Annotated in this window: 50 protein-coding genes; 27 read left to right on the plus strand and 23 right to left on the minus strand. The window is 72.5% G+C overall.

Going from position 1 to position 55558, the window contains the following annotated elements:
* The first annotated feature begins 152 nt into the window (after window positions 1-152).
* Window positions 153-716, plus strand: coding sequence for a DUF4291 domain-containing protein (locus ACFV7Q_RS00270; RefSeq protein ID WP_385421833.1), 564 nt, complete (start codon window positions 153-155; stop codon window positions 714-716).
* Window positions 717-747: 31 nt separating this feature from the next.
* Here the strand turns inward: ACFV7Q_RS00270 and ACFV7Q_RS00275 are convergent, their stop codons facing one another.
* On the minus strand, window positions 748-1689 hold the full coding sequence (locus ACFV7Q_RS00275; RefSeq protein WP_385421836.1) for an NADP-dependent oxidoreductase: 942 nt from the start codon (window positions 1687-1689) through the stop codon (window positions 748-750).
* 139 nt (window positions 1690-1828) lie between these two features.
* Here ACFV7Q_RS00275 and ACFV7Q_RS00280 point away from each other — a divergent pair, with 139 nt between their 5' ends.
* Window positions 1829-2854: an aldo/keto reductase gene (locus ACFV7Q_RS00280; protein ID WP_385421839.1), complete on the plus strand. Its 1026-nt coding sequence runs from the start codon at window positions 1829-1831 to the stop codon at window positions 2852-2854.
* A 2-nt stretch (window positions 2855-2856) separates the two neighbouring features.
* A complete protein-coding gene (locus tag ACFV7Q_RS00285; RefSeq protein ID WP_385421842.1) occupies window positions 2857-3711 on the plus strand; it encodes an arylamine N-acetyltransferase in 855 nt (284 codons plus the stop codon).
* A 253-nt stretch (window positions 3712-3964) separates the two neighbouring features.
* Here ACFV7Q_RS00285 and ACFV7Q_RS00290 read toward each other — a convergent pair whose 3' ends face one another.
* The 5 genes from ACFV7Q_RS00290 to ACFV7Q_RS00310 form a co-directional block, all read right to left on the minus strand.
* Complete coding sequence (locus ACFV7Q_RS00290) at window positions 3965-4450, minus strand: hypothetical protein (protein ID WP_385421844.1); 486 nt, start codon at window positions 4448-4450, stop codon at window positions 3965-3967.
* Window positions 4451-4692: 242 nt separating this feature from the next.
* Entirely contained in the window at window positions 4693-5505 is an 813-nt protein-coding gene (locus tag ACFV7Q_RS00295) for an arylamine N-acetyltransferase (RefSeq protein WP_385421847.1), read from the minus strand.
* Between the two features lie 35 nt (window positions 5506-5540).
* A complete protein-coding gene (locus ACFV7Q_RS00300; RefSeq protein WP_385421850.1) occupies window positions 5541-6932 on the minus strand; it encodes an FAD-binding oxidoreductase in 1392 nt (463 codons plus the stop codon).
* 26 nt (window positions 6933-6958) lie between these two features.
* A complete protein-coding gene (locus tag ACFV7Q_RS00305; RefSeq protein ID WP_385421853.1) occupies window positions 6959-8209 on the minus strand; it encodes an MFS transporter in 1251 nt (416 codons plus the stop codon).
* 72 nt (window positions 8210-8281) lie between these two features.
* A complete protein-coding gene (locus ACFV7Q_RS00310; RefSeq protein ID WP_385421856.1) occupies window positions 8282-9901 on the minus strand; it encodes a carboxylesterase/lipase family protein in 1620 nt (539 codons plus the stop codon).
* A gap of 233 nt (window positions 9902-10134) precedes the next feature.
* On the opposite strand from ACFV7Q_RS00310, the gene ACFV7Q_RS00315 reads away from it, so the two are divergent.
* The 4 genes from ACFV7Q_RS00315 (at window position 10135) to ACFV7Q_RS00330 (ending at window position 14852) form a co-directional block, all read left to right on the plus strand.
* Entirely contained in the window at window positions 10135-10938 is an 804-nt protein-coding gene (locus ACFV7Q_RS00315; protein WP_385421858.1) for an arylamine N-acetyltransferase, read from the plus strand.
* Between the two features lie 102 nt (window positions 10939-11040).
* Window positions 11041-12144: a phenazine antibiotic biosynthesis protein gene (locus tag ACFV7Q_RS00320; RefSeq protein WP_385421861.1), complete on the plus strand. Its 1104-nt coding sequence runs from the start codon at window positions 11041-11043 to the stop codon at window positions 12142-12144.
* Entirely contained in the window at window positions 12144-13517 is a 1374-nt protein-coding gene (locus ACFV7Q_RS00325) for an aldehyde dehydrogenase family protein (RefSeq protein ID WP_385421863.1), read from the plus strand. Before ACFV7Q_RS00320 ends, ACFV7Q_RS00325 begins: the two co-directional genes overlap by 1 nt.
* A gap of 153 nt (window positions 13518-13670) precedes the next feature.
* A complete protein-coding gene (locus ACFV7Q_RS00330) occupies window positions 13671-14852 on the plus strand; it encodes an acyltransferase family protein (protein ID WP_385421866.1) in 1182 nt (393 codons plus the stop codon).
* A gap of 158 nt (window positions 14853-15010) precedes the next feature.
* On the opposite strand, the gene ACFV7Q_RS00335 is transcribed toward ACFV7Q_RS00330, so the two are convergent.
* Window positions 15011-15325 carry a 4a-hydroxytetrahydrobiopterin dehydratase gene (locus ACFV7Q_RS00335; RefSeq protein ID WP_385421868.1) on the minus strand — a complete coding sequence of 105 codons (315 nt, stop codon included), beginning with the start codon at window positions 15323-15325 and terminating at the stop codon, window positions 15011-15013.
* A 1-nt stretch (window position 15326) separates the two neighbouring features.
* Complete coding sequence (locus ACFV7Q_RS00340; RefSeq protein ID WP_385421871.1) at window positions 15327-16574, minus strand: Twin-arginine translocation pathway signal; 1248 nt, start codon at window positions 16572-16574, stop codon at window positions 15327-15329.
* Between the two features lie 147 nt (window positions 16575-16721).
* Here ACFV7Q_RS00340 and ACFV7Q_RS00345 point away from each other — a divergent pair, with 147 nt between their 5' ends.
* The gene (locus tag ACFV7Q_RS00345) at window positions 16722-17033 is read left to right on the plus strand and encodes a DUF6415 family natural product biosynthesis protein (RefSeq protein WP_385421873.1); all 312 of its coding nucleotides are present in this window, start codon (window positions 16722-16724) and stop codon (window positions 17031-17033) included.
* Window positions 17034-17181: 148 nt separating this feature from the next.
* Here the strand turns inward: ACFV7Q_RS00345 and ACFV7Q_RS00350 are convergent, their stop codons facing one another.
* The 9 genes from ACFV7Q_RS00350 to ACFV7Q_RS00390 form a co-directional block, all read right to left on the minus strand.
* On the minus strand, window positions 17182-18417 hold the full coding sequence (locus ACFV7Q_RS00350; protein ID WP_385421876.1) for an FAD-dependent oxidoreductase: 1236 nt from the start codon (window positions 18415-18417) through the stop codon (window positions 17182-17184).
* Window positions 18414-19865 carry an FAD-dependent oxidoreductase gene (locus ACFV7Q_RS00355; protein WP_385421879.1) on the minus strand — a complete coding sequence of 484 codons (1452 nt, stop codon included), beginning with the start codon at window positions 19863-19865 and terminating at the stop codon, window positions 18414-18416. The genes ACFV7Q_RS00350 and ACFV7Q_RS00355 overlap by 4 nt, the downstream gene beginning before the upstream one ends.
* Window positions 19862-21967 carry a molybdopterin oxidoreductase family protein gene (locus ACFV7Q_RS00360; protein WP_385421882.1) on the minus strand — a complete coding sequence of 702 codons (2106 nt, stop codon included), beginning with the start codon at window positions 21965-21967 and terminating at the stop codon, window positions 19862-19864. Before ACFV7Q_RS00360 ends, ACFV7Q_RS00355 begins: the two co-directional genes overlap by 4 nt.
* Window positions 21960-23402, minus strand: coding sequence for an MFS transporter (locus tag ACFV7Q_RS00365; protein WP_385421885.1), 1443 nt, complete (start codon window positions 23400-23402; stop codon window positions 21960-21962). Before ACFV7Q_RS00365 ends, ACFV7Q_RS00360 begins: the two co-directional genes overlap by 8 nt.
* Before the next feature lie 98 nt (window positions 23403-23500).
* The gene (gene pcaB, locus ACFV7Q_RS00370; protein ID WP_385421888.1) at window positions 23501-24958 is read right to left on the minus strand and encodes a 3-carboxy-cis,cis-muconate cycloisomerase; all 1458 of its coding nucleotides are present in this window, start codon (window positions 24956-24958) and stop codon (window positions 23501-23503) included.
* Window positions 24955-26940 carry an FAD/NAD(P)-binding protein gene (locus tag ACFV7Q_RS00375; RefSeq protein WP_385421891.1) on the minus strand — a complete coding sequence of 662 codons (1986 nt, stop codon included), beginning with the start codon at window positions 26938-26940 and terminating at the stop codon, window positions 24955-24957. Before ACFV7Q_RS00375 ends, pcaB begins: the two co-directional genes overlap by 4 nt.
* The gene (locus tag ACFV7Q_RS00380; RefSeq protein WP_385421894.1) at window positions 26940-28181 is read right to left on the minus strand and encodes an FAD-dependent oxidoreductase; all 1242 of its coding nucleotides are present in this window, start codon (window positions 28179-28181) and stop codon (window positions 26940-26942) included. Before ACFV7Q_RS00380 ends, ACFV7Q_RS00375 begins: the two co-directional genes overlap by 1 nt.
* Window positions 28181-29770: a class I adenylate-forming enzyme family protein gene (locus tag ACFV7Q_RS00385; protein ID WP_385421897.1), complete on the minus strand. Its 1590-nt coding sequence runs from the start codon at window positions 29768-29770 to the stop codon at window positions 28181-28183. Before ACFV7Q_RS00385 ends, ACFV7Q_RS00380 begins: the two co-directional genes overlap by 1 nt.
* A 112-nt stretch (window positions 29771-29882) precedes the next feature.
* Window positions 29883-30434: an SRPBCC family protein gene (locus ACFV7Q_RS00390; RefSeq protein WP_385421900.1), complete on the minus strand. Its 552-nt coding sequence runs from the start codon at window positions 30432-30434 to the stop codon at window positions 29883-29885.
* 174 nt (window positions 30435-30608) lie between these two features.
* Here ACFV7Q_RS00390 and ACFV7Q_RS00395 point away from each other — a divergent pair, with 174 nt between their 5' ends.
* Window positions 30609-31283 carry a TetR/AcrR family transcriptional regulator gene (locus ACFV7Q_RS00395; RefSeq protein WP_385421903.1) on the plus strand — a complete coding sequence of 225 codons (675 nt, stop codon included), beginning with the start codon at window positions 30609-30611 and terminating at the stop codon, window positions 31281-31283.
* Window positions 31284-31340: 57 nt separating this feature from the next.
* Here the strand turns inward: ACFV7Q_RS00395 and ACFV7Q_RS00400 are convergent, their stop codons facing one another.
* Window positions 31341-32297: a GlxA family transcriptional regulator gene (locus ACFV7Q_RS00400; RefSeq protein WP_385421906.1), complete on the minus strand. Its 957-nt coding sequence runs from the start codon at window positions 32295-32297 to the stop codon at window positions 31341-31343.
* A gap of 137 nt (window positions 32298-32434) precedes the next feature.
* Here ACFV7Q_RS00400 and ACFV7Q_RS00405 point away from each other — a divergent pair, with 137 nt between their 5' ends.
* The 5 genes from ACFV7Q_RS00405 (at window position 32435) to ACFV7Q_RS00425 (ending at window position 34950) form a co-directional block, all read left to right on the plus strand.
* Window positions 32435-32758 carry a putative quinol monooxygenase gene (locus ACFV7Q_RS00405; RefSeq protein WP_385421909.1) on the plus strand — a complete coding sequence of 108 codons (324 nt, stop codon included), beginning with the start codon at window positions 32435-32437 and terminating at the stop codon, window positions 32756-32758.
* A 221-nt stretch (window positions 32759-32979) separates the two neighbouring features.
* Window positions 32980-33702: a DUF6232 family protein gene (locus ACFV7Q_RS00410; protein ID WP_385421912.1), complete on the plus strand. Its 723-nt coding sequence runs from the start codon at window positions 32980-32982 to the stop codon at window positions 33700-33702.
* Window positions 33699-34058 (plus strand): hypothetical protein, encoded by a 360-nt coding sequence (locus ACFV7Q_RS00415; RefSeq protein WP_385421915.1) that lies wholly within the window; start codon window positions 33699-33701, stop codon window positions 34056-34058. The genes ACFV7Q_RS00410 and ACFV7Q_RS00415 overlap by 4 nt, the downstream gene beginning before the upstream one ends.
* Before the next feature lie 58 nt (window positions 34059-34116).
* Entirely contained in the window at window positions 34117-34350 is a 234-nt protein-coding gene (locus ACFV7Q_RS00420) for a hypothetical protein (protein WP_385421918.1), read from the plus strand.
* 48 nt (window positions 34351-34398) lie between these two features.
* The gene (locus tag ACFV7Q_RS00425) at window positions 34399-34950 is read left to right on the plus strand and encodes a Uma2 family endonuclease (RefSeq protein ID WP_385422018.1); all 552 of its coding nucleotides are present in this window, start codon (window positions 34399-34401) and stop codon (window positions 34948-34950) included.
* Between the two features lie 118 nt (window positions 34951-35068).
* Here ACFV7Q_RS00425 and ACFV7Q_RS00430 read toward each other — a convergent pair whose 3' ends face one another.
* Window positions 35069-37333 (minus strand): Dyp-type peroxidase, encoded by a 2265-nt coding sequence (locus ACFV7Q_RS00430; protein WP_385421921.1) that lies wholly within the window; start codon window positions 37331-37333, stop codon window positions 35069-35071.
* A 336-nt stretch (window positions 37334-37669) separates the two neighbouring features.
* On the opposite strand from ACFV7Q_RS00430, the gene ACFV7Q_RS00435 reads away from it, so the two are divergent.
* Window positions 37670-39661 (plus strand): galactose oxidase-like domain-containing protein, encoded by a 1992-nt coding sequence (locus ACFV7Q_RS00435; RefSeq protein WP_385421924.1) that lies wholly within the window; start codon window positions 37670-37672, stop codon window positions 39659-39661.
* A 203-nt stretch (window positions 39662-39864) separates the two neighbouring features.
* On the opposite strand, the gene ACFV7Q_RS00440 is transcribed toward ACFV7Q_RS00435, so the two are convergent.
* Window positions 39865-40770: a pirin family protein gene (locus tag ACFV7Q_RS00440; protein WP_385421927.1), complete on the minus strand. Its 906-nt coding sequence runs from the start codon at window positions 40768-40770 to the stop codon at window positions 39865-39867.
* A 244-nt stretch (window positions 40771-41014) separates the two neighbouring features.
* Here ACFV7Q_RS00440 and ACFV7Q_RS00445 point away from each other — a divergent pair, with 244 nt between their 5' ends.
* The 5 genes from ACFV7Q_RS00445 to ACFV7Q_RS00465 all read left to right on the plus strand — a co-directional run bounded on the left by ACFV7Q_RS00445 (window position 41015) and on the right by ACFV7Q_RS00465 (window position 46872).
* Window positions 41015-41593 (plus strand): NADPH-dependent FMN reductase, encoded by a 579-nt coding sequence (locus tag ACFV7Q_RS00445; protein WP_385421929.1) that lies wholly within the window; start codon window positions 41015-41017, stop codon window positions 41591-41593.
* A 302-nt stretch (window positions 41594-41895) separates the two neighbouring features.
* On the plus strand, window positions 41896-42879 hold the full coding sequence (locus ACFV7Q_RS00450) for an NADPH:quinone reductase (protein ID WP_385421932.1): 984 nt from the start codon (window positions 41896-41898) through the stop codon (window positions 42877-42879).
* 110 nt (window positions 42880-42989) lie between these two features.
* Window positions 42990-44462 (plus strand): MFS transporter, encoded by a 1473-nt coding sequence (locus tag ACFV7Q_RS00455; RefSeq protein ID WP_385421934.1) that lies wholly within the window; start codon window positions 42990-42992, stop codon window positions 44460-44462.
* 156 nt (window positions 44463-44618) lie between these two features.
* The gene (locus tag ACFV7Q_RS00460; RefSeq protein ID WP_385421937.1) at window positions 44619-46529 is read left to right on the plus strand and encodes a C1 family peptidase; all 1911 of its coding nucleotides are present in this window, start codon (window positions 44619-44621) and stop codon (window positions 46527-46529) included.
* Window positions 46530-46551: 22 nt separating this feature from the next.
* Window positions 46552-46872, plus strand: a complete 321-nt coding sequence (locus ACFV7Q_RS00465) for a hypothetical protein (protein WP_385421939.1) — start codon at window positions 46552-46554, stop codon at window positions 46870-46872.
* Here the strand turns inward: ACFV7Q_RS00465 and ACFV7Q_RS00470 are convergent.
* Window positions 46844-48154, minus strand: a complete 1311-nt coding sequence (locus ACFV7Q_RS00470; RefSeq protein ID WP_385421942.1) for a DUF418 domain-containing protein — start codon at window positions 48152-48154, stop codon at window positions 46844-46846. The two genes, ACFV7Q_RS00465 and ACFV7Q_RS00470, sit on opposite strands and share 29 nt — an antisense overlap.
* A 147-nt stretch (window positions 48155-48301) precedes the next feature.
* Between ACFV7Q_RS00470 and ACFV7Q_RS00475 the strand changes: the two genes are divergently transcribed.
* Together ACFV7Q_RS00475 and ACFV7Q_RS00480 are read left to right on the plus strand one after the other, a co-directional pair.
* Window positions 48302-48433 carry a hypothetical protein gene (locus tag ACFV7Q_RS00475; protein WP_385421946.1) on the plus strand — a complete coding sequence of 44 codons (132 nt, stop codon included), beginning with the start codon at window positions 48302-48304 and terminating at the stop codon, window positions 48431-48433.
* Between the two features lie 122 nt (window positions 48434-48555).
* Window positions 48556-49857: a nitrate/nitrite transporter gene (locus ACFV7Q_RS00480; protein WP_385422021.1), complete on the plus strand. Its 1302-nt coding sequence runs from the start codon at window positions 48556-48558 to the stop codon at window positions 49855-49857.
* Between the two features lie 275 nt (window positions 49858-50132).
* Here the strand turns inward: ACFV7Q_RS00480 and ACFV7Q_RS00485 are convergent, their stop codons facing one another.
* Window positions 50133-50963, minus strand: coding sequence for a maleylpyruvate isomerase family mycothiol-dependent enzyme (locus tag ACFV7Q_RS00485; protein WP_385421949.1), 831 nt, complete (start codon window positions 50961-50963; stop codon window positions 50133-50135).
* A gap of 148 nt (window positions 50964-51111) precedes the next feature.
* On the opposite strand from ACFV7Q_RS00485, the gene ACFV7Q_RS00490 reads away from it, so the two are divergent.
* The 3 genes from ACFV7Q_RS00490 (at window position 51112) to ACFV7Q_RS00500 (ending at window position 53366) form a co-directional block, all read left to right on the plus strand.
* Complete coding sequence (locus ACFV7Q_RS00490; RefSeq protein WP_385421951.1) at window positions 51112-51906, plus strand: carbon-nitrogen family hydrolase; 795 nt, start codon at window positions 51112-51114, stop codon at window positions 51904-51906.
* 85 nt (window positions 51907-51991) lie between these two features.
* A complete protein-coding gene (locus tag ACFV7Q_RS00495; RefSeq protein WP_385421954.1) occupies window positions 51992-52801 on the plus strand; it encodes a hypothetical protein in 810 nt (269 codons plus the stop codon).
* A gap of 40 nt (window positions 52802-52841) precedes the next feature.
* Window positions 52842-53366 (plus strand): DUF4240 domain-containing protein, encoded by a 525-nt coding sequence (locus ACFV7Q_RS00500; protein WP_385422024.1) that lies wholly within the window; start codon window positions 52842-52844, stop codon window positions 53364-53366.
* Here the strand turns inward: ACFV7Q_RS00500 and ACFV7Q_RS00505 are convergent.
* Window positions 53363-53506, minus strand: coding sequence for a hypothetical protein (locus tag ACFV7Q_RS00505; RefSeq protein ID WP_385421956.1), 144 nt, complete (start codon window positions 53504-53506; stop codon window positions 53363-53365). The two genes, ACFV7Q_RS00500 and ACFV7Q_RS00505, sit on opposite strands and share 4 nt — an antisense overlap.
* 134 nt (window positions 53507-53640) lie before the next feature.
* On the opposite strand from ACFV7Q_RS00505, the gene ACFV7Q_RS00510 reads away from it, so the two are divergent.
* Together ACFV7Q_RS00510 and ACFV7Q_RS00515 are read left to right on the plus strand one after the other, a co-directional pair.
* Window positions 53641-53799, plus strand: coding sequence for a hypothetical protein (locus ACFV7Q_RS00510; RefSeq protein ID WP_385422030.1), 159 nt, complete (start codon window positions 53641-53643; stop codon window positions 53797-53799).
* A 42-nt stretch (window positions 53800-53841) separates the two neighbouring features.
* The gene (locus ACFV7Q_RS00515; protein WP_385421959.1) at window positions 53842-55392 is read left to right on the plus strand and encodes a recombinase family protein; all 1551 of its coding nucleotides are present in this window, start codon (window positions 53842-53844) and stop codon (window positions 55390-55392) included.
* The last annotated feature ends 166 nt before the right edge of the window (window positions 55393-55558 follow it).

A 55558-nucleotide genomic window follows, 5' to 3' on the forward strand; every position in this document is an offset into this window, starting at 1 on the left:
GCGGCTTCTGCCCTCGGTGGGGGGGGGGGGGGGGGGGGGGGGGCGGGGGGGCGGGGGGGGGGGGGGGCGCGCGCCCCCCCCGCCCCCCCACCGCCCCGTTGCGGCGGAAAACGGCTCGCGTCCGCCTCCGGCCGGCTGGCAGTGTGCGGCAGATGCCGCCGCTCCACGAGATCCGCGCCCGCTACGACGACCGGACCGTCACCGTCTACCAGGCGTACGGGCCCGCCATCGCCGAACCGGCCCTACGCGCCGGCCGGTTCGTGGCGCCGTTCTCCTTCGGGCGCATGACCTGGATCAAGCCCTCGTTCCTGTGGCTCATGCACCGCAGCAACTGGGCGGCGAAGCCCGGACAGGAGCGGGTGCTCGCGGTGCGGATCACCCGCGAGGGGTGGGAGGAGGCCCTGTCCCTGGCGGTGCCCACGACCTCCGACCCGGCGGACGTCGACCGTGCCGCGGTGCACGTGCAGTGGGATCCGGAGCGCTCCTTGCGGGGTGCGGCCCTGAACCACTACAGCATCCAGGTCGGGATCGGCCGCGGGCTGATCCGGACCTTCGCGCAGGAGTGGGTGGTCGACCTCGCGGACCTCACGGCGCAGGCCCGCAAGGCCGCCGCGCTGGTCCGGGCGGGCCGCGGCGACCGGGCGCAGCAGCTGCTGCCGCCCGAGCGCCCGTACCCGCTTCCCGCGGACCTCGCCCGGCGGATCGGCCCGCGCTGACCGCACCGCCCGCGCCGGCCCCTCAGCCGGCTCAGACCGTGAGGACGATCTTTCCGGTGGCGTGCTTCGACTCGCTCAGCTCGTGGGCCTTGCGGACGTCCTGCAGCGGGAAGGTCCCGGCGATCAGCGGGCGGATCTTCCCGGCCTCGGCGAGACCGGCCAGCTCCTCCAGAACGGCGTGGTCGGGCGCCACGTTGACCGTGATGCCGCGCAGGCCGAGGGCCTCCGCCTTCGCCTTGATCTCCTCCAGGGCGAGCGGGTTGATGACGCCGATGTAGGTGCCGCCGGGGCGCAGGGTGCGCAGGGAGCGGTCCTCGTAGTCGCCGCCGATCAGGTCGAGGACGACGTCCACGTCCTTGACGGCCTCGGTGAAGTCCTCGGCGGTGTAGTCGACGAGCTCGTCGGCGCCGAGGTCGCGCAGCACCTCGTGCTTGGCCGCGCTGGCGGTGCCGATGACGTACGCCCCGCGCGCCTTGGCGATCTGCACGGCCAGGTGGCCGACACCGCCGGCCGCCGCGTGGATCAGCACGCGCTGGCCCGGCTGGATGTCCGCGCCGTCCACGAGGGCCTGCCAGGCCGTCAGGCCGGCCATCGGAAGGGCGGCCGCCTTGACGTGGTCCAGGGACTGCGGCTTGCGCGCGAAGTGGCGGGCGGGGGCGGCGACGTACTCGGAGTAGCCGGCGGCCTCGTTCGGGAACGACGGGAGGCCGAACACCTCGTCGCCGACCTTGAAGCGGTTCTCGCCCGGTGAGACGGCGACGACGGTGCCGGACACGTCCCAGCCGACACCGAACGGCGGGGTCAGCCACAGGCCGAATTCGCGGATCTTCCAGTCGATCGGATTCACGCCGGCGGCGTGCGTCTTTACCAGAATTTCCGTGGCATCGGGAGTCGGGATCGGGGAATCCGTCAGGTTGAGGACCTCATTGCCGCCGAGGGCTTCCTGACGGACCGTACGCATGGTTTCTGTCATGCATTCCATGATCTGTGCGCGCGGATCCGAATGTAAAGCCAGGTCCCCGTCGATATCCGGCCATTTGTGGGGCGCGGAACCTGACAGAGCGGCCGGGAATTTTTTCTGCTTCGCAGAACGTTCCCCAATGCTGGGCCATATGACTCAGCTGCGTTCACTTGGTTCGGCCGGCCCCGAGGTTTCCGCTCTCGGCCTCGGCCTGATGTCCATGTCCGACTTCTACGGGCCCGCCGACCGGGCCGAGGGCGTCGCCACCGCGCACGCCGCCATCGAGGCCGGCATCACCCTCCTCGACACCGGCGACTTCTACGGCAGCGGGCACAACGAGCTCCTGGTGCGCGAGGTGCTCCAGAGCCACGACCGCGACCAGCTCACCCTCAGCGTCAAGTTCGGCGTCCTGCGCGACCCGGCCGGCGGCATCCTCGGTGTCGACAACCGCCCCGAGGCCGTGAAGAACTCCCTGGCCCAGACCCTCCAGCGGCTCGGCGTGGACCACGTCGACGTCTACCGCCCGGCGCGCCTCGACCCGGCCGTGCCGATCGAGGAGACCATCGGCGCCATCAAGGAGATGATCGACGCCGGCTACGTGCGCCACATCGGTCTGTCCGAGATCGGTGCGGAGACCCTCCGCCGCGCCTCCGCGGTGCACCCGATCGCCGACCTGCAGATCGAGTACTCCCTGCTGTCCCGCTCCATCGAGGAAGAGATCCTGCCGACGGCGCGCGAGCTCGGCACGGCCGTCACCGCGTACGGCGTCCTCGCCCGCGGCCTGCTCTCGGGCCGCTGGAACCACCAGCGGGCCACCGCCAAGGACGACGGCCGCAGCAACTTCCCGCGCTTCAGCGGCGAGAACCTCGACCGCAACCTGCAGCTGGTCGCCGCCCTCGGCAAGGTGGCCGAGGCCAAGGGCGTCACCACCTCGCAGCTCGCCATCGCCTGGGCCATGGCCCAGGGCCCGGACATCGTCCCCGTCGTCGGCTCCCGCCGCCGCGACCAGCTCACCGAGGCCCTCGGCGCCCTCGACATCGAGCTGACCGCCGAGGACGTCGCAGAGATCGAGCGGGCCGTCCCCGCCGACGGGGTCGCCGGCACCCGCTTCGACGCCGAGGGCATGGCCATGCTCGACAGCGAGAAGAAGTCCGCCGCGGCCGGGCGGGCGGGCTGAGCATGGTCGCCATCGGCAGCCCCGACCAGTGGCAGGCCGACCGGCTCGACGTCCAGGCGTACCTCGACCGTTTGGGCGTGACCGGGCGCCTGGAGCCGGACGCGGAGACGCTGCGCCGGCTGCACCGGGCCCACGCCCTGACCATTCCGTTCGAGAACCTCGACATCCTGCTCGGGCGGGGCATCGACCTCGACGTGGAGGTGATGCAGGACAAGCTGCTGCGCCGGCGGCGGGGCGGCTACTGCTACGAGCACAACATGCTCTTCGCGCTCCTGCTGGAGAGGCTCGGGTACGAGGTGACCCGCCTGTACGCCCGGCCCGTCCTCGACGCGCCCAAGCCGCTGCCGCGGACCCACCTCATGCTGCACGTGGCCGTCGGCAGCGAGACGTACCTCGCCGACGTCGGCTTCGGCGACGAGGGCCCGCTGGAGCCGGTCCTGGTCTCCGACGGCACCGTCGTGGACCAGGGCGGCTGGGTGTACGAGCTCGACCGCGTGGAGGGCACGGACAAGGAGTGGGTGCTCTCGCTGCAGCGGGAGGACGGCTGGTTCCCCCTGTACTGGTACGCCACGGAGGGCCACCACCACATCGACTGCGTGGTGGCGAACTACTTCATCTCCACCCACTCCAGTTCGCCGTTCACCGGCCGGGTCTTCCTGGAGCGGATCGCGGAGGACTGGCGGCTCAACCTCAACCACCGCAAGCTCACGCTGACCCGGGCCGACGGCAGCGTCGAGGTCCGGTACGTGGTGGACGAGGAAGTGCGGGGGCTGCTGGACGAGCAGTTCGAGATCGAGCTCACGGAGGACGAGGCCAAGGTGGTCGTGGCGGCGCTGCCGGCGCCGCCCGGGGCCTGAAGCCCCTCCCCACCGCCGCGGGGCCCGCGGCGCGCACCCGTCCGGTGCGTGCCGCGGGCCCCGATTCGTCGTGTGGGCGGGCGTACGGGCGCGTACGGGCGCGTGCGGTCGTGCTGCGGGGGCGCGCAGGGGCGGACGGGAACGGAGTACGGCAGGGGCCGGGCGGGAAAAGCCGTACGGGCCCGGCGGGGGGATCGCCGGGCCCGTACGGGCGCCACAGGGGGAAGGGGAACGTGGCGGGTGGAGCGGTGGGTCAGCGGGGCTGGACGTTGATGCGGTAGCCCTTGCCGGTGGAGGAGCCGCCGGTGACGAGGGTGCCGTCCAGCTGGTGGATCTGGTAGGCGAAGTCGAAGTTGGCGGTGGTGCGGCCGGTGACGGTGATGTTGGCCTTGAAGGTGATGGTGGAGTTGGCCTTGCCGTCGGTGCCGATGAGCAGCGCGGTGTCGGTGTCCGAGTAGGTGCCGCAGCCGGTCAGCTTCCACTCGCCGTGCGAGGCGGTCGTGGTGTTGTTGGGCGAGGAGAAGTTGACCGTCCCGGAGGCGGCGGAGGCGCTGCCGTGGTAGCTGCCGAGGAAGGTCTCCTTGGTGTTGTCGTCCACGACCCGCCAGCTGCCCGGCAGGGTCAGGCAGCCGCTGCCGCCCTCGACGGCGGCGTTCGCCGAGCCCGTGACGGCCGTCGCGGTGGCCAGAGCGGCGATACCCGCGAATACCGCGGCCTTGATGCGGGTGCTCTTGCGCATGTGAGTCTCTCCCAATGAAATGGAAACGGGGGTTATTGGTGCCGGGGCCGGCGGTGAACGCAGCGGCTTCAATTCCTATGATGGCCTGCCGAATTCCTGTGCGGTATGGACCAGCTGTCGATCCGTCAGGTCGAATTACCGGCCGCCGCAGGCCCCGAAAAAGCCCTGTGCCGCACCCCGGAACGGACGGGTGCGGCACAGGGGCGGGCGGATCATGCGGATCAGGCGGGAGGAAAAGGGGATCAGTCGATCTGCATGATGATGCGGACCGCCGGGTCGACCTCCGGCTGCTTCGGCATGGTGTCGACCACGATGCCGAAGTGCTCCTCGTACGCGGCCCGCAGCGCCGCGTCATCGGCCAGCTCGACCGTCTCCTTGCCCTCCGCGGTGGTACGGGTCAGCTCACGGCCGTTGACGGTGACGCGGCCGTCCTCCTTCTGCTGGCAGGCGATCAGGTTGTGCAGGAACACCGAGTCCGGGGCCGTGCGGTACCACCACAGCGTCGGGTAGAAGTCCCTGATCCGCACCGGCCGCTCGTCCAGCCGGTACTGGACGTTCCCGTCCAGCTCGACCTGGAGGCCGCCCTCCGCAGGCTGCACCACGCGGAAGTCGCCGTGCGGATCCTTCTGCACCTCGTCCGTGCCGATGGCCAGCGGGAACCGGCTGCCCTTGCCGAAGCCGACGTCGACCATCCAGTCCTGGCCGTCCACGCCGACCCGCAGCGCCAGGTGGCACAGCGGGGCACCGAACTCGCCACCGAGGAAGACCGCCCCCGGGAGGATCTCCACCGAGAAGCCGAGTGCCTCCAGCAGGTGCCCGAAGGCCGGGTTCAGCTCGTAGCAGCCACCGCCGCGCCGCCGCGTGACGATCTTCTCGTAGAGGAAGTCGCGCTCCAGGCTCAGCTCGGCGCCCTCCACGTGGTAGTCGATGTTCTCGAACGGCACCGACAGCACGTGGCGCTCCTGGAGGTGCCGCAGCGCGTGGATGTCGGCCCGCTCCGGCCGGCGCGCGCCGATGCGCTCCAGGTACGCGTCCACCATCGCTTCGCTGAGCATGTCGTCTCTTCTCTCCTCGGTCGCAGCGCCGCCCGTCATCGGGAACGCCAGCCGGTCGGCGGGATGTTGTGGTTCACCCGGAACACGTTCTGCGGGTCGTGGGCGTCCTTGACGGCCACGAGCCGGGCGTAGGTCTGTGCGTCGTACGCGGAGCGCAGGTGCTCGGGGCTGGACTCCAGGGCGCTGATGAAGCTGAGGAACGGGCCTCCGATCCGCCACGGCTCCATCGCGTCCATGAGCCGCTCCTGGAACTCCCGTACGTCCTGGATGTGTTCGGGCCACACTGGGGCGCCCGCGAACAGCGTGTACGCGGTGTCGCGGTGCGGCAGCGCATTGGGGTGCTCTGGCTGCCGGCCGAGCGCACCGCCTAGGTGGCGCAGCTCGACGCCGGGGCGGACCGCGTCCGCACCCTCCTTGATCAACGGGATCAGGGTGGCGATGGCGGCGTCGTCGAGCTCCCGGATGCGGGTGGAGCGCTCGTAGTACACGGCGGGGACGGTCGGGTCCATGTTGATCTCGGCGACCCGGGTGTACGGCATGTCCCCGACGGTGTCGAGGACCGGCGGGACGATCTCCCGCAGCGGCCGGACGAGTTCCTCGCCCTCCTCGTTGGAGCCGTTGAACGCGATCCGGACGTGCGCGAGGAAGCGGCCGCGGACCGGCTCCGGCAACACGTCGATGTCCGGGAAGCGCATCACGGCGATCGAGGACTGCATCGCGTCCGGGAGGGTCCTCGTCCAGTCCCGCCAGGTCGGCAGGATCCGCTCGATGTGCTCGCCGGGCAGGAAGAGGCCGCCGCCGTACAGCCGGGAGACCGGGAAGAGGCCGAGCTCGATGGAGGTGACCACGCCGAAGTTGCCCTTGCCGCCGCGCAGCGCCCAGAACAGGTCGGGGTGGTCCTCGGGGGAGACGTAGCGCAGCTCGCCGTCGGCGGTGACCAGGTCGACGTTCTTGACGTGGTCGGCGGAGAAGCCGTACGAGCGGCCCAGCGGGCCCAGGCCGCCGCCGAGCGTGTACGAGACCACGCCGACGCCCGGGGAGGCGCCGTTGAGGGGGGCGAGGCCGAAGGCCGCGGCCTCCTCGATGACCCGGTGCCACTGCGCGCCCGGCTCGATGCGGGCGGTGCGGGCGCGCGGGTCGATCCGTACGCCGGTCAGGTTGCGGGTGTTGATGAGGATCGCGCCGTCGGCGGGCAGCGACGTGCCGTGGCCGGTCGCCTGGACCGCGACGGCGAGGCCGGTTCGGGCGGCGAAGCGCACGGTGGCGATGATGTCGGCGGTGCCGTCGGCGAGGACCACGGCGGCGGGCCGGTTCTCGGGCAGGATCCGGTTGAAGCCGAGCGTCTCCTCCTTGTACGCGTCGGTGCCGGGCAGCAGCAGCGGCCCGCGCAGCTCGGCGCCGAGTGCGGACAGGTCGGTGGCGGACACGGAGGTTCCTTCCTGTAACGGGTGGCTCACTGCGCCGCCTTGGCGGGGGCGCGCAGGCTCGGGAGGGTGAGGGCGGTCAGCAGGGCCACGGCGCCGCCGATCCAGGCGACGGTGGTCAGCTGCACGTTGTCCACGATCAGGCCGCCGACGAGGGCGCCGAGCGCGATCGACAGGTTGAAGACGGACACCCACAGCGCGGAGGCCGCCTCCATCGCGTCGGGCGCGTACTTCAGCATCCAGGTCTGCAGGCTGACGGAGACGCCGCCGAAGGCCAGGCCCCACAGGACCAGCAGGGCGATGCCGCCGGCCTGGCTCTTGCCGAGCAGCGGGAACAGCAGCATCGCGGCGGCGAGCGCCACGATGATCACCGTCATGGTGCGGCCCAGGTTCTTCGCGACGGCCGCGCCGGCGACGAAGTTGCCGATGATGCCGGCGACGCCGAAGCCCAGCAGCAGGGCGCTGATCAGGTCCTCGTCGATGCCGGAGACCTGCTGGAGCATCGGGCTGACGTACGTGTACGCGGCCAGGTGGCCGGTGACGATCAGGGCGGTGGCGATGATGCCGGCGCGCACGCCGCGGTTGCCGAACTGACCGATCAGCTCGCGCACGCTGACGGGCTTGGTGGCGGGCAGCTTCGGCAGCAGCACCAGCAGGGCGACGAGGACGGCGAAGGCGAGCACGCCGAGCGTGGCGAACGCGGTGCGCCAGCCGGCGAGGCCGCCGATCAGGGTGCCGATGGGGACGCCGAGCACGTTGGCGGCGGCGACACCACCGAAGATCAGCGCGGTGGCCCGGGGCACCGCGGCGGGCTGGACCAGGCGGAAGGCGAGGCCGCCCGCGATGGCCCAGAAGCCGCCGATGGTGATGCCGACGAGCACGCGGGAGGCGAGCAGCACCCCGAAGTTCGGCGCGAGCACGGTGATCAGGTTGGCGGCGGCCATCACCGTCATCAGCAGGACCAGCAGGAAGCGGCGGTCCATCCGGCCGACGACCACCGGGATCAGCGGCGCGGACAGCGCGGCGACCAGGCCGGGCACGGTCACCATCAGGCCGGCGGTGCCCTCGGAGACGCTCAGGGCGGAACCGACCGAGGTGAGCAGGCCGATCGGCAGCTGTTCGGCGGTCACCAGGGTGAAGATGCCGACCGCGACGGAGACGACGGCGAGCCAGCTCTTCAGCGGGGTGCGTTCCGCGTCCTGCGGGGGCGCACCGGGGGCCGCGGCGGCCGCGGTGTCCGCGGTGTCCGCGGTGTCGGCGGGTGTTTCGAGTGTTGCCATGGCAAGAACCTCATTCGTGTAACCGGGGGCGGGGGCCGCCTGCGGGGAGGCGTCAGGGCGGCCGCGTGCAGGTCAGGTGCGGGGGACCCAGCCGGACTCGTCCCAGAACCGCAGCTGCCGGGCCTTCGACGTGCCGGCGACCTCCGTGATCCGCTCACCGCCGAGGACCAGCGTGCTCGGCGTGCCGGGGTCGAAGACCGGCCAGTCGGGCAGGCCGGGGCCGGCGGGTACGCCGTCGCGGGCGAAGGCGGCGACCAGGTCCATGAAGGTCTCGGACACGGTGCGCTCGACGGGGCCGTCGTGGAACAGGGGGGTCGTCTGCGGTACCGGGTAGGTGGCGGAGATCGCGGCGGTGTCGGCGTACGTGCCGAACAGGAACGGCGAGGTCGCCTCGTGCGGGGTGCCGTGGTGGGGCGCCCGCGCGGGGTGGGCGAACTCCATGACGTACTGCGGACTCCGCCCGTGCCGGGCGTGCCGTTCGGACAGCCGCACGATCTGGTAGCGGAACAGCGCGTCGCCCCAGATCTCCGTCCACAGCGACAGCGGGTCCTGGGGGAGCCCGTCGGCTTCGGCGGCCTCCCGGTACGCGGCGAGGCAGGCGTCCACCAGCTCGTCGGTCACCTTGGCCGCGCCCTTGTCCAGGACGCCGCGCACGGCCCCGCGCAGCTCGGCGGCGTCGGCGGGCGGCGGGGTCGGGGTGGGCTGCGGCGGGCAGGGGCCGGTGTAGAAGGAGCCTTCGGTGCGGGTGTGGATCGCCATGACCGGCACCTCGGGGGTGGGGAGCTCCCAGTCGAAGGCGCTCATCCAGCGGCCGTCCACGACGGGGCCCCGGAACTCCCGGCCGCTGTCGAGCTCGCGGTCGCCGGGCAGCCCGCCGAACAGGTCCTCCCAGGCGTTCATGAGGTCCTCGGCGGGGACCTCGCGCAGGCCCGGGACCGTCGTGCCGAACCGGCGCGCGAGCGACTCGTACGCCTGGCGGGCGTCGGCCGGGGTCAACGAGGTGGACGGGTCCCAGACGTGGCAGGCGCTGATCGGGACGATCCGGCGGACGATGCCGCGGAGTTCGGGCAGGAGGGCCAGCTGCCAGGTGCTCGCCCCGCCGGCCGAGGTGCCGGCGACGGTGATGTTGCCGGGGTCGCCGCCGAACGCGGCGGCGTTGGCGTGCACCCAGCGCAGCAGCGCCGCCTGGTCCTGCAGGCCCCAGTTGGCGAACCCGCCCGTCTCCGGGTCGGTGAAGTCCTCGTGCAGGCCGAAACCGAGGGCGGCGAGGCGGTAGTTGAAGGTGATGACGACCAGGTCGCCGCGGTCGGCGAGGCGGGCACCGTCGTACACGGGCAGGCTGCCGCCGCCGACCATCCAGCCGCCGCCGTGGATGTAGACCAGGACGGGCCGGGCGTCCCCGTCGCCGGTGCCCGGCGTCCAGACGTTGGCGTACAGGGAGTCCTCGGAGCTGCCGGGGATGATCGGCTGGAGCGATTCGGGCGCGAAGGCGGTGGCGTCGCGGACCCCGCTCCAGGGGACGGGCGGGCGCGGCGAGGCGAAGCGGAGCTCCCCGACCGGCGGCCGGGCGTACGGGACGCCCCGGAAGACGGAGAGCCGTCCGGCGCGCTCGCCGGCGACCACGCCGGCGGTGGTGCGGGCCAGCACGTCCCCGGTCTCCGGTGAAGGGCTGTGGGCGGCGGAAGGTGCCATGGCCGTGAGTACTCCATCGTCATCGGCGGGCGGACAGTCACACCGACTCATCAAATGCCGCGTCGGATGACTCTGGACCATCCGATGCTGGTAAACGCGCGAAAGGGCGGCAACAAGTGGGAGGGCACTCTGTCAGGTGCCGCATGGTCCGTCAGCTCGACGGGACGGCTCCGGGTGGCCGTGTATTTTCATTCGGCGTACGCTGCCCGGTTCGAATGGTCAAGGAGAATGCGATGCTGGACGACGCAGAAGTGGCCGGATATCTCGATCGGATAGGCGCGGAGCGGCCGGGGAAAGCCGATCTGGCGGGCCTCGCCCACCTGCAGGAGCGGCACGTCCTGTCGGTTCCGTTCGAAAACATCGACTACCACCTCGGCCGGGAGATCCACCTCGGGGAGCAGGCCGTCGACAAGATCGTGCGGCACCGCCGCGGCGGCGGCTGCTACGAGGTCAACTCCGCCTTCGGCGTGCTGCTGGCCGCCCTCGGGTACACCGTCGACATCCTGCCGGGTCGGGTGTACCGGCCGGACGGGCTGGGCCCGGCCATGTGCCACCTGGCGCTGCGCGTGACCCTGGACGGCGAGCCGTGGCTGGTGGACGCCGGCTTCGGCCGCAACAGCCGCCACCCCCTCCGCCTGCACAGCTCCGACCTGCAGGAAGACCCGCACGGCGAGTACCTCGTCGCGCCAGCGGAGGACGGCGGGTTCGACGTGTCCCTCAACGGCAGGCCGCTCTACCGGGTCGACGACCGGCCCTGCCGCCCCGCCGACTTCGGGCCCACCCTGTGGTGGTGGCGCAGCAGCCCCGACTCGCCGTTCCTGCAGGAGCTGTTCTGCTCCATGCCGCTGGCCGACGGCGGCCGGGTCACGCTGAAGGACAAGCGGCTGGTCAGGATCGAGAACGGCGCCCGCACGATCGAGGACCTCGACACCGACGAGGCCCTCCGCGCGGCGTACCGCACGCACTTCCGGATGGAAATCGACGAGCTTCCCGAAGGTGACGGCGTGAACCTGACGGCAGGGGTCCGGCTGACCTGACACGGGCAGTTGACGGACTCGGCCGAATTGCGTGGACCGGCTCCCGAGGGGCGGCGCACGATGCGAAGAGTACGGCGATACTCCGTACCCGGAAGGAGCATTGTGTCCACCGTTGACCCCCTGCTGGAATTTCCACTCGACACCCAGCCGGACCCCGACGAATTCCTGCGCGCCGCCCTGCGGTGGCATTTCTCCCCGGAAACGGGTTCGCCGTTCTGGCTGGAACGCGCAGGAACTCTCGGATTCGATCCGCTGACCGACATCGGCGGGTTCGGTGACCTGAAGAGGTTCCCCAACCTCGCCAACGAGCTGCGCGACGTCCGGGCCGAGGACCTCATACCCCGCGGTTACGGCGAGCGGCCGGACGTCGTCGGCGTGTACGAGAGCGGCGGCACCACCGGTGCCCCCAAGCGGATCGTCCTGCTCCAGGAGTGGCTGGACCGCCTGCTCACGTGGAGCAGCGGCCAGCTCGACCGCCACGGCGTCCCGCAGGACGTGAACTGGCTCGTCGTCGCCCCGACCGGCCCGCACATGGTCGGTGACGTGATCAAGCGGCAGACCGCCTTCCGCGGCGGCCTCGCCTTCACCGTCGACCTCGACCCGCGCTGGGTGAAGAAGCTCATCGCCGACGGCAAGACCGCCGAGGCCGGCGCTTACGCCGAGCACATCGTCGACCAGGTGGCGTTCCTGCTGCAGACCCAGGACATCGGCGTCCTGATGTGCACCCCGCCGATCCTGGAGCGCCTCGCCCGCCGCCCCGACCTGGCCAAGCTCATCGACGAGAAGGTCAAGGCGATCAACTGGGTCGGCACCCAGATGGACGCCGACACCCGCTACCTGTACCGCACCGAGGTGTTCCCGAAGGCCCACCTGTACAGCGGCTACGGCTCGACGATGATCCTCGGCAACGCCAGCGAGCGCCCGGGCCTGACCGACGACGACCCGTGCGTCTACGACCCGTTCGCCCCGCACATGGTCTTCGACGTCGTCGACCCCGAGACCCGCGGGACCGTCGCGTACGGCGAGCGCGGCCAGGTCGTCATGCACCACATCAGCAAGAGCCTGTTCATGCCGAACAACCTGGAGCGCGACTACGCGACCCGCGTGCCGGCCCCCGAGGGCGTCTGGCAGATCGGTGACTCCGTCGCGGACATCGCCCCCGTCCAGGAATTCGACAACGAGACCGTCATCGAAGGGGTCTATTAATGAGCGCCGGCCTGATCACGCTGGACGCGCTCGGGCCCGCCGGACCCTTCCGCGCGCGCAAGCGCATGACCGTCACCGACGTGACCGGTGCGCCGGTCGCAGAACTCAGCCTGGTCCCCAAGCTGTTCGTGACCCGTGCGATGGACGCCCTGCGCAAGGCCCGCACGATGCCGGCCGCCGAGCGGACCGCCGCGCTGGCCCGGGCGGGGCGCATCTTCGCCGAGGAGACCATCGACGGCCTCACGTTCGACGAGTACGAGCGCACCGTCGCGCGCGTCTCCGGCGTCCCGATCGGCGTCGTGAGGGCGGCGACCGCCGCCATCATCGAGGCCACCGAGGTGGCGCCGGTCGCCGCCTACCAGGCCCGGCCGACCGGCGCCGTGGACGACTGGCGGGCCGAGGAGACCCGGCGCGGCAGCGCCGTGTGGACCCGCAAGGGCGACGTCTTCGCGGTGCACGCGGCCGGCAACCACCCCGGCCCGCACTCGCTGTGGGTCGAGGCCCTCGCGATGGGCTACCGGGTGGCCGTGCGCCCCTCGCGGCGCGAGCCGTTCACCCCCCACCGCCTGATCTCCGCCCTGCGGGCCGCCGGCTTCGGCAACGACCAGGTCGTGCTGCTGCCCACCGATTACGAGGCCGCCGACGAGATCCTGCGCAGCGCCGACTACGGGCTGGTGTACGGCGGCGACGAGGTCGTCCGCAAGTACGCCGGCACCCGTGTCCTGCCGCAGGGCCCGGGCCGCTCGAAGATGCTGGTCCCGGCCGGCGTCGACTGGCGCGACCACCTCGACGTCATCATGGACTCCATCAGCCACCAGGGCGGCGTGGCCTGCATCAACGCCACCACCGTGCTGATCGACGGGGACCCGGCGCCGCTCGCGCGGGCCATCGCCGAGCGGCTGGCGGAGATCCCGAGCCTGCCGCCGGAGGACGAGAAGGCGGTCCTGGCGGTGCAGCCGGTGGAGGGCGCCCGCAAGCTGGAGAAGTTCCTGCTCGCCCGGGCCGCGGGGACCACCGCGCACCTCGGGGGCGACGGCATCGTGGAGGAGCTCGGTGACGGCAGCGCCGTGCTGCGCCCCGCGGTGCACCAGCTCGACCGGCCGGACGCCGACCAGGCCGGCATCGAACTGCCCTTCCCCTGCGTGTGGGTGGCCCCGTGGACGCCCGCGGACGGGATCGGCCCGCTGCGCAACTCGCTGGTGCTGACCGCGTTCACCGAGGACGAGGAGCTCATCGACGAGCTGCTCCAGGAGCCCACCATCAGCAACCTCTACCTGGGCGACCACCCGACGTACTGGATCCGCCCGGGCGTTCCGCACGACAGCTACCTCGGCGAGTTCCTGATGCGGACCAAGACCGTCATCCGCGACTGAGACAGCCCGTGAAGCGCCCGTGAGTCCGGGCCGGCCGTGCCCGCGCGCCGTGTGGCCGCGGCGGCCCGGACTCGCGCACTCCGCCCGCACCACCCACGTCCCGAGAAGGAGCTAGTTGTCATGATCATGAATGGAACGGAGGGTTCCAGACCTGTGAGACTGCCCAGACTCGACTCCCTGACCGGTCTCCGCTTCCCCGCGGCCCTCCTGGTCTTCCTCTACCACGCCTCCCTCGGAGTGCCGTGGATCCGGCTCTTCGAGAGCGACACCGCGAACGACACCTTCGCCAAGTACGTCTCCCAGGCCGGCGCCCTCGGCGTGACGTTCTTCTTCGTGCTCAGCGGCTTCGTCCTGACCTGGTCCGCCCGCGAGAAGGACACCTTCCGCGCGTTCTGGCGCCGCCGCTTCGTCAAGATCTACCCGAACTACGTGATCACCTGGGCGCTCGCCCTCGTCACCTTCGCGGCGGTCATGACCGAGCCCTGGCAGGCCGTGGTCAACCTGCTCATGCTCCAGGTGTGGGTGCCCGACTTCGCGACCAACTTCAGCGTGGACCCGCCCAGCTGGTCCCTCGGCGCCGAGGCGATCTTCTACCTCGCCTTCCCGCTGCTCATCCTGTTCATCAGGAAGATCGACCCGGCGAAGCTGAAGTACTGGATCGCGGGCGTCATGGTCGCCGTCTTCCTCACCCCGACGCTGACCTACGCGGTGATCCCCGGCGGCGGCATGCAGATGCCCGGCGCCGAGGGCACCTCCACCGTGCAGTACTGGTTCGCGTACGTCCTGCCGCCCGTGCGCCTGCTCGACTTCGCGCTCGGCATCCTCGTCGCCCGCGCCGTGATGACCGGCCGCTGGCGCAACATCGGCATGACGGCTTCGGCGGTCCTGCTGGCCATCAGCTACGCGATCGCGCTCAACGTGGAGCACCTGTACGCGCAGCGCGCCGTCACCCTCATCCCGATCGTCCTGATGATCGCGGCCTTCGCCATGCGCGACGCCGAGAGCAAGCCGACGCCGTTCAACGGCCGGTTCATGGTCTGGCTCGGCGAGATCTCCTTCGCCTTCTACCTGGTCCACTACATCGTCCTGGCCTACTCCAGGAAGCTGCTGGGCGAGGATCTCTTCTCGACCCCGGTCGGCATCGCCCTGATCGCCGCCCAGGCGGTCGTCAGCGTCCTGCTGTCCTGGGCCCTGTACGCCTGGGTCGAGGCGCCCATCACCCGCCGCTTCTCCACCTCCCGCAAGGCCAAGGCCGCCAAGGCCGCCGCCGCGGCGGCGGCCGCCGCCGCCGGCACCACCGGGTCGGAGGACCGCAAGGTCGCCGAAACCGTCTGACCCACCCCACGCCCCCGCCGCCCCACCGGCAGGCTCCGCCCCACCGGGCACGCTCCGCCCCACCGGAGCCCAGCCCGCCCCGGCCGGAATTCAGGACCGGCCGCACCACCCCGCCGCCGCCCTTCGGGTCCCGCCGAACCCGGAGGGCGCCGCCGTGTTCAGTCCAGCGGGATGGCCTGGTGCGCGGCGACGATCGCGTCGATCCGGCGCGCGAGGTCGAAGTCGGCGGCGGTCAGCCGATGGCCGGCGTCGTGCGTGGTGATCGCCGCCCGCAGGTGGTCGATCCGAAGGTCGAGGTCCGCGTGGTGCTGGATCCGCCGGGACCTGTCGGCGATCGTGACGATCGCGGCCACCGCGGCGTGGTACCGGATCTCGTAGGTGCGGGTGATCTCGTTGCCCTCCCGCTTCCACCCTGGCAGGCTCGACAGCTCCTGCGTGATCGCTTCGTCGGACAGCGGCTGCAGTACACCCATGTCAGCTCCACTCGGTCACGGGTGCCAGCACCTCGGTGAGGTCCCGGCCTTCGGGCGCATCCTGCCATGGCGTCATGGTCCGCTTCAGGCAATGCAGTTCACGGACCAGGCGTGCGGAACGGGTCTCGACGGCGATGGCCGCGGCCTCCCGCGCGACCTCGACGGCTTGGTCCGGTTTTCGGGCTGAGGCCGCAGCGGCGGCATGGCGGGCGAGGTAGACACCGCGATCCCGCCGGGCGGTCGCTGGCACGTCGGCGACGAGCTGCGTCCAGAGGCTGTCAGCCTCATTGCCGAGGCCGAGACGGCCGTAGCAGGTGGCGCGCTGCACCTCCAGGTATCCCGGCGTTCGTCGGCACGCGTTGCCCCAGGGGAGGCGGTCGTCGACCATGCCGAGCAGTCTGCCGGCGCCATCGATGAGCTGGTCCACGGCCTGTCGGTCGCCGATGAGGCTGGCGCCGTGGGCCTGCTGTTGCATCGCCATGATTCGCACTTTGGGCGTGAGTCGGTCGGAGTCCTCAAGGGCGGCCTCGCACAGGTCGATGACGCCGCGGCCGTCACCGAGGTCGGTGCGGACTTGGGCCAGGTTGACGAGGCTGTAGCCGATCAGTTGTACGTTTCGAGAGCGCGCCGCGATCTCCTGTGTCACACCCCGCCAGAAGGCGGCTGCCCCGAGATCGCCGGCATCCTGGTAGAGCCAGCCGACGAGTGCCGCATAGGCGGCTCCGATACCGAGTAGGCCCCGACGGGTTTCTCCGCTCGCGGACCTGACCAGCTTGTCGATCAGTTGGTACTGGGCGGACACGGTGCCGATCAGGTCGTGCGGGCCGAGAAACATGTCCGCGCGGTAGTGCCCCTCCAACTGCTCCTGAAAGTACGTGACCAGCGCAGGGTCGACGTATTGAGGGGCGGTCGGACCGGGCATGAGCGCGGCCGCCGTGACGGAGACGAACGTCCTGCGCTTCATGTCTTCCTCTCGGTGTCTCTCGGGGCGCATCCACCCGGGGGGCACCGTGAATCCGAGGTCTTCCGGCCACCGTCCGAGCGCATCGTGCAGCACGACCGCGGTCTCCTCCGGCGGCCACCCGGGCCGCGCGCCCTCCCATCGGCGCCATGTCCGGGCACTGATAGTGAAGTGTGGGTCATCGAGGAGTCGTTGACCGTGCTGGGCGAGCTGTTCGGCGGCGGCTTCCATGGTGCGCCAGCCGACCCGGAGCCGGGCTGCCCTCAACGCATCGTTGCGGTGGCTCATGAGCCCAGTCTGAGGTGCCGTGGCGGCCTTATCCAGCGATGGCCGCAACGTGGCCATGCGTGGCCGCGCAATGGCCTATCCGCCCCTCAGCGCGCTTGCCCATCATTTGCCCATCACACCCGGTGACGACGTGAGGGAGCGCACGCTATGGCCATCGAGCAGGCGGAGCTGGATGCGGGGGCACGGTTGATTGCGCGGGCCCTCGTGCCGTTCGAGCAGAAGCCCGCTGACGGCGAGATCGCCGGGATCGCGGTCGACCTCCAGGTGTACGGCGAGCTCTGGTGTACCGAGGCAGCGGCGCTCGACGGCGAGGACGCGGTGCGGGTGCTGGACGACTGGAACGCCATCCTGCGCGAGGGGCCGTCCGACTCGCCGTTCGGCCGCTGGACCCACACCCGTGCCCTGGCCCGCGTGCTCCGTCGGCTCCATGCTCTGCTGTCCCGGGTCGCGGCCGCATGAACGTCGCCGGCCGTGTCTGTGCACGCTGTCAGCGCACCATCCACACCACGGTGTACGTGACGGTCAGCCCGTTCTCGGCGTCGGGCGCCCGGCCCGATCAGTACGTCCACGCGTACGGCGATCCCGACTGCCGGCCCGGCGCCGTCGGTCAGGACGCCGGGGACAGGAGGCGGTGGGCTGCCGCGGGGGCCGGGAGGCCCACGTAGGGGAGGAGGTCGGCGTAGGCCCGGGCGTCGCCGACCAGGATGCCGCCGAGGAGGGTGCGGCCGTCCGTGTCCAGGACGAGCTTCGCGTACGTGCCCTGTGTTTGGTCCAGGCGGCTCAGTTCCAGGGAGCCCTCGGCGCTGGCGTGGGCGTCGCCGAAGCTCGCCACCTCCACGCCGAGCAGTTTCAGCTTCGTTGACATGTCCGCCTGCTCGAAGGGGTCCCCGCCCAGGCCCAGGAGCTGGCGGGCCACCGATTCGGCCATGCGGTAGCCGGGGGCGGCCAGGCCGTAGCAGCGGCCCGACACGGCCGCGCATTCGCCGATCGCCCAGATGCGACTGTCCTCCGTGCGGCACAGGGCGTCCACCAGGAAGCCGCCGCGTTCGCCGCGGTCCAGGCCCGCAGGGCCGGCCAGTTCGTCGCGGGGGCGGACGCCCGCCGAGAAGACGACCACGGACGCTTCGAGGGTGGTGCCGTCGGCCAGGGCGACTCCCGAGGCGCGGCCGTCGGGGCCCGCCTGGACCGATGCGGTCGCCACCCCGCAGTGGGCGTGCAGGCCGCGCTCCGCCACCCGCTGCCCGAGGACGCCGCCGCCGGCCGCGTCCACCTGGAGCGGCATCAGCCGCGGGGCGAGTTCCACCACGTGCGGTTCCATGCCGAGCAGCCGGAGCGCGTTGGCCGCCTCCAGGCCGAGGAGGCCGCCGCCGATGACGACGCCGGGGCGGCCCGGCACTGCTGCCGCGCGGATCGCGTCGAGGTCGGTGAGGGTGCGGTAGGCGAAGCAGCCGGGCAGGTCGTGGCCCGGTACGGGCGGGATGAAGGGTTTGGAGCCGGTGGCCAGGACCAGGGCGTCGTAGCCGATGGTGTCGCCGGCGGTGGTGGTCACCGTACGGGCGGCGCGGTCGATCGAGGCGACGCCCGTGGCGAGCCGCAGCTCCACCCGCGGGTCGGTCGTGAGGCCGGGCGCGGGCAAGCGGAGGTCGGCGGCGGTGCGGCCGTCCAGGTAGGAGGAGAGCGCGACCCGGTCGTACGCGGGGTGCGGCTCCTCGGCGAGGACAACCACCCGCCAGGCCCCGGCCGGGTCGAGGGCGCGCAGTTCCTCCACGAGGCGGTGGCCGGCCATGCCGTGGCCGGCGAGGAGCAGGGTGCGGGGGCGGGAGGTGTGGGGGGTGGGCTTCATGACGGGGTGCTCCCGGTTCGGACCAGGCCGCACAGGGAGCGCACGGCGCTCGTGCAGCCGCCGCAGCCGGTCGTGGCGCGGGTCGCCGCGGCGACCTCTTCCACGTCGGCGGCGCCGGCCCGGCAGGCCTCGGTGATGGCGTGCTTGGTGACGTTGTTGCAGCGGCAGACGACGGCGTCGTCGGGAAGCCCGTCCGCGCCGGGCTCGGCGGGCGGGATCCCGAGCAGGAACTCCGGCCGTCCGGTGGGCACGGGCAGGCCGCGCTCGTACAGCCGGCTCACGGCGGCGATGGCCCGGGGGAGGCCGAGCAGGACCGCCCCGGTGATGCGCTGGTCGTGCAGGGTCAGGCGGGCGTAGCGGCCGCGCGCCGGGTCGGAGAAGGTGACCACCTCGGCGCCGCCACCCGTCGCGGGGGCCGTGTCGGGTGCCGATGCCGGAGCCGCTGCCGGGGCCGGGGCGGGGTCCGGGCCCAGGCGGGCCAGGTCGAGGCCGGGGACGCGGAGTCGGGTGATCTGGCGGGTGGCGTGGTGCTCCGGGCCGTCGCCGGGTCCGGTCAGCTGCCGGGCGAGTGATTCCGCCTGCGTCCAGGCGGGTTCGAGGTGGCCGGCGGTGTCCCCGGGGTGCTCCGCGCAGTCGCCGATGGCGTGGACGCGCGGGTCGTCGGTGCGGAGTCGGCCGTCGACGACGATGCCGGAGCGGACCGTGAGGCCGGCCCGCCGGGCGAGTTCCGTCTCGGGTACGGCTCCGGTGCACAGCAGCAGGGTGTCGGCGGCCAGCACGCTGCCGTCGTCCAGGGTGAGCTTGCCGGAGCAGTAGCCGGTGGCGCTGCGGCCCGTGTGGAGCTCCACGCCCAGGTCGGTCAGGTGTCGGCCGAGGAGTGCGCCGGCGGTGGCGTCGACGTGCCGGTGCAGGGGGTGCGGTCCGCGGTGGACGAGGGCCACGTCGTGGCCGGCCCGGCGCAGCGCGGCGGCCGCCTCGACGCCGAGCAGCCCGGCGCCGAGGACGACGGTGCTGCGGGCGTCGGGCGCGGCCCGCAGCACCCGTTCGGCGTCGGTGAGGGTGCGCAGGGCGACGACGCCTTCGGCGCCGCCGGGCCGGGGGAGTCCCGGGATCCGGGGGATGCGGGGGCGGGAGCCGGTGGCGAGGACCAGCGTGTCGTAGTGGTGGACGGATCCGTCGTCGGCGTACGCGAGGCGGCGCCGGCGGTCGATGCGGGTCACGGTGACGCCGGTCCGCAGCCGGACGCCTTCGGGTAGTTCGGGCAGGGTGAGGGCGGCGGCGGGCAGTGTGCCGTCCAGGACGGAGGTCAGGAGGACCCGGTGGTAGGGGGTCCGGTGTTCGGCGCCGAGGACGGTCACGCCTGCGCGGTGGCCGTGGTGGTGCAGCCGTTCCGCGAACCGGTGGGCGGCGCTGCCGCCGCCGACGACCAGCACCTCGCCCGTGGTCACAGCCCGGCTCCGGCGTCAGCGGGGCCGGTCGCGGGGGCGGGTCCGACGCGGACCGCGCACACCTTGAACTCGGGCATCCGGCTGCGCGGGTCGAGGGCCGCCGAGGTGATCAGGTTGGCGCGCCCGGCCCCGGCGAAGTGGAACGGCAGGAACACCGTGTCGGTGCGCAGTGAGGGGACCAGCCGGACCCGGGCGGTGGTGCTGCCGCGGGCCGAGGTGACCTCGGCGGCTGCGCCTTCGTCCAGCCCCAGCCGGGTGGCGGTGTCGGGGTGGATCTCGACGAAGGCCTCGGGGGCGGCGGCCGCGAGTTCGGGGACGCGGCGGGTCTGGGCGCCGGACTGGTACTGGGCGAGGACGCGGCCGGTGGTGGCGTACAGCGGGTAGTCGGGGTCGGGGGTTTCGGCGGCGTCGCGGTGTTCGACCTCGGCGAACCGGGCGAGGCCGTCGGGGTGGGCGAAGGCGTCGAGGAAGAGGCGCGGTGTCCCGGGGTGCGGGGCGGTGCCGTCGGGGGTGGCGGGGCAGGGCCAGTGGAGGGCTTCGCCGGCGTCGAGGCGTTCGTAGCTGATGCCGGAGTAGTCGGCGTGCCCGCCGCGGGAGGCGCGGCGGAGCTCGTCGAAGACCTCCCGCGGTGCGGTGGGGAAGCGGGCGGGGTCCTGGCCGAGCCGGACGGCGAGGCCGTGGAGCACGTCCAGGTCGCTGCGAACCTGGCCGGGCGGGGTGAGGAGTCGGCGGCGGCGCAGGACGCGGCCTTCGAGGCTGGTCATGGTGCCCTCCTCCTCCGCCCACTGGGTGACGGGGAGGACGACGTCGGCCATCTCGGCGGTCTCGGACGGTACGAAGTCGGCGACGACGAGCAGGTCGAGCGAGGCCAGCCGGTCGGCGATGCGGGCGGCGCGGGGCGCGGAGACCACCGGGTTGGAGCCGAAGACGAGCAGGGCGCGCGGTCCGCCGTCGGTGCCGAGGGCGTCGAGGAGTTCGTAGGCGCTGCGGCCGGGGCCGGGCAGGCCGTCGGGGTCGACGCCCCACACGGCGGCGACGTGGGCGCGGGCGTCGGGGTCGGTGAGCATCCGGTAGCCGGGCAGCTGGTCGGCCTTCTGGCCGTGTTCGCGTCCGCCCTGGCCGTTGCCCTGGCCGGTGAGGCAGCCGTAGCCGCTGCCCTCGCGGCCGGGCAGGCCGAGGGTGAGGGCGAGGTTGATGAACGCGGCGACGGTGTCGGTGCCCTTGCTGTGCTGTTCGGCGCCGCGCCCGGTGAGGACGTACGCCCGTTCGGCGCCGGCGAGCAGTGCGACGGCTTCGCGCATTTCGGAGACGGGGACGCCGGTGACGCGTTCGACCCGCTCGGGCCACCAGGCGGCGGCGCGCCGCCATGCGGCGTCGAAGCCGGTGGTGCGCTTGTCGAGGTACTCCCGGTCGGTGTGGCCTCCGGTGACGGCGAGGTGGAGCAGGCCGAGGGCGAGGGCGAGGTCGGTGCCGGGGGTGGGCTGCAGGTGCAGGGCGGCGGTCTCGGCGGTGGGGGTGCGGCGCGGGTCGATGACGACGAGCTGCGCGTGGTTCAGGTGGCGCATCAGCGGCGGCATGGTCTCGGCCGGGTTGGCGCCGGCGAGGAGGATGACGTCGGCGGAGGCGAGGTCGGTGACGGGGAAGGGCAGGCCGCGGTCGAGGCCGAAGGCGGCCGAGCCGGCGGCGGCGGCCGAGGACATGCAGAACCGGCCGTTGTAGTCGATCTGACTGGTGCCGAGGGCGACGCGGGCGAACTTGCCGAGCTGGTAGGCCTTTTCGTTGGTGAGGCCGCCGCCGCCGAACACGCCGACCGCGTCGGGGCCGTGCTCGTCGCGGACGGCCCGCAGCCGGTCGGCGATGAGGTCGAGGGCGGTGTCCCAGTCGGTGGGGGTGAGTGCGCCGTCCGCGCCGCGGACGAGGGGCCGGGTGATGCGGCCGGGGGTGTCGAGGAGGGCGGGGGCGGTCCAGCCCTTCTGGCAGAGGCCGCCCTGGTTGACGGGGAAGGTGGCGTCGGGACGGACGGTGGTGCTGCCGTTGTCGTGGGTGAGGCGGGTACCGCACTGGAGGGCGCAGTAGGGGCAGTGGGTGGCGGTCTCAGACACGGGTGGCCTCCGCTCGGGCCGTCCGGGAGGCGCCGGCCGCCGCGACCGCGTCGTCCCTGGCGTCCCTGGTGTCCGTGGCGGCGGGCGTCCCGGCCCCGGTGTTGCGGCGCAGGTAGACCGCCCAGGTGACCAGGACGCAGACCACGTAGAAGCCGAGGAAGGCGAGGAAGGCCGGTTCGCCGGAGGGTTCGGGGCCGCTGTAGGCGCTGCGGAAGACGAGGTTGACGCCGACCCCGCCGAGGGCGCCGACGGCACCGGCGATGCCGATGACGGCGCCGGAGAGTCGGCGGGCGCGGGCGAAGGCGGCCTCCGCGTCGTGGCCGGAGGTGACCCGGTCCTGGGCCTGCCGGGCGAAGACGGCCGGGATCAGTTTGTAGGTGGAGCCGTTGCCGATGCCGGTCAGGACGAACAGGGCGGTGAACCCGGCGACGAACAGGCCGAAGGAGCCCTTCGCCGAGGCGAGCAGCAGGACGCTCGTGCCGGCGGCCATCGCCAGGAAGGTCACCAGGGTGACCCGGGCGCCGCCCCACCGGTCGGACAGCAACCCGCCCAGCGGCCGGAAGAGGGAGCCGAGCAGTGGGCCGAGGAAGGTGTAGGAGGCGGACTGCAGGGGGGTGGCGCCGAACTGGCTCTGCAGGACGAGGCCGAAGGCGAAGCCGTAGCCGATGAAGGAGCCGAAGGTGCCGATGTAGAGGAGGGATATCCACCAGGTGTGCGGGTTGCGGGCGGCCTCGCGCTGGGCGCCGGGGGCGCTGCGTACGGCCGCGAAGTTGTCCATTTTCCAGGCGGCGAGGAGCGAGGCCAGCACGATCAGCGGGATGTAGACGGCGATGACGTACGCGGGGTGGGTGCTGCCGGCGGTGGCGATGACGAGGAGGCCGATCAGCTGGATGGCGGCGACGCCGAGGTTGCCGCCGCCCGCGTTGATGCCGAGGGCCCAGCCCTGGTGGCGCTGGGGGAAGAGGGCGGTGATGTTGGTCATCGAGGAGGCGAAGTTGCCGCCGCCGACTCCGCCCGCGGCCCCGATCAGCAGGAACACCCACAGTGGTGTGCCGGGCCGTTGGATGAACCAGAGGGCGGCCAGGGCGGGTACGAGCAGGATCGCGGAGGCGAAGACCGTCCAGTTGCGGCCGCCGAAGCGGGTCACCGCGTGGCTGTAGGGCAGCCGCAGGGCGGCGCCCACGAGGGTGGGGACGACGACGAGGAGGAACTTCTCGGCGGGGGTGAAGCCCAGGCCGATCGCGGGCGACATGAAGAGCACGAGGACGGACCACATGCTCCACACCGAGAAGCCGATGTGCTCGGAGAGGACCGAGAGGACCAGGTTGCGGCGGGCGATCCGCTTTCCGGTCCGCTGCCAGAACTCCTCGTTCTCGGGGTCCCAGTCCTCGATCCAGCGTCCGGTTGCGGGACGTGCGGGCGCGGGCGACGTCATGGCTCCTCGGCTTTCTGTTCGGTGGCTGATATTCTGAACTATACAGTTCAGTTCATTTCAAACTCAAGCGTCGGATCCCAAGCCTTGCGGCCCGGGCGTCAGTTGGACCGCTTCAGCGCCCGGTCCACCAGCGCGCCCGCGCCCCCGGTGTACGCCGACGGGTCGCACAGAGCGGCCAACTCCGCGCCGCTCCACCGCCCTTCGAGCACCGGCTCCCCGGCGAGCAGCTCGTGCAGCGGCCGGCCGCTCTCCTCCGCCGCAGCGGAGACCCGGGTCAGCAGCTGCTTGGCCGCCGCCTTCCCCAGCTCCGGGGCGAGCACCGCCGCGATCCGCTCGGACACCACCTGACTGCCCGTCAACAGCAGGTTGGCCCGCATCCGTTCGGGCCGGGCGGACAGCCCCTCCGCGAGCTCGACCGCGGTGTGCGCCGCGCCGCCGACCAGCCGCAGCGCCTCGCGCAACAGCTGCCACTCGGCGTGCCAGGCGCCGCCGGAGCGCTCGTCCTCCGAGACCAGGCACTGCACCAGCCCCGTGGCCAGGACCGGCACTTGGAGCGCCGCGCTGCGCAGCAGCGTGCTCAGCACCGGGTTGCGCTTGTGCGGCATGGCCGAGGAGCTGCCGCGGCCGACCGCAGCCGGCTCGGCGACCTCGCCGACCTCCGTACGGGACAGGTTCTGCACGTCGATCGCGATCTTCCCGAGGGCGCCGGCGGTGAAGGCGAGCGCCGCCGCGAGGTCGGCGACCGGGGTCCGCAGCACGTGCCACGGCAGGGTGGGGCGGGCCAGCCCCGTCTCGGCGGCGTACGCCCCGACCAGCCGGTCCAGGTACGCGCCGGGGTCCTGCTCCCCCGCGCCGTCGATCCGGGCGTACTCCAGGTACCCGGCGAGGGTTCCGGCGGCCCCGCCGAGGGACACCGGCAGTCCGCCGTCGGCGATCCGGGCCAGGCGCTCGTCCGCGTCCAGGACCAGCTGCCGCCAGCCCGCAGCCTTCAGGCCGAAGGTGGTGGGCACGGCCTGCAGCGCGAGGGTGCGGCCGGCCATCGCCGTGTCCCGGTGGTCGCCGGCCAGCCGGGCCAGGGCGTCGGCGGTGCGGCCGAGGTCCGCGCGGATCAGGCGCAGGGTCCGGGCGGCCACCAGCATGGCGCCGGTGTCGAGGATGTCCTGGCTGGTGGAGCCGCGGTGCACGTACTCGGCGGCCCGCGCGTCCTCGGCGGCCACCACCCGGGTCAGCGCCCGCACCAGCCCCACCACCGGGTTCGCGGTCTCCCGGGCGGCCAGCGCGAGGTCCCGCAGGTCCAGGTTCCCGGCCCGGGCGGCCCGGGTGATGGTCCCGGCGGCGGCCTCGGGGAGGGTGCCGAGCCCGGCCTGGGCGCGGGCCAGGGCGGCCTCTGCGTCGAGCATCGCCTGGAGCCAGGCGAGGTCGGACACGGCCTCCTCGGCGGGGGTGCCGGCGCGCACCGGGGACAGCAGCCCCGCGTCGGTGAGCGCGTCCTGCGCCCCGCCGGTGCTCGCCCCGGTCGCCCTGGCGGCCCCGGTGGCCTTGGCGTCGGTGCTCATACGAGGACCCCGGTCAGGTCGGTCTCGGCGGGCAGGGAAACCCCGGCCGGGACGACGGAGGCGGGCGGCAGGGCCAGGACCGAGCGGGCGATGGAGTCGGAGTCGCCGAGGGTGACCGAGTCGACGCCCGGGCGGATGCCGGCCGCGGTGACCCAGTGCACGGACTCGGTGGGCACCCCGTACGCGAACCGGCGCGGGTGGGCGCGGCCGCGGGCGTCGAGGAGCCGGTACGGGCGCTCGGTGACGGCGAGGCCGCCGGACTCGTAGCCGGTGCCGTCGGGGCCGGAGATCCGGTACGTGGTGCACTGCTCGGTGTCGAGGAGGTGGCGCAGCAGCGGGTCGTCGGTGCGGCGCAGGTCGGGTTCGGGCAGGCGGGCCTCGATCAGCACGGTGGAGCGGACCGCGGGGCCGGGGACGCTGCGGGACTGGGCGACGAAGGCGGCGTCGTCGCCGGCGGCCGTGTCGACGCGGATCTCGGTCCCGGGACCCGTCAGGACGAGCACCCCGGCGTCGATCAGGGCGATCATCTCCTCGATCCGGGAGGCCGGCGGGCCGATGGAGAGGAAGGCGTTGAGCGGGGTGTACCAGCCCTCCAGGTCGTCGCGGTGCGAGTCTCCGGTCAGGCCGCCGTGGTCGACGGCGAGGCGGATCTCGTTGCGCAGGTCGCGCAGGACGTCCAGGGCCGCCTTGAGGGGGCCGCTGAGGTTCCCGGCCCGGGCCTCGCGGACGTCGGCGGCCAGGTAGTCGACCAGCCAGGCGCGGAACTCCTCGCGGCTGGTGAACTCTCGGTCGCCGTAGGGGCGGGAGAGCTTCTCCCAACTCCAGCGCTCGTCCGCGCCGATGCCGTACACGTCCAGGAGCGAGGAGCGGTCCTCCTCGTCCGCCAGCGACAGGAAGCGGGTGGTGAAGCCCTCGCGCTCGTCTCCCCGGCCGCGGGCCCGCAGCAGGGCTCCGTAGTAGACGCTCTCCGTCTCGCGGGAGATCAGCGGCCACAGGTCTGCCGTGAAGTCGATGCCCTCGCCGTCCTCGGAGCGGCGGCGCAGCTCCTCGATCCGGGCGGGGGTGAGCAGGCGCGGCAGGTAGCGGCCGTAGGCGCCCTTCTCGTTCTCACCGCGGGCGTGGTACGGAATGCCCCGGCGCGAACTGGCGTACAGGACCGGCTCGTTTCCGGATGCCCGGTAGGCGAGGCGGCCGTCGTCCCCGCGGACGAACTGCCCGCCGCGGCCGGAGGTGAAGAGGGCCATGTGGTCGAAGAAGTTCAGGCCGAGGCCGCGCAGCAGGACGTTCTGGCCGGGCTTGACGGTGTTCAGGTCGAGGTCGGCGGGGTTGGCCGGGGTGATGTAGGTGAGGTGGTGGATGCGGGCGAGGCTCGCGGTCTTGGCTTCGCGGGGGGTCAGCCGGGCCGGGACGTGGCCCTGGGCCATGACGATGGCGTCGAGGTCGTTGAGCCGGGTGCCGTTCTCCAGGCGGATGCCCTGGCGGCCGCCGGGGGTGCCGTGGGTGTCGGCCATGGCCACGGCCCGGGAGCGGTGCACCTCGACGGTGACGTGGGCGGGGGCGAGGGCGACGACCCGCTCGAAGGTGGCGCGCAGGTAGCTGCCGTAGAAGGCGCGGGTGGGGTAGGTGTTCGGGCCCAGGCGGCGGGCCTCGGCGACCGCGGCCCCGTCGCCCTCGCCGGACCCGGCGAGGTCTTGCGCCCACTCGTACAGGCTCGGGCCGGGCTCGATCGGGCCCTCGGTGCGGACGCTGTCGTCGGTGTAGATCGTGATCTGCGAGGCGACCGTGTTCATCAGGAGGTGCTGGGACTGGTCCGGCCGCCAGACCTGGCCCGCGCCGGGCGCCGAGGGGTCGACCACGTGGACGGTGACCGCGTCGTGCGAGGGGGTGCTGCGCTCGTTGGCGCACAGGCGCTCCAGGACGGACAGGCCGCGGGGGCCGGCTCCGATGATGGCGACCTGGAGGGTGTCGGGGTGGGCGTTCATCACTTTTCTCCGTTCGAAGCGGCCAGGGCGGGGGTCAGGGCGGGGGTCAGGGCGGTGGGTGCGTCCGGGGCGGGGACGCGGTAGCCGTGCATCCAGGCGACGTAGTCGTGGAGTTCGTCGCGGGAGAAGGAGCGCAGGACGGCGTTGCGGTCCGTGGCGGCGGCGCCGGAGGTGTGCCAGAGCTTGATGCTCTCCCGGGCCAGCAGTTGGATCCGGCCGGTCCGCTCCTGCCGCTCGGCGTTGAACTTCTCGAAGCGCTGGGGGAACTCGTCGGCGTCGCAGTCCAGGAGGTCGCCGAGGGTGACGGCGTCCTCCAGGCCCTGGCAGGCGCCCTGGGCGACGTAGTGGAGCATCGGGTGGGCCGCGTCGCCGAGGAGGGCGACCCGGCCGTCCGTCCAGTTCTCGACCGGGTCCCGGTCGACGAGGACCCAGGACTTCCAGCCCTCGCCGAGGGCGAGCAGGCGCTGCGCGTCCTCGCCGAGCGCGGCGAACTCGCGGCGGATGTCGCCCTGGGTGGCGGGGACGCCGGCCACGGCCGCGGTGGCCTTGTTGTCGCTGCTGGCGGCGAGGTTGAGGTACTTGCCGCCGGCGATCGGGTAGTGCACGAAGTGGCAGCCGGGCCCGGTCCACCAGGTGACGGAGGTCAGGTGGCGCAGCTCTTCGGGGACCTGCTCCATCGGGATGATCGCCCGGTAGACGGTGATCCCGGAGTTGCGGGGGGCGCCGTCGCCGACGAGCTGGCCGCGGATCGCGGAGTGGATGCCGTCGGCGCCGATCAGCGCGTCGCCGGTGATGCGCTCGCCGTCCTCCAGGACGACGGTGGCGCTGGTGGCGTCCTGCTCGTAGCCGACCGCGGTGGCGCCGCTGCGCAGCCGTATCGCGTCCTCGGCCTGGCAGGCCTCCAGCAGCTTGGTGTGCAGTTCGGCCCGGTGGACGACCGCGTACGGGTTGCCGAACCGCTCCCGGTAGTGCTCGGTCAGGTCCAGGCTGGTGACGTGCTCGCCGGTGACGCCGTCCATGAAGGTGAGCGCGTCCATCTGCACCGCGGTGGAGCGGACGGCCTCGCCGAGGCCGAGCCGGTCGAGGGCGTGCAGTCCGTTGGGGGCGAGCTGGATGCCCGCGCCGATCTCGGCGAACTCCGGGGCGCGTTCCAGGACGAGGACCTCGTGGCCCTGCCGGGCGACCGAGAGGGCCGTGGCCAGGCCGCCGATTCCGCCGCCGATGATGATGAGCTGGGACATCAGATCTTCTCCTCGGTGAGCTGCGAACCGGCGCCGGCGGCGATGAGACGGGCGAGTTCGAGGCGCTTGATCTTGGTGGTGGCCGTCTGCGGCAGGTCGGACTGCCGCCACTGGACCGGGTCGGCCATCGGGGGCAGGCCGACGGTGGCGGCCCGCCACGCGGCGGGGTCGAGCGGCTTGTCGTCCCGGGTGCAGACCACGGGGACGGCCCGGCCGGTCTCGTCGGGGATGATGATGACCTCGGCGAGCTCCTCCAGTCTGGTGAAGAGGGTGTCCTCGGCGGCGAGGGTGGAGCCGAAGCCCTCGATCAGGTCGACCTCGCGGTCGAGCAGGTGCACGCAGCCCCACTTGGTGCGGTAGCCGACGTCGCCCATGCGCCACCAGCCGTCGTTGACCTGCTTGTCGTAACGTTCCTGCTCGCCGAGGTAGGTGACGATCCGGCCGTCGCTCTTGACCTCGATGAAGCCGGGGTTGGTCTCCGACACCGGCAGCCCGTTGCGGCTGACCACGCGGACGTCGGTCATGCCGGGGAAGGGCATGCCCACGCAGCGGCCGTCGGCGTCGAGCCCGCGACGCTTGGAGAAGGACCGGGCGACCGCGGGGCCGATCTCGCTCTGCCCGTACAGCTGGCCGAAGATCGGGGCGGTGCGCTCGGTGGCGGCGAGCAGCCGCTGCACGGTGCGCGGGTGGATGGCGTCGAAGGTGCTGGAGAACAGCTTGACGTTGGCCAGCGGCCGCCGCGGGTCGTCGGCGAGCTCCTCCCACTCCATGAAGGAGTTGGGGTGCGCCTCAAGGATCCCCGGGCGCAGCTGCGCGAAGAGGTCGGCGGCCTTCTTGGGGTCGGAGTCGGCGAGGACGACGATCGGGTAGCCGCGGAAGAGGGAGATGGCCAGGGCGGTGATCAGGCGGGAGTGGACGAAGGAGACGTGCATCGCGATGGTCTCGCGGCCCGGGAGGAGCGGCTTGGTGATCGCGGCCTGCGGGCGGTAGCGCGCCTGGAGGGTGGCTCCGGTGTGGACGGCGAGCTTGGGGGTGCCGGTGGTGCCGGAGGTGTGGGTGATCAGGGTCGGGTGCTCGGGCGGCATCGTCACGGCGGGTACTCGGGGCGAGCCGGCCAGCGAGGCGAGTTCGGTGGCCTCCTTGTAGCTGCCGGAGGTGAGCAGGACCTGTTCGGCCTCCTCGAAGACCGAGGCGGGCAGCTCGGTCTCCAGCTTGTTCTGGTCGGTGAGCAGGTAGGGCTGCTCGGTGCGGCGCACCAGCTCGGCCACGGTCTCGCCGTCGAGCTTCGGCGACAGCAGCACCGGCACGGCGCCGATGCGGACCGCGGCGCAGGCCAGCAGGGTGATGTCGAAGCCGTCGGACTTGTAGATCACGACCCGGCGGCTGGGGCGGACCTGCGCGGCCCAGAGGCGGGCGGCGAGGTCGTCGATCAGGTCGGCCACCTCGGCCACGGTCGCCCGGCGTCCGAGCTCCGGGGCGACGTCCAGGTCGTGGTCGAGGATCACGACGTTCGTCGGGTGCTTCTTGGCGGCCCGCTCGAAGAGGGTTCCGAGTCGTATGCCCTTGTTGCCGATGCGCTGCAGAATCATCGCCTTTGCCCTTCTCAAGTCACGTACGGATGGCGTCGGTTGCCGGTGCTCGCCGGTCAGAGGGGGGTGGGGATCCGGGGGATGGGGGAGGGGGAGGAGGGGAGGAGGCCGGTCAGGCGCCCTGCGCGGCCGTTTCCGCCTCGATGACGGCCTTGATGCGGCCGAGGGTCTCGGCCAGGTCGCCGGCGACCTTGTCGCCCCACTCGGCGAAGAACTGCTGCTTCTGGTCGTCGTCCATCTCGGCGGTGATGCCGCGGATGCCTTCGGTGGGGGTGTCCATGCGGAAGTGGTGGACCAGGAGGCTGCCGTCGCCGTCGGCCTCGATCGTGAAGCCCCAGACGCTGTCCTGCTTCTCGCCCTTGCTGTTGTGCATGGCCCACTGGAAGGTCCGGCCGGCCTCGGCCGCGACGACCTCGGCGTACGTCGTCCACTTGCCGCGCACCACCGGCGCCCAGGCGACGACGTCCTCGCTGCGCTCGTTCTCGCCCCGGAAGACCGAGCCGACCGCGCCGGGCTCGCCCGTGGTCCATTCCCCGCCGAGGCACTCGGGGCTCCACTCGCCGCTGCGGGCGAGGTCGCTCACGACCGCGTACACCTCGGCCGGGGTGGCCGAGACGTGGATCTGGGCCCGGGACCGGAAGAGGGGGGTCTGGGTGCCGCTCATAGCGGGTGTCCTCCTGGTGTGGTGCAACGTCGGATGGCTTCAACTTCCGCTTCTGCCGCCCCGTTCGGGCTGCTCAGCTAGATGAACCATACAGTTCAGTTCAATTGAACGCAACGGTTCAGTTCAGTTGGGATCTAGACTGGGCTCCGAGCCGAGGAAGTGAGGGACGAACGAATGACCGCACGCACCAGCACCGCAGAAGCCCCCGCAATCCCGTCCGGAGCCCGCGCCGCGCGCAAACGCCAGGCCATCCTGGCCGCCGCCCGAACGGTGTTCCTGCGCGAGGGCTTCGGGGCCGGGGTGGACCAGCTCGCCGCCGAGGCGGGCGTCTCCAAGGTCACCGTCTACAACCACTTCGGCAGCAAGGAGAACCTCTTCAACGCCGTCATCGGGCAGACCCTCGACGAGGCCCTCGAAGTCGCCCAGTCGGTCATCCAGGCCAGGCTCGCCGAGTCCGACGACGTCCGCACCGACCTGCTGGAGGCCTGCCGGATCTGGGTCGCCGGCCTCACCACGCCCGACGTGCTGGCCCTGCGCAACGTGATCGCGGGAGAGCGCCACCGCTTCCCCGAACTCGGCCGGACCTGGCAGGAGGAGGGACCCGGACGCCAGCACGCCGCCCTGGCCTCCGCCCTCGGCCGGCTGGACCAGCGCGGGCTGCTGCGCATCCCGGACATGGAGCTGGCGGTGCTCCAGCTGTCGGGGCTGGTGCTGTCCCCGCACCTGGTCTACGGGGTGTACGGCACCGCACTGGACGAGGACCTCGCCGAGCGGCTGCTCCAGGGCGGGGTCGACATGTTCCTGAGTCAGTACGGGGTGGACCTCCAGGGCCGGGGTGCGGACCGGTAGGACGCCACGCCGCTGCCGTCCGCGCGGCGGCCGTGGCCGGGACGGCGCGGCCGGGGATCAGCCCCGCAGCCGCCCCGGGGTGGTGCCGTGGCGCCGCCTGAGCAGGGTGGTGAGCGTGGAGGCGTTCTCGTACCCGACGCGGCGCGCGACGGCGTCGGTCGGCAGGTCCGTGGTGCGCAGCAGGTGGGCGGCCTGCTCCAGCCGTATCGACTGCGCGAAACGCAGCGGGGAGACACCCATCACCCGGTCCACGGCCCGCTGCAGGGTCCGCTCGCTCACGCCGGCCGCCCGGGCCGCGTCGGCCATGCGCAGCGGCTCGTCCAGGTGCGCGCGCACCCACCGCTCGAAGGCGCTGACCACGGGATCGGTACGGGCGAGGTGGCCGGGGATGGCGTACCCGGCCTGGGTGGGCCGGTCGTCGACCACCAGGTAGCGGGCGGTGAGCTCGGCGAGGGCCGGGCTGCTCCGCCGGACCAGGGCGAGCGCCAGGTCGAGGTGGGCCATGGCGGCGCCGGCGGTGACCACCCCGTCGGCGTGCGCGAGCATGTTGCCCTCGTCCAGCTCCACCCGCGGGTACGCCTGCCGGAACGCGGGGGCCAGCCACCAGCTGGTGGTGGCGCTGAGCCCGTCCAACACCCCGGCCTCGGCGAGCAGGAACGTGCTGGTGCACGCCGCGGCCAGCGGGGTCCCGGCCTCGCGCGCCCGGCGCAGCTCGGCCCGCTCGGGCTCGCGCTCGGGGGCGGCCACCCACTCCAGCAGCGGCGCGGGCTGCTTGGGGCCCGCGCCGGGTACGACGAGCAGGTCGGGCGGCGGGGCGTCCGCTGCGGTGACCGTCTCGATCAGGTGCCCGGCGGCGGTGCGCACGGAACCGCGCGACCCGATCCGGGTCAACTCCCAGGCGGGCGGGGGCTGCGGCAGCTCGCCGCGCAGTTCGTTGGCCATCTGCAGCACGTCCTGGACCGTCGCCAGCCCGGAGTCGAAGAGTCCGTCCAGGACCAGTACCGAAACCCGCATGGCGGAAACGGTAAAGCATCCGGCGGAACCGCCACTGCCCCGGGACGGTGGCCGCTCCCTAGCGTGAGGGGTACCGAACGGCGCGGGCACGGCGCGCCGCACCGCCCGCCCACCGCACCAGCAGAAGGAGCCCCTCCATGACCAGCGCCCTCGTTCCCGACACCACCCGCCTCGGCCTGCTCGCCCGGATCGAGGCCAAGCCGGAGCACGCCGACGACGTGGCGGAACTCCTCACCGGGGCCCTCGCGCTGGCCCGGGAGGAGGCCGGAACCACGGTCTGGTTCGCCCTGCGACTCGGTCCGACGACGTTCGGCGTCTTCGACGCCTTCGGCTCCGACGCGGACCGCACCGCCCACCTCCAGGGCCGGATCGCAGCCGCCCTGATGGAGAACGCCCCGAAGCTCCTCGCCGAGGCCCCGGAGATCCTCCCGGTCGACGTCCTGGCCGCGAAGCTCGCCTGACGGCGCCCCTCGGTGGGCCGGTCCGCCTCCCCGTTCCCCCCGGGGAGCCGGTCGGCCCACCCCTCCCGGGCACCCGTGCGAAACGGGTGCGGACGTGCGTCAAATCCCTGCACGCGAACGGCACATGACGGTGAAAGCTGCTTGCCGGGCAGGGGCGTCGCGTGGTTATGGTCGTCACCCATTGACGGACCGTCACCTCGAAGCCAGGGGGTTCACGCCTTATGGAGAAAACGCCGTCGTCCGGGCGGACGGACAGCGCGTTACCGGCCCGCCCGGGCGCCGCGCCGGTCACCCCGCCGACCGCCGCCCCGGGCAATCCTCCGACCGCCGCGCCGGTCACCCCGCCCAGCAGCCCGCCCGACGCCCCGCCCCCTCCCGCGGCACCGCCGCGGCCCGCCGCCGGCGGCGGGATCGAGATCCGGATCAGCAAGCGGATCCTGTGGGTGGGCGGGGCCGCGTACCCGTTGGAGAACGTCGCACGGGTCTACACCTTCACGCTGCACCCGCGCCGCAAGGAGGCGACCGTCCGCTTCGTGAAGAACCTGTGCCTCATCCTCTCCCTGGCCTTCGGCCTGACGATCCTCGCCGGCCTGACCTCGCTCGCCAACCGGGAAGCGGCCGGCGGAATCCTGCAGTTCGTCTGGCTCGGCGCCGTCGGCGCGCTGATCTACTGCCTCGTCGAACTGATCACCGTGTTGTCGGCCGCGTCGCACTACGTGCTGGCCGTCGAGACGTCCGGGCCGTCCATCGCCGTGGTCACCAGCAGCGACCACGACCACCTGCACCGGCTCGTCGGCCAGATCACGCACGCGATCGACAACCCCGACACCGAGCTCTACGGAGTGCGGGTGGACACCATCGTGATCAACCCGAAGAACTACACCTTCGGCGACAACGTGAACATGTACGGCGGCTCCAACAACGTGGGGATGGCGACTCGATGACCGGCGACACGTACCACTTCGGCGACAGCGTGACCATGCACGGCGGCTCCGGCAACACCGGCATGGTGAAGAACGTCGCCGCCCCGGCCGCCCCGCCGGCCCTGTCCCCCGAGCTCCAGGAGGCCACCAAGGACCTCCTGCGGCGGGTCGAGGCGCTGCGCGGGCAGCTGCCGCCCGCGAGCGCGCAGGTGCTGGACGCGTCCCTGCCCGATGCCACCGGCGACGCGGCCGTCCCCGCGCAGGCCCGGCAGAGCGCGCTGATGTCCATCGCCGGCATCGCCGCCGTCGTCGGCCCGCTGGGACAGCCGATCGTGGACGCCGTCACCACGATCCTCGAACTGCTCGGCGCCGGCTGACACCGCGAGGGCGGCCGCCGACGCGGGGCGGCCGCCGCGCGGCGAGGTCGGCCTCGCGATGGTCGGAGTGCGGCCCGCCCTGCTGCCGGACCCGGCGGACCGGGTCCTGCCGCTGTGCGCCGTCCTGCCGCTGCACGGGGCCGCCGGTAGCCCGCACGACGCGGCCGGGGCGGCGCTGCTGCCCGGGCCGCGGACGCTCGGCCCCTCAGGAGCAGGGCTGCTCGCATCCCGCATGCATCTTCGCGGCACGAGCACTCGGTACCACCGCCCCTGCGACCCCCGCGCCGCCTAGACTGGACGCAGGAGGTGCGTGGTGACCGTGACCGAGGACAGGCCGCAGATGCTGGCCGAGGAGTTCGAGCGCATCGCCGCCGCCGCCGAGCGCGAAGGCGTCCGGATGGAGTTCATCCACGGCAGGCTGGGAGTCAAAGCGGTGCCGGACGGCGACCACGACGAGATCATCCGGTGGCTCATGGAACGCTGCATGCAGCACCGCCCCGATCTGTGGCTCTATCCCGAACGCGGCCTGCGCGTCGAGCGCTACCGCAAGGGCCATGCGAAGCCGGACGGCGCCCTCGCCCCCAAGGGCACTTTTGCCGGCCAGGGCGAGTGGGCCGACCCCGGCCCGGTAGTCATGATCGTCGAGGTCACCTCCTACGACAGCGATACCGACAAGCGCGACCGCGAAGAGAAGCCGAGCGCCTACGCCCAGACCGGTATCCCCGTCTACCTGCTCATCGACCGGGACACGTGCGAAACCCTCGTCTATACCGAGCCTGACGGTGACACCTATGCCAACCTCGCCCGCCGTCCCTTCGGTCGCACCGTCCACCTCCCCGACCCCGTAGGCATCACCCTCGACACCGAGCCCCTCAAGGATTGGGTGCGCTGACCTCCTCCCGTTGCCCGCCCGTCCGCGTTCGTACCGATCCCCGAGCGCGTGCGCTCGGGGATCGGTACGCCGAAGCCGGTCGGTGCCGCCGGCCGCTGTCGAAGCAGGGGCGGGCCGGTCAGCCCGCCAGGGACCGCCACATGGTCAGGGGGCGGTCATCGACCGTGATCTGGTCCTCGTGGCCTCTGCCGTCGCGGATCACGATGATCCGGTACTGGTCCTGGTGGAACACCCAGAACAGACTCAGGCCGTTGATCCGCTGCATGTCCGGTACGGCGAGGAATTCGTCGACGCGCGTGATCCCGTTCAGCGATCGCCACAGGTCGAGCCCGCGGTCGCCGCGCTCGATGACGTCCTGGTGCGCGGTGCCGTCGGCGATTGAGATGAGCCGGTAGACCTGGTTGCCCATCAAGGTGTGGAACACCCAGTAGTAGCTCTTGCCGCCCTGCCGCTGCATGTCGGGGACCGGCAGGAAGGCGTCGACCTGCTGCATGCCGCTGAACGACTCCCACGCGGAGAGGGCGCGGTCGGGTCGGTCGAGCCGGCCGGCCTGTTCGGGGGTGAGTCCGGTCTCGGCTCCGTCGGCGATCGAGATGAGGCGGTAGACCTGTCGGCCTTCCACGGTGTGGAACAGCCAGAACCGGCTTCGGCCGTTGATCCGCTGCTCGTCCGGAACGGGCAGGACCGCGTCGACCTTCGTCACCCCGGCGTAGCACGGCCACGTGCTCAGCGGCCGGTCGGGGCGCTCCCGGACGTCCGTGTGCTCGTCCCCGTCGGAGATGGAGATGGTCCGGCAGACGGAGCCGCCGTCGCCGCCCGTCCCGTACGCCCAGTACCAGCTCTTGCGGTTGTCCCGCTGCATGCCGGGGATGGGCAGGAAGGCGTCGGTCGGCCGGACGTCGGCGGGCGGCTCGTCGGTGAGCCGGCCGTCACCGAGCAGCCGCAGCAACCTGAGGGAGGGTACGAAGGCGTAGACGGAGCCCTCGGTGACGACGAACTGGGACAGGGTCAGCTGGGTGGTCTTGCCGGGGGTCTCGTAGTTGAGCTTGCCGGCGGCGCCGACCATGCCGTCGGGGCCCGGCTTGTCCTTCCGGTTGGGCGGGAAGTTCGGGCTGTCGATCCACGCCTTCTGGATGAACTCGAACTGCTGCACGAGGTCCGACTGGTAGCAGACGAAGAGCAGGCCGCGCTTCTCGTCGGGCCCGCCCGGCCCCTCGGAGGCGGGGTCGAAGGGCGCACCGTACGGGGCGCCGCGGCGGATGATCCGGCGGCGGTCCATCACCGGATCCTCGTCGAAGGGTGGATCACCGGGCTTCTCCTGCAGGCCGTCGCGGGGGTTGGTCTTGCGCAGGTGCGAGAAGAGCGGGGTGATGAAGCCCTCGGGGTCGTTGCGGTAGCCGAAGTCGTTGTCCTCGCCGGCCAGCGCGTTGGAGGGCCGGTCGGCGTGCGGGCACGTGGCGACCGGCGTCCCGGACCGCCACCGGCCGACGAGGCGGGCGGCCAGCCACTCCACGGTGGCCTCGGGCGGCACCACCTTGGCCTCCTTGAGCACCTTCAGCTGACCGGCGACCTGGGACCAGAAGCCCGGGACGTCCTGGTCGAGCCGACGCACCACCTGGAAGCTGCCGTTGTCGGCCCAGCCGGGCGTCTCGTGCGGCACGCCGCCGACCCGGTCGAGGCCGATGACGAACTCGCCGGGCGGGATCAGCCGGGTGCCGTGATGGCCCTTGACGTACGCGGGCTTGACCGGGTCCGGCTCGTCGAAACCGATCACGCCCGGCTCGCTGATGCCGTCCTTGAAGCCGAAGTGCTCCTTGCCCCTGCGGCTGCCGGGCAGTGTGGCGGCGTCCTGCTGGAAGACGATGACGATCTTGGCTGCGGCGCACGCCTCCCGCTGCTGTCTGACCGTCGCATGGAGGTCCTGGACGGTGTCCGAGGCGACGGTGAGGACGGCGTGGACGGGCTGGCCCTTGCCGTTGCCGAAGAGCCACCTCTCCGGCGAGCTGTCGCCGGTGTCCCCGATGGCCCGCTTGTCCGAGCCCTGCTTGAAGGCCTCCAGGCCGCTGCCGGGCGGGACGGAGGGCAGCGGGTCCTTTCCGGCCAGCTCCCGCAGGCCCTCGTACGTGAAGCCGACGTTGATCCAGGTGGCCTTGAGCGCCTTCGGGTCGTCGCCGGCCGCCGCCTTCCTGGCTTTGCTGAAGGCGGCGTTGAAGGTCGCCACCTGCCTCGTCGTGGAGATCTGCGGTTCCAGGGCTTTGACCCAGGTACGCGCCCGCGCCGCGTCCTCGAACTTGAGGAACAGCAGGGTCATCTGGTCCTTCTTGAAACCGGCGATCACATCGCCCTGGATGTCGTCGCTCTCACGCAGCCTGAGTTCGTCCACCGTGCTCTCTCCGGAAGGTCGACACCTCCACGCATTGTTGCGCAGAGTGATCGACAAGCTACGCGGTGCCCGGCGCGTCCTTCCGCGGTCGGCCCGGCTGCCGGGGCCGTCCGCCACTCGAATGCCGCGTGACTGCGCTGGTCGGGGGCCAAGTTGAGGCATTTGAGCGGTCCAGGCGGACCGCCTGCGTGTCTCCGGGCGGCAGCCGGGATGCGCGCCGGAAAACTGGCACCCGTCACTGTGCGTGAACGTGTGGCAGTCCTGGTGCAGCCCTGCCCGACATGTCCCCCTGAGGTCCGGAGTCGCTGCGCCCTCCTCCCTCCCGCAAGGAGTCCCATGTCCCGCAGTAATCCGCCCCTGACCGCCCGCCGGAGGCTCGCCGCGGCGATCTCCGCCTGCGCCGCCACCGCGATGGCCGCGTCCGTGGCCCTGGCGTCGGCAGGGCCCGTACTCGCCCACACCGGTCACGGGGACAGGGGCCACGGCGATGCCTTTCCCTACGCCCCCGCCTCCCGGGCGGCGACGGCTCCGGTCGCCGTCGACCCGGAGGAGGCGGCGACACTCGGCAAGGAGCACGCCGAGGAACACGCCCGTACCCGGATGGCCGTGGCCGGCGTCGGCGAGTACCCGCAGACCACCCGGACGGAGCGGTTGAAGGCGCTGACCGCCTCCCAGGCGAAGGCCAACGCGTCGTTCGCCGCCGCGGAGTTCGGCCGGTTCCAGGAGTACTTCCAGTCCCCGGACTTCGCAGCCCACATCGCGTTGCTGCCCACCGGCAAGGTCCTGCTGTTCTCGTTCGAGCGCATCGAGACCAACCCGCAGAAGGAGCCGGCGCCCACCGACACCATCGGCGCGGCGAACGCCGGCCGCGCCTGGATCTGGGACCCCGCCAAGGGGACCGGCCCCGCCGCGTTCACCGAGAAGAAGCCGCCGGTCGTCAACATGCCCGACGGCAAGAACGAGCCCCGCCCGGCCCCGTTCTTCTGCGCCGGCCACTCCTACCTGCCCAACGGCATGCTCGGCGTGTTCGGCGGCAACCTCGGCGGCAACGGAGGCACCGGCGCCAAGCTGTCGCTGGTCTTCGACCCCTGGGCGGAGGAGTGGTACCTGAACAAGGACATGGCCGTGGGCCGCTGGTACCCGAGCGTGGTCACCGGCGCGGACGGCCGTCAGGTGATCATGTCCGGCCAGTCGGAGCTCGGCTGGGGCACCCCCACCCCGGTCGTCGAGCGGTTCCCCGCCGCGGCCCACCCGGTGCCCTTCGAGAAATCGGTCAAGCCGGTCGGCTGGGGGGTGGACAAGCTGGCGACCGAAGCCCCGTTCAAGTGGGACTATCCCCACCTGTTCTCGCTGCGCGACGGGAAGATCTACGGTCTCGGCCGCTCCGTGGACCAGCAGTGGCTCTTCGACACCGTGGCCGACACCAAGACCGACCTGCCGGACCGACCGGACGTCAACAAGGCCAAGCCCGGCCCGGACGGCGGGGAGTGGAGGCGCAACTACGGCTCGGCGGTCCCCCTGCCGGCCGGCTTCCGGGGCCCCGACTCGGTCCTGGTCCTCGGCGGCGACCGCGACGACCCGAACACCTACCGTCTGGCCGGCGGCAAGTGGAACACCGAGAAGCCCCGCGCCTTCGGCCGCACCCAGGACGACACCCTGCTCCTGCCGAACGGCAACCTGCTCACGGTCAACGGCGCCTTCGACATCCGCAACTACGGCAACGGGCCGTACAACCCCAACGCCGACCTCAAGTACCGCCAGACCGAACTGCGCGACGAGAACGGTGACTGGAAGCTCGGCCCCGTCCAGCGACTGCCCCGCGGCTACCACTCCAACGCCGTGGTCCTCCCGGACGGCCGCATCATGATCACGGGTGATGAACTCCAGCAGCTCGCCAACGACCCCGACATCACCGACAGGAACAACGGCAGCATCGAGATCTACGAGCCGGCGTACCTCCACCAGGGCAGCCGTCCCTCGCTCGGCCTGGTCCTGAACCCCAGCGTCGGCTACGACGAGAAGATCACGGTCAGCACCAGCACGCCCAACGAGGTCACCCGCGCCGTACTGCTGGCCCCGACCACCGCGACCCACTCGATCAACACCAGCCAGCGTCACCTCGAACTGCGCATCAAGGGTCGCAGCGGCAACTTCCTGGAGCTCCAGGCCCCGCCGAACGCCGCCGCGGCCCCGCCCGGCTACTACATGGTCTTCCTCCTCAACGAGGAGGGAGCCCCCAGCAAGGCGGGCTGGGTCCAGCTCAAGCCCGCGGAGGCCGCCGCCACGGGTGGTGCCGGCGCCGCCAAGGCCGAGGCGGCCGGCGACTGACACCCGTCCCCACCAGGGCGGACCCCCAGCCCGGTCCCCGCGGTACGGGGGCACGGCTGGGGGCTCGCCGCCGCGATCCCCGGCGGGACGCCGTCCCGGCGGGGATCGCGCACGGGGAGCGTCCCCGCGTGGTCCGGGTCGAGCGTGTGGATACATCGAGCTGACCGGCGTGTTCGGCCGTCCCCGGAAACGCGCGTCCGTTGCTAGTCCTCGTAGTGGCCGAGGCGGTCCGCGGCGTAGTCGTCGAAGGCCTGCTCGATCTCCTCCGCGGTGCTCATCACGAACGGGCCGCTGCGGAAGACCGGTTCGCGGATCGGCTCACCGCTGAGGAAGAGGAAGTCCGCCCCGATCGGGCCCCCCTCGATGCGGACGGTGTCGCCCTCGTCCCCGAGGACGGCCAGCTCGCCGTCCGTGACCTCCGCCGCGGCGACGCGACCGCTTCCGGACAGGACGTACACGCCCGCGTTGCGGCCCTGCGGTACGGGCAGTCGCGCGCTCTCGCCCGGGGCGACGGAGGCGTGGACGACGGTCACCGGGACCTGCGTCTCGAACGGGCCGGTGACGCCGAGGGCGCTGCCCGCGATCACCTTGAACCAGGACCCTTCGAGCGTCCGGACCACCGGGATCTCCTGCGCGGTGCGGTTCTGCGTGCGCGGGCGCAGACCCTTGAGCGCGGCCGGCAGGTTCACCCAGACCTGGAGGTTGTGCTGCAGTCCGCCCGTCGTGCGGAAGGCGTCGGTCGGCTGCGCGGAGTGCACCACGCCGGCGCCGGCGGTCAGCCACTGGACGCCGCCCGGCCGGACGGTGCCGCGGCCGCCGGCGGAGTCGGCGTACTCGATGTCGCCCTCCAGGACGTAGGTCATGGTTTCGAAGCCGCGGTGCGGGCGGTCGGGGGCGCCCTTGGGTTCGCCCGGGCCGAGGTCCACCGGCCCGACCTGGTGGAGCATCAGGAACGGGTCGAGCTGGGGGATCTGCGGCGTGGGGAAGGGCCGCCGGACCGGGAACCCCTCGCCCTCCAGGGTGTGGAGGGGCTGCAGGACATCGGCCACCGCGCGGGTCGCGGCGGTGGTGGCGGCAGCGGTGCCGAGGGCGGAACCCAGCGTGGTCATGATGCCTTCTCTCGTCGTTCGAGGTCGTCGTCTTCCCAGTGAGATGAACTATACAGTTCAGTTCAGTTTTGCGCCAGGAGTCCGCCCGGACCCTTAACTGACAGATACCGGCCACCGCGATTGTCGGCGCCCCGCGAGCGCGGACAGACTCCTTCCCGTCGCACCGACGCATCACCCCGTAACTCGCAGGGGCGTGCCGCCACCGGCATTCGCTGCGCATGTCACCTTTGCGGAAGGACAGTTCATGCCCGAGCTCAAGATCCTCGCCATTTCCGGCAGCCTGCGCAGCGGCTCGTTCAACAGCGCCCTCGTCCGCGCCGCGCAGAAGTACGCCCCCGGCGACCTGAACATCGAGATCTACGAGGGCTTGCGCGACATCCCGCTCTACGACGAGGACCTGGACGTCGACCCGGCCCCGGCCGCCGTCGCCGACCTGCGCCGCCGCATCATCGAGGCCGACGGGATCTTCATCGCCACCCCCGAGTACAACTACGGGATCCCGGGTGTCCTGAAGAACGCCCTGGACTGGGCGAGCCGTCCGGCCTTCGACTCCTCCCTGACCGGGAAGCCGATCGCGATCGCCGGCGCCGCCCCGACCAACTTCGGCACCGTCCGCGCGCAGCTGGCCCTGCGCCAGACGTTCCTGTGGACGGACTCCAGGGTCGTCGGCAAGCCCGAGCTGCAGATCTTCCGCGCCCACGAGCGCTTCGACGAGGCCGGCAACCTGACGGACGAAACGGCCGTCGAGATCCTCCAGCAGCTGCTCGACGCGCTCGGCACGAAGATCCGCGAGACCCGAGCCCTGGCCAACGGCACCGTCTGACCCGACCGTTCACCCTGCCTGACGCCCCAACGCACCACACCCCCCACACCCCCCACACCCCACCCCCCCCCACGCCTGCCACATCCGATACACCCGACACGTCCGCCACACCCCACCCCCCACGCTCCACCCGACGGTCGGGAGTGACCCGCTCCCGCCGTCCCCCTCTCCGAAGGGCCGCCCACCCCCCCGTGGCGGCCCTTCGGTGCGTCCCGGTCCTGATCCGCCCCGGCCCGCGTGGAGGTGACGAAGCCTGCACGGAGGGGTGCGCCGTCCCCGCGGCCCCTTGCGAGGATCGGCCCATGCGTGCAGCCTTCATCGAAGAACTGGGTCCCGCCGAGAACATCCGCTACGGCGAGATGGCCCCTCCGGTCCCCGGTCCCACGGACGTCCTCGTCGAGGTCGAGGCGGTGTCCGTGAACCCGGTGGACACCTTCGTGCGGTCCGGACTCTTCCGCACCCCCGTCGAGTTCCCGTTCGCCGTCAGCCGTGACCTCGTGGGCACCGTCGTCTCCGCCGGCCCCGGTGCCCCCGGGTTCGCCGTCGGCGACCGCGTCTGGTGCAACAGCCTCGGTCACGGCGGCCGCCAGGGCGCCGCCGCCGAGCAGGCCGTCGTCCCCGTCGACCGGCTCTACCACCTGCCGCCCGGCGTGGACGCGGCCGAAGCCGTCGCCGTCGTGCATCCCGCCGGCACCGCCTACCTCGCCCTGTTCACCCACGGCCGGGTCCGCCCCGGCGAGACCGTCCTCGTCGCCGGCGCCGCCGGGAACGTGGGCGGTGCCCTGGTCACCATGGCCGTCGAGGCCGGAGCACGGGTCCTCGCCACCGCCGCCGCCCGCGACGCCGAGTACTGCCGTTCCCTCGGTGCGGCCGAGGTCCTCGACTACGAGGACCCCGCGCTCGGGGAGCGGATCCGCGAGGCCGCCCCGCAGGGGATCGACGTCCACATCGACACCTCCGGCACGAACGACCTCACCACCGCGGTCGAGGTCCTGGCCCCACGCGGACGCATCGTCCTCCTGGCCGGCGCCCGCTCCCGGCCGGTACTGCCCGCCGGCCCGCTCTACATGAAGGACGGCGCGGTCGTCGGCTTCGTCATCTCGCACGCCACCACCGCCGAACTCGCCGAGGCAGCCGTCGCGATCAACCGCCTGATGGCGAACGGCCGGCTGCGCGCCCGTTCCGTCGAACGGGCCCCCTTGTCCGACGCCGCACGCACCCACCAACGCATCGAGGCCGGCGAACTGCACGGCAGCCGCGTCGTCCTGCTGCCCAAGGAGTCCTGAGCGCCGGGCCGTCGGGGCCGCGCAGCCCGCACGCACCGCGCTCCCCGCCGACCTGACGGACTGGCGGACACCCGCCGCGGCACCCTCTCGGTGACTGCCAGACTCCCCGCATGGACGATTTCCCGGAGACCTCGGCCGAACCGCGGAAACCCTGGGTCAGCTTCGCCCTCCTCGGCACCGTACAGCTCCTGCTGAACGCCTCGGTGTCGGTGACCTTCGCCGCCGGTCCGGCCATGCAACGCGAACTCGGCCTCAGCCGCATCGACCTCATCCTGGCCAGCGCCGCGTACGGGATTTCGTTCAGCGGACTCCTGCTCCTCGGTGGCCGCCTCACCGACCGCTTCGGCCGGCTTCGTTCCTTCTCCTGGGGAACCGCCCTCTTCGCCGCGGCCTCGCTGGCCGCGGCCCTGGCCCCCGCCTCCCACACCGTGCTCGCCGCCCGCTTCCTCCAGGGCTGTGGTGCGGCCCTCGCGGCCCCGGCGGCACTGGCCCTGCTCCGGGCCGTCTTCCCCGAGGGCCGGGCCCGGGCCCTCGCCCTCGCCCGCTGGGGGCTGCTGAGCAGCCTCGGAGCCGCCGTCGGCATCGTGGCCAGCGGGGCGCTGTCGACCTGGGCGAACTGGCGGTGGTGCTTCGGCGCCCTCGCCGCCGCGGCCGTCGCCGCCCTGGCCTGCACCGCCCGCGCCCTGCCGGCCGTGCCGACGCCCGCGCCCGTGCGCGTCCCCGTCGACCTGCTGGGCGCCGTGCTCGGCACCTCGGCCCTGTCCACCCTCGGCTACGGCTTCGTCATGGTCGGCCCGCACGGCTGGGCCGCCACCGCGGTCCTCGGCCCGTTGGCCCTCGGCGCCGTACTGCTCGCCGCCTTCGCCGCCGCCCAGCGGCGGGTGTCCGCGCCGCTGCTGCCGCCCGGCTTCCTCGCCTCCCGCTACCGGGCCACCGCCCTGGTGTGCGCGCTGCTCGGCCCCGCCATCGGCGCGGGAACCGCCTTCCTGCTCGCCCTCTACCTGCAGCAGCTACGCGGCTACTCGGCGCTGGAGAACGCCCTGGCCTTCGTCCCGTACAGCGCGGTCCTCCTCGGCATCGGGTTCGTCGCCGGGCGGATCGTCGCCCGTCACGGGGTGCGCGCGGTCGCCGTGGGCGGGCTGGCCGTCATCGCCTGCGGCCTGTTCCTCATCGGCGCCGTCGGGCTCCGCACCGATGCGCCGGTGCCGGTGCTGGCGGGCCTGGTCGTCCTGTCGGCCGGGAACGGCGCGCTGATGTCCGCCGCGGTCGTGGGTGCGGTCGCCGGTGTCGGGGAGGGGCAGTCCGCCCTCGCCGGGGCGGTGGTCAACACGGCGATCCTGGCCGGGCCGACCGTCAGCCTCGCCCTGATCAGCTCGGCCGCCGACGCCCGTACGGCCACGCTGCTCGCCGCCGGCGACCCGCACGCGGCAACGGGCGGCTACGCCTTCGCCTTCGAGGCGGCCTGCGCGGTCTTCGTGCTGGCCGTCGCCCTCGCCGGGTACGGGCTCTCCCCGAACCGCCGGACCCGAACCGCCGAGCCGGCCGCCGAACGCCAGCCGCAGCGCTCCTCCACCCCGGCCTGACCGAGCGGGCCGGGGTGGGGGGCACGGGGTCCGGCACCCGTACCGCGGTACGACCCCCGTGCGACCGCGCGACCGTCCGGACCCCCTTGACGCCCCGCCGTGCCAGGTGGACGCTCCCGCGGTCCCGATCCACACGGTTGCAGCTGGGGGGCCGCCATGCCGGAGCAGTCAGTCGAGTCCGTACAGACGGCGGGAGAGCTGCGCGCGCAGCTCGCGGAGCAGGGCGCGCGCTGGTCGGTGACGGAGCACCTCGCCGACGACGCGGCCGTGCCGCGCCCCGCGCTCGGCCTGGAGCCGGGGGCGAACCTGACGACCGCCGCGGACGCCGGGACCGTCGACCTGCGCGCCCTCCTCGGCCGCCCGAGCGGCAACCCGCACCTGACCCGCCGCCGCGCCGCACACGGCCTGCTGCCCGGGACGCCCGCCGCCGCGGCCGGCCCGTCCGGCACCCCCCGGCCCGCCGCCGTCGACTGGCGCAACCGTTGGGGATCGCCCTGGATCACCAAGGTCAAGGACCAGAACCCGTGCGGCTCCTGCTGGGCGTTCGGCGCCGCCGGCCTGGTGGAGTCGATGGCCCGGATCGAGCACGGCGTGTGGGCGGAGCGCTCCGAGGGCGACGTGCACGACGGGCTGCGCTTCACCTGCGGCCAGGGCTCCAACCCCGAGACGGCCCTCGACTGGATCCGGGCCAACGGCGGGCTCGCCGACCCGGACTGTTGGCCGTACTCCCCGCCCCCGGCGTCCGTGCCCGCCGACCGCCGCGACGCCTGGCGCGCCGAGTACACCCCCAGCTGGGACCGGTCCGGCCGGACCGTCCGGATCGGGGACTACGTCCGCCTCGGCGACGTGGAGCAGCAGAAGGTCTGGCTCGACACCGTCGGCCCGCTCACCGCCTGCTTCGACGTGTACGACGACTTCTTCGGCCTCGGCTCCGGGGTCTACCACCGCACCAGCGACCGTTTCGCCGGCGGCCACTGCGTTCTGATCACCGGCTACGACGACGCCGCCGGCTGCTGGCTGTTCAAGAACTCCTGGGGCACCGGTTACCACGTCGGCGGCCACGGCCGGATCGCCTACGGCGAGGTCCGCATCGACCACTGGGCCAAGTGCGGGCTGCGCGGCACGAACGTCGACCCGTGGACCAGGCGCCGCCTGCACTCCGGCAACGTGTACGAAAGCGGCAACGGCCGCGCCCACCGCAACTTCGAGATGCTCGCCACGACCGCCGGCGGCCGCCTCCAGCACTGGTGGCGCGAGGGCGACGCCCCCTTCCCGTGGGCCCGTGCCGCCGTCTTCGCCGCCGACGCCTCCGGCCAGCCCGCCTTCACCGGCACCACCTACAACCGCAACATGGAGTCCGTGCACGTGACCACCGGCGGCCGGCTGCGCCACTGGTACTTCGAGCAGTCCGCGGGCACCTGGCGCGACGGCGGCGCCTTCGGCCCGGGCGACGCGGCCGTCGGCTCCACGCCCGCGTTCATCCAGAGCGACTACGGCAAGCCGGGCAACTTCGAAGTCGTCGTGCGCACCGCCGACGGCCGCCTGGGCCACTGGTGGCGGATCAACGGAGCGCCCTGGACCTGGAACGACGGCGGCCGTTTCGCCTCCGGCATCGCCCACTTCGGGCCCGCCCTGGTGCAGACCCGCAGCCGCCACCTCGACCTCGTCGCCACCCGTACGGACGGCCGGATGCAGCTGTGGTGGCGCGACGACCAGAACGGCTTCGTCTGGCGCCCCGGGGAAGTCTTCGGCAACGCGGTCACCTCGGCGCCCTGCCTGATCGAGGGGCAGTTCGGGGCCGCCGACGAGGACACCGCCGGGAACTACGAGCTCTGCGTGGCCGTGGCCGGCGGGCGCGTCGAGCACTGGTGGCGGGGCAACGCGGCCGGCGGGGCCTGGCGGCGCAGCGCCGAGTTCGGGCACGACGTCGTGGCCGTCACCGGGATGCTGCAGGGCAGCTTCGGGTTCAACCTGGAGGTCGTCGTCCTGCGCACCGACCGGCGGCTCCAGCACTACTGGCGGGACGGCGCGGGCTGGCACGAGGGGCCGGTGATCGGCCCCGCCTGAACCGGGAGGGAGGCGGCCACGGGTGGAGGTGCGCAGGCTGGTCCTGGGTGCGGGCGAGTCGTACGAGGTGCGGCTCGCCGGGCGCGGGGCCCGCGGCTACGTGTGGACCTGGCAGGTCACGGGCGACGCGGACGCCGTCGCGGTGGACGCGGCCCCGAGCCCGCCCGCGGCGCTGCCGCCGGGCACCGCGCCGGAGCTGGTCTACAGGGTGCGGGGGACCTGCGCGGGCGGGCGGGCCCGGATCCGCTTCGCGCAGATCCGCCCGCCCTACCCGCAGGAGGCCCCGTACGACGAGCTCGTCCTGGAGGTGGAGGTCACCGCCGGGCGGCCCGGCGGGGCGTGAGCGCCCAGTGCTGTACGGACTCCAGCGGGCCGCGGTCGAAGCGGCGCAGCCACAGCCACGACCCGGCGGCCAGGGCCAGCGACACGGCCGCCCACAGGCCCATCACCCACCAGGGGCCGGACCCGGCGAACCGCTCGGTGAGGCCCAGGCCGACGCCGTAGCAGAGCAGCACGCACAGGAGGTTCTGGCCGACGTAGGCGGACAGGGCGGTGCGGCCGACGTTCCCGAGGGCGGCGGCCCCGGGCAGCAGATGGCGGTCCAGGGCCCAGCCGATCAGGCCGATGTAGCCGACGGCGACGAGCGGGGCGACCACGTAGCGGCCGAGCACGAAGAAGTCGGAGCCGCCGAGCGCGGCCGCGGTGCCGAGCGGCAGGCCGACGCCCAGGCCCCAGCCGGCCATCCGGGCCCGGATCCGGCGCCCGGCACCGGTCGGGGCGAAGGCGCCCGCCCGGTGGAGGCGTACGCCGAGCAGGAAGAGGAAGACCAGCAGTCCGAAGGAGAAGACGGGCTCGATGCGCAGGACGAGGGCGTGGTCGAGGCGGAAGAGGATCTGGGCGGCCCAACTGCCGTCGGCGTAGAGGCGGACGGCGTCCGGGTCCGGGACCCCGGACCCGTCGTCGGGCCCGACGAGGTCGCCGAGGGTCACCAGGCCGACGAGGGCAAGGTGCACGCTCGCGGCCGTCCACAGGGCCGCGCGCCGCACCCGCTCGGAGCGGGCCAGCAGCCACGCCACCAGCAGGGCGGTGACCGCGTACCCCATGAGCACGTCCCAGGCGAAGACCAGGAGGAAGTGGACGGTCCCCTCCAGGAAGAGGAACGCCGCCCGGCGGGGGTAGCGGCCGGGCCAGGGCTGTCCGCGGCGCGCAGCGGAGTCGAACTGGATGGCCAGCCCCACGCCGAACAGGATGGTCAGCAAGGACAGGAACTTGCCGTCGGCGAGGAAGCGGAAGACGAACTCGGCGATGGTGGCCGGGCCCGGCTCGGCAACCGGATCGGGCAGGTCCAGGCGCCCCTGGAGGACGCTCCACTCGGAGCCGGGCGAGGTGAAGATCCAGACGTTGGTCATGAGCGTGCCGAGGACGGCGGCACCGCGCAGGACGTCGAGGAGCGGGATCCGGTCCCCGACCGTGGCCGGGCGCGGGCGCGGGCGCGTGGCCGTGCCCGTGGTGGATGTCGCGGCGGTCGCCGGGGCCTCGGGCGTGGATGCGGTCGGGGCCGCGGTCGCCTGCCGGGTGGCGGTCTCCCGGGGGTCGGGAGGGTCGGGGCGGGTGTTGAGGGCCATGCGTTTCAGCGTCCCGGCGCGTACGGGCCGTCTCGTCCTGCGGGCGGACGAAGCCGGTGTACATCCTTCGATGCAGCGGACGGCGCGGCGGTCCGCATCCCGGACGGCACGAGCGGGTGCCCCCCTCATGTATCTAACCTGTTGCCCATGGCCGCTCCCGCCCCCGCGTCTTCCCCGGCCCTGCCGCACACCCCCCTCGGGGCCCTCCCGGACGAAGTCCGGGACGGCGCGGGCCACGTGGGCCGCGCCGGCGCACTGGTCCGGGGGACGGCCCGGTGACCGGCCCCGCGCCGCGCGGGACGGCGGCGAAGGCCCCCCTGCCGAAGGACCCGCAGGACCCGCAGCAAGCGCACGACGCGCAGCAAACGGACGACCCGCAGGTCCGGCAGGTCCGGCAGGACGTGCAGGATCCGCCGGGCGGGCGGCGGGCCGCGGCCGTCTGGTCGATCGGCGTCGCCGTCTACTTCGTCGCGGTGATCTTCCGTACCAGTCTGGGCGTGGCCGGGCTGGAGGCCGCGGACCGCTTCCACGTGAACGCCTCCGCCCTGTCGACGTTCTCCCTGCTCCAGCTGCTCGTCTACGCCGGCATGCAGATACCCGTCGGCTTGATGGTGGACCGCCTCGGCACCAAGCGGGTGCTGGTCCTCGGTGCGGTCCTCTTCACCACCGGCCAACTCGGCTTCGCGCTGGCCCCTTCGTACGGCACGGCGCTCGCCGCCCGCGCTCTGCTGGGCTGCGGGGACGCGATGACCTTCATCTCCGTCCTGCGGCTGGGCACCCGATGGTTCCCGGCCCGGCGCGGACCGCTCATCGCGCAGCTGGCCGGCCTGGTCGGCATGGCCGGCAACCTGGTTTCGACCCTGGTCCTCGCCCCCGTCCTGCACGGCCTCGGCTGGGTCCCGGCGTTCGCGGGGAGTGCGGCCGCGGGCCTGCTGGTGCTCGTCCCGCTGGTGCTGTTCCTCCGGGACCACCCGGAGGGCTGCGAACCGCCGCCCCCGCCCCGGCCCGCCGCGGGCGGCGGCGGCTTCGTACGCCGGCAGATCCGCGACTCCTGGCGGGAGCCCGGCACCCGCCTGGGCCTGTGGGTGCACTTCACCACCCAGTTCCCGGCGATGGTGTTCCTGCTGCTGTGGGGCATGCCCTTCCTGGTCGAGGCGCAGGGGCTGCCGCGGACCACCGCGGCCGGGCTGCTGACCCTCGTGGTCGCCTCGCACATGGCCTTCGGCCTGGTCTACGGCCAGATCATCGGCCGCAGGCAGGGCGCCCGGATCCCGCTGGCCCTGGGCACCGTCGGGCTGACGGCCGCGCTGTGGGCCGCGGTCCTGATCTTCCCGGGCGAGCGGGCGCCGGGGTGGCTGCTCGTGACGCTGTGCGTGGTGCTGGGCACCTGCGGGCCGGCCTCGATGATCGGCTTCGACTTCGCCCGGCCCGCCAACCCGCCCGAACGGCAGGGCACCGCCTCCGGCATCACCAACATGGGCGGCTTCCTCGCCTCCATGACCACCCTGCTGACGGTCGGCGTGCTGCTGGACGCCACCGGCGGCGACTACCGGATCGCGTTCTCCTCGGTCTTCGCCGTGGAGCTCCTCGGCCTGGCCCAGATCCTCCGCCTGCGCGGCCGTACCCTCGTCCGGGAGCGCGAGCGCGAAGCCGGACTCCCGCTCCCGCACCCGGCCCGTACGGGCCCGGGCCCGGGCCCGTGACCGCGGGGGCGGGTGGAACGCGCCCGCGGCGGGCGCCCCTGCGGCCCCTGCGGTGCGTTCCGGTACACCGATCGGAGGGGCGGGGCAGACCCCCGTCCTCCCCGCCCCGCACCGGCGGCACCGGCAACCGGCCGGTGCTGCCGAGCCTAGGGCCGGGCGGAGCCCACGGCTGTGCGCTCCGCGCAGACATCGTTGACGACGAGGAGCAGCCCTCCCCGGTCCTCGGCGGCGCCCACGCAGGCGCCGCCCCGGCCACTACGGCCGGGGCGGCGGCCCTACGGCGTGACGGAGAAGGCCGCCAGGATCGCGGCCGCGAGCTCCGCGTCGCCGTCGATCTTCACCTGGTCGGCCACCGCGTGCGGGCGCACCCGGCCCGCCGCCAGCCGTACGTACGTCTGCCAGTCCATCGCCAGCGTCACCGCGGGCCCGAGCGAGGGCGTCGAGTCGATCGTCCCGTGCCCCGAACCGTCCACGCGGACCGTCCGCAGGAACTCCACCGGCCCGTGGACGTCGATGACCACCGTCGAGTGCGCGGGCGCCCCCGCGTGCTTGGCGACCACCTTCGGCAACCCGGCGAGCAGGATGTCCCGCGCCACGAACGCCCCCGGCGAGTCCCAGTTCCCCGGCACGCCGAGCGCCGCCCGAAGGTCCTGCTCGTGGATCCACACGTCGAACGCCCGCAGCCGGAGCGCGAATTCCAAGGTCACCTGGTTGCCGAGCGGCCCGCGCACCATCGTCGACGGGTCCCGCTTCTCGTTGCGCAGCTGCCGCGCACGCCGGATGACCGTGTACTCCAGCTCCGAGGTCATCTCCGGCGCGGTGTGGTGCCGGCGGACGTCAACCTGGACCTCCATGTACCGGGTGAACTCGTCCACCACGTGCCGCAGGTCCCGTGGCAGCGTGTGGATGGGCCGGGGATCCCCGAGCATCTCGGTCTCGATGCCGATGATGTGCGACACCACGTCGCGGACCGACCAGCCGGGGCACGGGGTGGCGCGGTTCCACTCGCCCTCCGTCAGGGGGAGGACCAGCTCGGATATCGCCTCGATGGAGTGCGTCCACGCGTCGGCATAGGGCTGGAGGCTGGGATGCGGATGGACGGTCAACGGGACCCCTCGCGTGCTGTTCGGCGGTGCCTTGTCTGGAAGCGTGTGGACGGTTTCCCAAACTACGCTGCCGGTGAGTACCCCGGCAGTGCTTTCGTGTGACGATCGTAGGCCGAGTTGACGGCTTGAACACCAGGATGGTGGTAGTGTGCGCGCCTCGCTGATCCAAATCGCGGTGACCGACGGGGAGTCGGTGGCCCGCCGACGGGCCCGGGCAGCCGATCTCGTACGGGAACAGGCCGGTTCGGACCTCGTCGTCCTGCCCGAGCTGTGGACCGTGGGCGCCTTCGCCTACGAGCTGTTCGAGACCGAGGCCGAACCCCTCGACGGCCCCACCTTCGAGGCCATGTCCAAGGCGGCGAGCGACGTCGGGGTCTGGCTGCACGCCGGCTCGGTCGTCGAGCGCGCCGGCGACGGCTCGCTCTACAACACCGCCCTCGTCATCTCCCCGGCGGGAGAGTTGGCCGCGAGCTACCGCAAGATCCACCGTTTCGGCTTCGACCAGGGCGAGGCCGTCATGATGACCCCCGGCGACTCCCTGACCACCGTGGCCCTGCCGGAGCAGACCCTCGGCATCGCCACCTGCTACGACCTGCGCTTCCCCGAGCTCTTCCGCGGCCTGGTCGACGTCGGGGCCACCACGATGGTCGTCGCCGCGGGCTGGCCCGCCCGCCGCCGTGAGCACTGGACCCTGCTGAACCGGGCGCGCGCCGTCGAGGACCAGTCGTACGTCCTCGCCTGCAGCCTCGCCGGCACCCACGCCGGGGTCGAGCAGGCCGGGCACAGCCTGGCCGTGGACCCGTGGGGGGAGGTCCTGGCCGAGGCGGGCCCCGGCGAGGAGGTCCTCACCGTCGAGCTGGACCCGGCGAAGGTCGCCGAGACCCGCGAACAGTTCCCCGCCCTGAAGGACCGCGTGCTGGGCATGCACCCCCCGACCCGCTGACCCGCCCTGCCGGCCCGGAGGAGCCCGCCGCCGGGGCGGGCTCCCCGGGGCGGGGCGGGGAAGCCGTGGGGATAGGTTTCGTCCCATGCCCCAGCTGCTCTACGTGACGGACCTCTCCTACCCGGCCCGTGGCCGCCGCTACGGCGACGAGGACGTCTTCCTCACCTCGCGCCTGCGCACCCGCTTCGAGCTGGCCCTGTGCCATCCCGAGGACGCGGAGGCCCTCATGCCGAGGGGCTTCGACGCGGTCGTCGTCCGCAACAGCGGGCCCGTCCTGCACTACCAGGAGGCCTACGACTCCTTCCGCGCGGCCGCCCTCGCCACCGGAACCCGCGTCTACAACCCGCTCACCGGCCGCGGCGACATGGCGGGCAAGCAGTACCTCCTGGACCTGACCGCCGCCGGCTACCCGGTGATCCCCACGGTCGACGATGCGGCGCACCTCGACCGGCTGCCGCAGGCCCCGACCTACGCGGTGAAGCCCAAGCAGGGCGCGGACTCCATCGGCCTCACCTTCACCCCGGACCCGTCCGGCCCCGCCGGCGAGGTCCTCATCCAGCCGCGCGTCGACTTCGCGTACGAGGTGTCCTTCACCTACGTCGACGACACCTTCCAATACGCCCTGTACACCCCCGACCCGACCCGCCGCTGGGAGCTGGCCCCGTACGAGCCGACGGCGGCGGACCTCGCCTTCGCGGCGTCCTTCATCAGCTGGAACACCCTGTCCCACGGCATCCAGCGGGTGGACGCCTGCCGCGCCCCCTCGGGCGCACTCCTCCTGGTCGAACTGGAGGACCTGAACCCGTACCTCTCCCTCGACCTGCTGCCGGTCGAGGCCCAGGACCGCTTCGTGGACGCCCTCACCGCGTCCCTCCGCTCCTTCCTCGAAGCCTGATGTCACAGGGGGGTGCGAGGCTCCCCCCATGGACGAGCAGATGGACAACCAGACCTTCTGGACCCTGATCGAGGCCGCCCGCGCGGAGGCCGCACCGGACGGGGTGGCGGAGCGTGCCGCCCAGTTGCTGGCCCTGCGGCCGCCGGCCGAGATAGCCGCGGCCCAGCAGGTGCTGTGGGACCTCCTCGCCGAGTCGTACCGCAGCCCGCTGTGGGCCGCCGCGTACCTGATCAACGGCGGCTGCTCGGACGACGGCTTCGACTACTTCCGCGGTTGGCTGCTGACCCAGGGCGAGGCCGTCTTCGCCGCGGCCCTCGCCGACCCGGACTCCCTCGCCGGCCACCCCGCGGTGCGCGAGGCGGCGCAGGACGGCCCGGAACTGGAGGACGAGGCTGCCCTCGCCCTCGCCTGGACCGCGTACGAGCAGGCCACGGGCCGGGAACTCCCCTCGGACTCCTTCACGATCAGCTACCCGCCCCTGGACCCGGCCTGGGCCTTCGACTTCGACGACACGGCCGAGCTCGCCGCCCGCCTCCCCCGCCTGACCGCCCTGTTCGCCTCCTAGAGCCCGCTGGTGTCGAGCTCCGGGCCGAACGGCTCGGGCAACCGCACCGGCGTCCCGAACGAGTGCGGCCCGTCGACCTCGGGCGCACGTTCGGGATAAATGCCCTCGCTGTGGTCGATGGGCCCGTGTGCGGCCGTCATACCGGACGCCTCCTTCGCTCCCCGCGGCCGGAGCCGCACGGCGACACCGGTTCCGTGTCGCCACCCCTGGGAGTGGATATGCCCTGGGCACGTGTGTTGATCCGGCGTTCATACGTGAATGGCATGCTTGAAGCATGAACGATGCCGCCCCGGCGCAGACTCCCGCGCCCGCGCCCCGCCGTGCCCGTGTCCGTGCCCCCGAGCTGATCGGCAAGGGTGGCTGGATCAACACCGGCGGGAAGGACCTGAAGCTCGCCGACTTCCGGGGTCGCACATTGATCCTCGATTTTTGAAAATAGACAACAGAGCACTGAACTCTTCGCCACACTGAGTGTGTGCACCAAGACACGATCTGTGATCTGTACCTCCGGCTGTCCCTCGACAGGGATGGCAAGACCGCAATCGAACGGCAGGAAGCCGACTGCCGTGCCTGGGCCGAACGCAACGGACTGATCGTCCGCAAGGTCCACATAGACAGAGGGCGCTCCGGCTACAAGACCGTTGAGCGCAAAGGCTTCGACGCCGCGCTGGCGGCCGTCACAGCGGGCGTCGTCGGCACGCTGATCGTCTGGAAACTGGACCGCCTCTCCCGCAAGGGCATCGGCCAGGTGGGCAAGGTGCTGGACGACATCGAGAAGGCTGGCGGCCGCCTCGTCTCAGTCCTGGACGGTCTCGATACTTCGAACGACTCGGCGCGCATGGTCGTCGCGATGCTGGCTGAGCTCGCCCGGTCCGAGTCGAAGAACCTCGGCACGCGTGTCGGTCATGCGAAGCGCTACCTCCGCAGCAAAGGGCAGTGGATCGGCGGACAGCCCCCGTACGGACTACTCATCGATGCGCAGACCAAGAAACTGGTCCATGACCCGGAGCACGCCGTCTACGCCCGCCTGATCGCGGATGAAGCACTCGCTGGGACATCGTTGGTCAAGATCGCCCGACTCCTCAACGAGTACGAGATCCTGTCGCCCAGGGGTGGTCAGTGGAACGCGGCCAGCATCATGCAGCTCCTTCGCTCCCCAGCGTTCGCCGGCCTGATGCCGGAGACCGAGAGCGTCGAGACGGATGACGGCGAGCGGAAGTACACCGGCAGGGTCTTCCCATACCGCGATCCCGAGACGCTGGACACCGTCGAGATCGGTGAGGGGATCATCACGGTCGGAGAGCGTGAACAGATCATCCGCACCCTGGAATCCAGAACGTTCGTCCACGCAGGAAAGCGGCGGCCGAAGCCCGAGGGGACGGCGCTGCTCACGGGACTCGTCTTCTGCGCGGTTCCCGGCTGTGGTCGCCGGATGCACCGTGTGGGCGGGAGCTATCAGTGCATGGCCCGCCGCGCGGGCAACCAGTGCATCGGAGCGTCGGCGTTGGCTGAGGCGGTGGACCAGTACGTGACGGAACAGTTCCTCACCAAGCTCCCGGCGCTCGAACCGGACGACCCGCTGCTTGTCGCGATCGCAGACCGCTGGGTGCACCGTGTGGATCCGGAGACCTTCGCGAAACGCGATGCCCTCACTGCGGAGATCCAGGACGAGGAAGCCCGCCTGGCTGATCTGGAGGATGCACGCTACGTGCGTGGCGAGTTCAGCGGCGCCGCAGCCGTGGAACGCTACAACCGGCTTTCAGGACGGCTGAGGGGACGTATCGACGGCCTTCGTGGTGATCTCCACAGGCTCCCTGTGCCGTCCGTGGACGTGTCTCCGATGCTCGATGGCGTCACCCTGCGCGAGGCATGGACGGACGCGACGAACGAAGACCGGCGCGAACGGCTGTCGCTCGCCATAGACCGCGTGGAGGTGAGCAAGGGGGTGCGTGGTCAGCGGATCATTCCCGAGCAGCGCATCCAGATCCATTGGGCGAAGCTGGCGGGCACCGACACTGCTCCCTGAGCACCACTGCAAGCACGCAGCGAACAGGCGTGACGAAGTGACGGAATGACGCTCTCACCCGGATACCCCTTATAGAAGTATTGTTTTTGTTTCTATGAGTGGATCAGAAGTAATCGTCATTCCGTCACTTCGTCACTCGGGATGTGCAAAGTTCAGGCGAAGTCCT

Source organism: Streptomyces sp. NPDC059851 (assembly GCF_042732005.1).
In the GTDB taxonomy this organism is placed as follows: Bacteria; Actinomycetota; Actinomycetes; order Streptomycetales; family Streptomycetaceae; genus Streptomyces.

What these genes read in the sequence shown, in the direction of transcription:
- ACFV7Q_RS00460 (WP_385421937.1), top strand. Translation starts at nt 44,619, where the DNA reads ATGCCGGAGCAGTCAGTCGAGTCCGTACAGACGGCGGGAGAGCTGCGC.
- ACFV7Q_RS00410 (WP_385421912.1), top strand. Translation starts at nt 32,980, where the DNA reads ATGGAGAAAACGCCGTCGTCCGGGCGGACGGACAGCGCGTTACCGGCC.
- ACFV7Q_RS00450 (WP_385421932.1), top strand. Translation starts at nt 41,896, where the DNA reads ATGCGTGCAGCCTTCATCGAAGAACTGGGTCCCGCCGAGAACATCCGC.
- ACFV7Q_RS00285 (WP_385421842.1), top strand. Translation starts at nt 2,857, where the DNA reads ATGGTCGCCATCGGCAGCCCCGACCAGTGGCAGGCCGACCGGCTCGAC.
- ACFV7Q_RS00395 (WP_385421903.1), top strand. Translation starts at nt 30,609, where the DNA reads ATGACCGCACGCACCAGCACCGCAGAAGCCCCCGCAATCCCGTCCGGA.
- ACFV7Q_RS00495 (WP_385421954.1), top strand. Translation starts at nt 51,992, where the DNA reads ATGCCCCAGCTGCTCTACGTGACGGACCTCTCCTACCCGGCCCGTGGC.
- ACFV7Q_RS00500 (WP_385422024.1), top strand. Translation starts at nt 52,842, where the DNA reads ATGGACAACCAGACCTTCTGGACCCTGATCGAGGCCGCCCGCGCGGAG.
- ACFV7Q_RS00375 (WP_385421891.1), bottom strand. Translation starts at nt 26,940, where the DNA reads ATGAACGCCCACCCCGACACCCTCCAGGTCGCCATCATCGGAGCCGGC.
- ACFV7Q_RS00275 (WP_385421836.1), bottom strand. Translation starts at nt 1,689, where the DNA reads ATGACAGAAACCATGCGTACGGTCCGTCAGGAAGCCCTCGGCGGCAAT.
- ACFV7Q_RS00445 (WP_385421929.1), top strand. Translation starts at nt 41,015, where the DNA reads ATGCCCGAGCTCAAGATCCTCGCCATTTCCGGCAGCCTGCGCAGCGGC.
- ACFV7Q_RS00400 (WP_385421906.1), bottom strand. Translation starts at nt 32,297, where the DNA reads ATGCGGGTTTCGGTACTGGTCCTGGACGGACTCTTCGACTCCGGGCTG.
- ACFV7Q_RS00405 (WP_385421909.1), top strand. Translation starts at nt 32,435, where the DNA reads ATGACCAGCGCCCTCGTTCCCGACACCACCCGCCTCGGCCTGCTCGCC.
- ACFV7Q_RS00350 (WP_385421876.1), bottom strand. Translation starts at nt 18,417, where the DNA reads ATGAAGCCCACCCCCCACACCTCCCGCCCCCGCACCCTGCTCCTCGCC.
- ACFV7Q_RS00305 (WP_385421853.1), bottom strand. Translation starts at nt 8,209, where the DNA reads ATGGCAACACTCGAAACACCCGCCGACACCGCGGACACCGCGGACACC.
- ACFV7Q_RS00420 (WP_385421918.1), top strand. Translation starts at nt 34,117, where the DNA reads ATGGTCGGAGTGCGGCCCGCCCTGCTGCCGGACCCGGCGGACCGGGTC.
- ACFV7Q_RS00470 (WP_385421942.1), bottom strand. Translation starts at nt 48,154, where the DNA reads ATGGCCCTCAACACCCGCCCCGACCCTCCCGACCCCCGGGAGACCGCC.
- ACFV7Q_RS00270 (WP_385421833.1), top strand. Translation starts at nt 153, where the DNA reads ATGCCGCCGCTCCACGAGATCCGCGCCCGCTACGACGACCGGACCGTC.
- ACFV7Q_RS00505 (WP_385421956.1), bottom strand. Translation starts at nt 53,506, where the DNA reads ATGACGGCCGCACACGGGCCCATCGACCACAGCGAGGGCATTTATCCC.
- ACFV7Q_RS00390 (WP_385421900.1), bottom strand. Translation starts at nt 30,434, where the DNA reads ATGAGCGGCACCCAGACCCCCCTCTTCCGGTCCCGGGCCCAGATCCAC.
- pcaB (WP_385421888.1), bottom strand. Translation starts at nt 24,958, where the DNA reads ATGAGCACCGACGCCAAGGCCACCGGGGCCGCCAGGGCGACCGGGGCG.
- ACFV7Q_RS00340 (WP_385421871.1), bottom strand. Translation starts at nt 16,574, where the DNA reads ATGAGCCACCGCAACGATGCGTTGAGGGCAGCCCGGCTCCGGGTCGGC.
- ACFV7Q_RS00510 (WP_385422030.1), top strand. Translation starts at nt 53,641, where the DNA reads ATGAACGATGCCGCCCCGGCGCAGACTCCCGCGCCCGCGCCCCGCCGT.
- ACFV7Q_RS00385 (WP_385421897.1), bottom strand. Translation starts at nt 29,770, where the DNA reads ATGATTCTGCAGCGCATCGGCAACAAGGGCATACGACTCGGAACCCTC.
- ACFV7Q_RS00425 (WP_385422018.1), top strand. Translation starts at nt 34,399, where the DNA reads ATGCTGGCCGAGGAGTTCGAGCGCATCGCCGCCGCCGCCGAGCGCGAA.
- ACFV7Q_RS00440 (WP_385421927.1), bottom strand. Translation starts at nt 40,770, where the DNA reads ATGACCACGCTGGGTTCCGCCCTCGGCACCGCTGCCGCCACCACCGCC.
- ACFV7Q_RS00415 (WP_385421915.1), top strand. Translation starts at nt 33,699, where the DNA reads ATGACCGGCGACACGTACCACTTCGGCGACAGCGTGACCATGCACGGC.
- ACFV7Q_RS00475 (WP_385421946.1), top strand. Translation starts at nt 48,302, where the DNA reads ATGGCCGCTCCCGCCCCCGCGTCTTCCCCGGCCCTGCCGCACACCCCC.
- ACFV7Q_RS00335 (WP_385421868.1), bottom strand. Translation starts at nt 15,325, where the DNA reads ATGGGTGTACTGCAGCCGCTGTCCGACGAAGCGATCACGCAGGAGCTG.
- ACFV7Q_RS00315 (WP_385421858.1), top strand. Translation starts at nt 10,135, where the DNA reads ATGCTGGACGACGCAGAAGTGGCCGGATATCTCGATCGGATAGGCGCG.
- ACFV7Q_RS00280 (WP_385421839.1), top strand. Translation starts at nt 1,829, where the DNA reads ATGACTCAGCTGCGTTCACTTGGTTCGGCCGGCCCCGAGGTTTCCGCT.
- ACFV7Q_RS00345 (WP_385421873.1), top strand. Translation starts at nt 16,722, where the DNA reads ATGGCCATCGAGCAGGCGGAGCTGGATGCGGGGGCACGGTTGATTGCG.
- ACFV7Q_RS00435 (WP_385421924.1), top strand. Translation starts at nt 37,670, where the DNA reads ATGTCCCGCAGTAATCCGCCCCTGACCGCCCGCCGGAGGCTCGCCGCG.
- ACFV7Q_RS00455 (WP_385421934.1), top strand. Translation starts at nt 42,990, where the DNA reads ATGGACGATTTCCCGGAGACCTCGGCCGAACCGCGGAAACCCTGGGTC.
- ACFV7Q_RS00290 (WP_385421844.1), bottom strand. Translation starts at nt 4,450, where the DNA reads ATGCGCAAGAGCACCCGCATCAAGGCCGCGGTATTCGCGGGTATCGCC.
- ACFV7Q_RS00380 (WP_385421894.1), bottom strand. Translation starts at nt 28,181, where the DNA reads ATGTCCCAGCTCATCATCATCGGCGGCGGAATCGGCGGCCTGGCCACG.
- ACFV7Q_RS00365 (WP_385421885.1), bottom strand. Translation starts at nt 23,402, where the DNA reads ATGACGTCGCCCGCGCCCGCACGTCCCGCAACCGGACGCTGGATCGAG.
- ACFV7Q_RS00295 (WP_385421847.1), bottom strand. Translation starts at nt 5,505, where the DNA reads ATGCTCAGCGAAGCGATGGTGGACGCGTACCTGGAGCGCATCGGCGCG.
- ACFV7Q_RS00325 (WP_385421863.1), top strand. Translation starts at nt 12,144, where the DNA reads ATGAGCGCCGGCCTGATCACGCTGGACGCGCTCGGGCCCGCCGGACCC.
- ACFV7Q_RS00310 (WP_385421856.1), bottom strand. Translation starts at nt 9,901, where the DNA reads ATGGCACCTTCCGCCGCCCACAGCCCTTCACCGGAGACCGGGGACGTG.